We start from the raw sequence: 55327 nt of genomic DNA, 5'->3' as shown, positions 1-55327 counted from the left end.
GGGGTAGTCGGGCGGGAAGTTCAGCTCACCGAGTCCACGCTCGCTGACATCCTTGTCCCACAAGGTGATTGCGGCCGCCACGTCACCGACCTCATCGTCGATCCCGGCCCAGGCGTCGCCGCGGTCGGCGACGAGCTGCGGCACGGTCCGCACCGTGAGCTCCTTCGGGTCGACCGACGCGAGCTCGTCCCAGTTGACCGGCGTCGAGACCGGCGCGCCCGGGAGCGGCCGGGGGGAGTAGGCCGATGCGATGGTGCGGTCGCGGCAGGCCTGGTTGAAGTCGACGAAGATCTTCTCGCCGCGCTCCTCCTTCCACCACGAGGTCGTCACGAGGTCGGGCAGCCGGCGCTCGAGCTCGCGCGCGATGCCGATGACGCCGTGACGCACGTCGAGGAACTCGTGGGTCGGCGCGACCCGCGCGTAGACGTGCACGCCGCGGTTGCCGGACGTCTTGGCCCACGCCGTGAGGCCGATCTCGGCCATGACCTCGCGCAGCGCCAGGGCGGCCTCGACCGCGTCCTTGAAGCCCCGGCCCGGTTGCGGGTCGAGGTCGATGCGCAGCTCGTCCGGCTTGTCGACGTCGGCCGTGCGGACCGGCCACGGGTGGAAGGTGATGGTGTTCATCTGCGCCGCCCAGACGGCATCGGCGATCTCGTCGATGACGAGCTGCGGGTGCTTGCGGCCCGACGGATAGGTGCACATGACCGTGCGCGTCCCCTCGGGCACGCCCTTGGGCGGGTTCTTGGAGAAGAACTCCTCGCCCTCGATGCCCTCCGGGAAGCGCTGCAGGGTCACCGGTCGGTCGCCGAGCGCGCGCAGCAGCGGGTCGGCGACGGCGACGAGGTAGTGCGCCATGTCGAGCTTCGTCACCGGCTGGCCGTCCGCCATCCCGACTGCCGGCCACAGCACCCGGTCGGGGCTCGAGACGCGCACCTCCCGCACCCCGGACGGACCTGGCGCTTCGACGACAGCGGGCTTGGCGCTCACCCGGCGATCGTAGCGATGCGGTGCGACGTCGGGGCCGGGCCGCGCTGTGCATTGGGTCAGGGGGTGACTCAGCCCGGCGTTGAGGACGCGGGCCGCGGCCTGAGTCACGTGGCGACCCAACGCACAGCGTCCGGCGGCCGGCAGCCCCGAAACGTCCGAACGGCGGCCGGGCGCGACGCGATCGTCTCCGTCCTCGACCACGTGGCCATCCCCACCGCGTGGGAGGTCACGGCCCCGGCCCGTCGTGTGGAGATGACGCAGTCCGGACGTCACCTGTCCGACCACGACGCGTACGTCGTGGACGTCGAGCCGGGCGCCTGATCCGAGGCGCTGCACGCCATCCGCGCCGAGCGGGTACGTCTTCGCCATGACCCAGGCGCCCACGCTCCACAACCTCGGCGGCGAACGCTTCGTGCTGCTGACGACCTACCGCCGCACCGGCGAGCCGGTCCCGACGCCCGTGTGGGTGCTCCCCGACGCCGGCGCCGCGATCGTCAGCACCCCCGAGGGGGCCGGCAAGCTCAAGCGCCTGCGCAACGACCCGCGCGTCACGATCCAGCCGTGCGACCGCCGCGGCAACGTCGAGCCCGACGCCCCCCTCGTCGACGGACGAGCCGAGATCATCCGCGACTCGGCCGCCTCCGAGGCCGTCAACCGCCGGCTCGCCCGCAAGTACGGCGTCGAGTTCCGCATCTTCATGGCCATCGAGTGGGTCGCGCGCCGCGGCAACAGCAACCGCGTCGTCGTGCGGATCACCCCCACCGACTGAGAACGGCTGAGACCGGCCGGCTGTCAGCTGCGCGCCACGAGGCTGACGACGTTAGCGAGCGCGATGAGCACCGCCGCCACGAACGGCACGCGCCCGCGCGCCACGACGGCGACGACCGCGAGGGCGGCGCACGCGACGAGCAGTGCCAGCCCGGTGGCGTCCAGGCCGGGGCCGAATGCCGCCACGACCGACCCCGCTAGAAGCACCGCGGGTGCCAGCCACCGCACGACCCGCTCGCCGAGGCGGTGCGGCAGGCCGCGCACCCCCGTGGCCTCGTCGTCGGCGAGGTCCGGCAGGGCGTTGAGCAGGTGGGCGCCGACGCCGAGCAGGCCGCCCGTGACGAGCACCCACGCGGGCGGCCAGACGGGGGAGGGGAGGGCGAGCGTGACGACGGCCGGCAGCGCGGCGAACGCGACGGCATACGGCAGCGGGGAGAGCGCGGTGCGCTTGAACCAGAGGTTGTAGGCCCAGCCGGACGCGACTCCGAGGAGCAGGTGGACAAGGCCCGAGGCCCAGCCGCACGCGAGCGACAGCACGACGCAGGCGACGAGGGCAGCGCCGCAGGCGGCCCGGACGACCGTCTCCGTCACGTCCCCGGCGGCGAGGGGCTTGTCGGTGCGCCCGACGGCGCGGTCGCGGCGCGCGTCGATGAGGTCGTTCGACCACCCGATCGAGAGCTGGCCGGTGAGGACGGCCGTGGTCACGAGGAGACCGCGCGTCAGGGTGTGCCCGGCCGACCAGGCGAGCAGGGCGGTGAGCACGGTGACGGCCAGGGTCGGGCCGGGGTGGCAGGCGAGCACCAGTGCACGCACCGTCCGCCCGACCCGCTGAACCTCCGCCACGGGCCGAGCCTAGGCGCCCCGAAGGGACCGTCCCGGGGACGAGCGTGTCCAGTGTCAGGCCCCACCGGCGCCCGCGGCGCCTACGCTGGCCCGGTGAGCCACCTTGCGGCCGTCCGCGGCGTCCTGCCTGACCACAGCTACGCGCAGGCCGACGTCACGGCCGCCTTCGCCGACGTGCTCGGCTCGACCGGGTCCGACCGCGCACTGCTCGAGCGGTTCCACGCCAACGCGGGAGTGAGCCAGCGACACCTCGCGCTGCCCCTCGAGCGCTACTGGCAGCTCGCGGACTTCGGGGCAGCCAACGACGAGTTCATCCGCGTCGGGACCGAGCTCGGCTCGCACGCCGTCACCAAGGCGCTCGCGGCATCCGGTCTCACTCCGCGGGACGTCGATCTCATCATGTCGACGACGATCACCGGGCTGGCCGTCCCGTCTATCGAGGCCCGGGTCGCCGCCGAGATCGGCCTGCGCGACGACGTGAAGCGCGTCCCGCTCGTCGGACTCGGCTGCGTCGCCGGCGCTGCAGGGGTCGCCCGCGTCCACGACTACCTCCTCGGCCACCCCGACGACATCGCTGTGCTCCTCTCGGTCGAGCTGTGCAGCCTCACCGTGCAGCGCGACGACCGGTCGACCGCGAACCTCGTCGCCAGCGGCCTGTTCGGGGACGGCGCGGCCGCGGTCGTCATGGTCGGGGCCCACCGCGCCGCGGCCCTCGCCCCCGCCCAGCCGCGCGTCGTCGCCACCCGCAGCCGGCTCTACCCTGGCACCGAGCGCGCCATGGGCTGGGACGTCGGAGCCACCGGGCTGCGCATCGTCCTCGGCGCCGAGGTGCCCGACCTCGTCCGCGAGAACGTCCGCGACGACGTCGACCGCTTCCTCGCCGGCCAGGGCCTGACCCGCGCCGACATCGGCTGGTGGGTCGCCCACCCGGGCGGTCCCAAGGTCCTCGAGGCGATGGAGGAGGCGCTCGAGGTCGACCGGGAGGCCCTCGGCGTCACGTGGCGCTCGCTCGACCGCATCGGCAACCTCAGCTCCGCCTCCGTGCTCCACGTGCTCGCCGACACCCTCGCCGACCACACACCGGAGCCCGGCTCGTGGGGTGTCCTCATGGCGATGGGCCCCGGCTTCTGCCTCGAGCTCGTCCTGCTCCGCGCGGCCGACTGAGGCGCCGATGACCTCCCAGTGGCTCTTCACCGGCCTCGTCGTGCTCGTCGGCCTCGAACGCGTCGCCGAGCTCGTCGTGTCGAAACGCCATGCGGCGTGGGCGTTCTCGCGCGGTGGTGTGGAGCGCGGCCAGTCGCACTACCCCTTCATGGTGGGGCTTCACACCGGCCTGCTCGTCGGCGCCGTCGCAGAGGTCTGGGTGGCCGACCGTCCCTTCGTCCCGGTCCTCGGCTGGGTCATGCTCGCCCTCGTCGTCGCCAGCCAGGCCCTGCGCTGGTGGTGCATCACGACCCTCGGCAACCAGTGGAACACCCGCGTCATCGTCGTGCCGGGGCTCTCGCTCGTGCGACGCGGCCCCTATCGCCTCATCCCGCACCCGAACTACGTCGCGGTCGTCGTCGAGGGCTTCGCCCTGCCGCTCGTGCACACGGCCTGGCTCACAGCGCTCGTCTTCACGGTCGCCAACGCGGCACTGCTCACCGTACGCATCCGGGTCGAGAATGCCGCCCTGCGCGAGATCGCCTCTCCCGTAGGCGCTTCCGACGGGGCCGTCGCATGAGTGCCGACGTCATCATCATCGGTGGGGGCCCCGTCGGGCTCGCCGCGGCGTTGTACGCCGCGCGCTCGGGTCTCGCTCCCGTCGTCCTCGAGCCTCGGGCCGGCACGATCGACAAGGCGTGCGGTGAAGGCCTCATGCCCGGGGGCCTTCTCGCCCTCGGCGCGCTCGGGGTCGACCCGCAGGGCCACGACCTGCGCGGCATCCGCTACGTCGCCCGGGGCCGCGTCGTCGAAGCCGACTTCAGGGCAGGCCCGGGTCGCGGCGTGCGACGCACCACCCTCCACGACGCCCTGCGCGAGGCCGTTGCCGCGGCGGGCATCGAGATGCTCCCGTTCAGCGCGATCGAGGTGACGCAGGACGACGCCGCCGTGACGGTGCGCACCGCCCACTCGGGCACCGCCGGGCCGGTGTTGACCGCTCCGTGGGTCATCGCGGCCGACGGGCTGCACTCTCCGACGCGCCGCTCCCTCGGACTCGACCGCGACCACGGCGCCGTCGGCCGAATGGCCGGCATGCGCCCACTGCGCCGCTACGGGCTGCGCCAGCACTACGGCATACGCCCGTGGGGAGACCACGTCGAGGTGCACTGGGGCACGCACGGCGAGGCCTACGTCACGCCGGTCTCCGACGACCTCGTCGGGGTGGCCGTCCTCAGCAAGCAGCGGAACCCTTTGTCCGACAGCCTCGCCGAGTTCCCACACCTGCGCGAGCGACTCGACGGAGCGCCCGTCGTCACGTCGGTGCGCGGCGCCGGACCGCTGCGTCAGCGCACGACGCGCCGGGTCGCGGGACGCGTCCTGCTTGCGGGTGACGCGAGCGGCTACGTCGACGCCCTGACCGGGGAAGGCATCTCGCTCGGCCTTGCTCACGCGCGGGCGGCGGTGGCAGCCTTCGTCGCCGGCGACCCTCAGTCCTACGAGCGGTCCTGGCGCCTGGCCAGCCGGCGCTACTCCCTGCTGACCCACACCCTCGTCCAGGTGACCCGACCGACCTGGACCCGGCGGCTGCTCGTGCCTGCCGCCGCGACGCTGCCCCCGGTCTTCCACGGGGCGGTCAACGAGCTCGCGAGGCCGGGGAGTTGACCGGGATGCAGCCGACCCGCACGGTCGACCCGACCGACCCCTCGGAGGAGCTCGTCGTCCTCGTGTCCCCGGACGGCCGGGCCATCGGCACGGCGCCGAAGGCGACGGTCCACCACGCCGACACCCCGCTCCACCTTGCGTTCTCCGTCTACCTGTTCGACGACGCCGGCTCGCTCCTCGTGACCCAGCGCGCCCTCGGCAAGGCCACGTTCCCGGGGGTCTGGACCAACTCCGCGTGCGGCCACCCGGCGCCGGGGGAGCCCGTCGAGGATGCCGTACGCCGTCGCGCCCGTGACGAGCTCGGCCTCGAGCTGCATGGCCTGCGGCTCGTGCTGCCGCGCTTCTCCTACCGCGCCGAGATGGACGGCGTCGTCGAGTTGGAGCTGTGCCCCGTCCTCGTCGGGCGGGTGGCCGGTGTGGCACCCCGGGTCGATCCGGACCCGAGCGAGGTCGAGGGCGCCGCATGGCTGCCGTGGGACGAGTTGGCCCCGGACGTGCTGGCCGGGACCCGGGTGGTCTCGACGTGGTGTCGCGAGCAGGTGACGGAGCTGGCCGCCCTCGGCCCCGACCCGGCCGCCTGGCCGACCGCCGACTCCGCCGACCTCCCACCCGCCATGACCTCCCACTCGAGTGGGAGTGGAGTCAGCTGACGAGGACTTGGTCGGCGAGGGCCTCGAGCGCGGCGGTCTCGCACCCGGCGGCAAGGGCCTCCTGTGTGGCCTGCCGAGCGGCGACGAGCGCGTCCGGCTTGAGCGCCGCGATCACCGCGCCGACCGCCCGGGCCTCGATGCACTCGTCGTGCAGGCGCATCTGGTCGAGGTTGCACGTGCTCGGGTGGGTGCCGAGGTGGGCCTCGCAGGCGGAGTCGAGGTCGCGCTCGAGGTCCCACAGCGCGACGAGGTCCTCGGTCTCGGGATAGTGCTCGAGACCACCGCGGGCGACCTCGAGGGCGTTGCGGTCATGGACCCCCGCGACCGCGCACGCCAGGCGTGCGACACGGAAGGCGAAGCGTCGGGCCTCCCCGCGTTCGGCGCCCGCGATGCGCGCGGCGATGCCGGGAACCAGCCCCTCGACCGGGTGCAGCTTCACGGGTACTCCTCGACGGTCCGGGGCGGAGCTGCAGGAGCAGCCCACCGGGCCATACCCGCTCGGGCGCCGGCCCACCCGTATTGTCCCAGAAGGAAGGCGTCGGCGTGGTCGCTTCTGCCACGAACCGACGCAAACGCCCTCAGGTGTGGGCGACCGTCACGGTGCGCACGCCCCGCAGGTGCAGGTCGGTCCGGTGCAGGAGACTCAGGGGGCCGTCACCCAGCAGGGTCGTGAGCGTGAGGCGGTCCTCGGCGTCCAGGCGGTCGGCGAGACCGTGCGAGAGCCGGTCGAACCAGCCGCGCGCGTACGGTCCGGCGAGCGGGTGCTCCGGTGACGACTCGTCGATGACGAGGTCGTGCTGCCCGGTCACCGTCCATCCGGCGTCGCCGAGGATCGAGGCCCACGGCGCCCCCAGGGTCGGCACGGCCTCGGCGTGCACCACGGAGAGCGCGTCGAGCGCCCGCGTCTCGAAGCCGGGACGACCGACACCCAGGTCATCCGGCAGGAAGCGCAGCGGCTCGTCGAACTCGGCCACCGCGACGAGCCCTCCGGTCCGGGTCACCCGGCGGAGCTCGGACAGCGAGCGAGTGGGATCGGCCAGGTGGTGCAGCGACATCGAGGCCCACGTGAGGTCGACGGGGCCGAGGTCGGGCCACCCGGCGTCGAGGTCGACCACCAGGGTGCGGACCCGGTCGCCGGTCCCGGCGGCCTCCGCCTTGGCGTGGATGCGGGCCAGCGACAGCTCGGAGACGTCGACGGCGACGACCTCGGCGTCCGGCAGCCGACGCGCCAGGCCCAGGGCACCGGTGCCGGTGCCGGCCCCGAGGTCGACGACGCGGGCAGGCGAGCGCTCCCCGCGCGCGGCCCGCTCCGACAGGGCCGCCGTGGCGAGGTCGAGGGCGGAGTCCCAGTAGCCGTGGAGCACCTGGGCGTCGAGGTCGAGTAGGTCGGCACCGTCGGACTCGAGCTCGGCGGAGTCGTGGTCGTGGGTGTGACCGACACCCTCGTGGAGGTCGGATGCGTCGTGGTGGTGGGAGTGCGGCATACGTGACACGGTAGGAGATCCTTGCGCCGACACCATACGATCTTGCCAATGACGCAAGAACTCGATCTCGACGCCGTCATCCGCGCCCGCGTCCGTGGCCTGCGGATCGCCCGCGGCTGGTCCCTCGACACCCTGGCCGGACGATGCGGTCTCAGCCCCTCGACCCTGAGCCGGATCGAGACGGGGCACCGGCGGATCGCGATCGACCAGCTGGCCCCCATCGCCCGGGCCCTCGGCACGACCATCGACCAGCTCGTCGAGCTCGCGGGCGACGACGACGTCGTCATCCACCCGCGGCGGGACACCGCCCACGGCCGCACCACGTGGCTGCTCACCCGTGACGACGAGCCGCACGGCCTCGTCGTCGCGAAGATGCGGATCACGGCTCGCCGTCCCACTGCCCCGCTCGGCGTGCACCCGGGCCACGAGTGGTTCACCGTGCTGTCAGGGACCGCCCGGCTCCACCTCGGCGACCGCACGGTCCTCGTCGAGGAGGGCCAGTCGGCGCAGTTCTCGACGATGGTCCCGCACGCGATCACCGCTCCGGAGGGCCCGGTCGAGGTCATCGTCGTGCTGGACCGCGACGGTCGGCGGGCCCACCTCGACGCGGCGCCGGCCGACGCCGGCGCCGGCGCCGGCGTCGACACCGACGCCTAGGCTCACTCGGCCTGCAGTGCCCGCACCTCGACGGGCGCGCCGCAGGCCGCCGAGCCCTCCCGGGCCAGCGACAGCGCAGCGTCGAGGTCGGCGGCCTCGACGATCCAGAAGCCCCCGAGCCACTCGCGGGCCTCGTTTTGAACGGCCCGTCGGTGACCGACCCGGCGCCGGCCGACGCGTCGACGACCTTGGCCTGGGTCACGTCGGTCAGGCCCGCGGCGTGCACCCACGCCCCGTCCTGCTGGAGCTTGCGGTTGAAGGCGTCGACGGAGGCGTACATGCGCTGGATCTCGTCATCGGACGGCATGGCGTCGCCGACGGTGTGGTGGACGGAGAGGAAGTACTGGGTCATCTCGGTGCTCCTGGTCGATGGTCGGCTGTGCTGCGGTCGGGTGCCGGTGTGGCTCCCGTTCACCCGCACGTCGAACGGCCCGATGCCGTCTCGACACCGTTCGACGAGGGAGATCCAGGCCGGGGGAGCGCTCAGCCGACGGGCAGGCGCTCGCGGAGGAACTCGGTCGTCGTCGCCCATGCGAGGGCCGAGGACGCCGGGTCGTGCCATGGCATGTCGTCGTTGTCGAACGCGTGGTCGGCGCCGGCATAGGTCTCGAAGACGGTGCCCGGCTGCTCGGTCACGCTCGCCTCGATGCGGCGCACCGTCTCGGTGTCGATGAACGAGTCGGCGAGGCCGAAGTGGTGCAGGCTCGGCGCGGTCACCGTCATGAGGTCGTGCAGGCCCGGGAGGGCCGAACCGTAGTAGCTGACGAGCGCGTCGATCGGCGCCGAGCCGTCGGACTCGAGGTGGGCGGCGACGTTGAAGCCGAGCCCGCCGCCGAAGCAGAAGCCGACCGCACCGACACCGGCGGTGACCTCGTCGCGGTCGCGGAGCCACTCGACGGTCGCGGCGGCGTCCGTCACGGCGGCCTGCCAGTCGAGGCGCTGCACGAGGCCCATGCCCTGCTGGAGGGCGTCCTCGCCCTCGACGGCCGAGGTGACGCCGAGCCGCCAGAAGATCTCGGGCGCGACGACGACGTAGCCCTGCTCGGCGAGCTGGGCGGCGCGGCGCCGGATGTAGTCGCTGACACCGAAGATCTCCTGCAGCACGACGATCCCCGGGCCATGTCCGGCTGGGGGGAGCCAGAGGTGCGCGGGCATCTCGCCGGTATCGGTCGGAATGGTCACGGCATCGTCCATGCGGCCCAGTATGTACGTCGGCCGGCACGACTCAACGAAGCGCGCGGAGCTGCTCCAGTCTGGCCTCGTACACGTGCACCCGCTTGGTGAGCGTGTCGAGCTCGTGCTGATGCTGGCGCAGTACCGCGACGAGGCCCAGGACGACGACGACCAGCCCCGCCCCTGCGCCCCAGAGGGTGAGGAACCCGGTGGCGCCGGTGCCGGTGCCGGTGCCGTGCCCGGTGGCGAGCATGCCGATCATCGCTCCGAGGAGCAGCGCGGCGAGCGTGCCCAGGCCGGCCAGGCGGCGCGAGGCGGTGCGGTCAGACGCCGCGAGGGCGTCGCGCGCCACCGCGAGCTCCTCCCGCGCGACCGCGCGGTCGAGGAACGTCGCGGCGGGGAAGCGGTGGACCTGGCGACCCTCACCGAGACCGAAGCGACGCCGGTGGTCGGTGGGCGCGTCGACGAGAGGGGACAGGTGGGCGGGGCCGGGGAACGGCATCGCGGGCAGGGCGGTCATGGTGGTGCCTCCGGGGTTCGGGGTGATGTGGGTGAAGGCGCCCGGGCCACGGGCGGATGGGCGGGTTCGGGATGGGGCGAGACCGGACGAGGTACCGGCGAGGTGCCCACTCGAACGACTGCTTGCCTCGAGTGGGCACCTCGCGTCGGTCGGTCGTCCTCAGTCGTCCGAGCCGGCGTGCAGCCGGGCGCCGAGGGCGTAGGCGGCGACGACGAGGGCCGACGCGGCCAGGACGATGTCCTTGAGGACGTACTGGCCCATCAGCGTCGGGCCGTGCGGGAAGAGCTCGGCCGTGAAGAGCGCGAGCGGCGACATGATCCCGATGAGGGCTCCGCCGAGGACGACGATGCCGACGCGCAGGAACTTGCCGGTGACGAGCGTCAGGCCGATGACCGTCTCGGTGACGGCGGTGAGCAGCACCGCGGTGTGGCCCGAGACGAGGCCGAGGGTCAGACGGTCGATCGTCGCCGAGGCGATGGCCTCGGCCGGGCTGAGGCCCGGGACGAACTTGATGACGCCGAAGCCGAGGAAGACCAGCCCGAGGCTGATCCGCAGGGCCTGGAGGCTGTAGGCCACGAGGAACGCCTGGAGGCGGTCGACGGCCGAGACGGCCACACCCGTGACGGTCCCCCGGAGGGAGCCGAGGCGGGTGGACGGGATGGATCGGTGGGGCCCGGACTCGCCGGGCCGGTCGAGGACGTACTGCGACATGGTGGTTGCTCCTTGAAGTCGAAACTGTCGAGACCTCAGATGGAGCAGGGCCGCCGGAAGATACGCCGCGCCGCCGGGTTGAGTCGATCTACCTAGACCAAACAGGACCCGACGCGGGCAAATCGGACCCGATCGTCGATGACATCAATTCGATTGACATGGAAGCGGATTCCCGACCACCTGTACTTTTCTCCACCCCCGGAGGGTCACGAACGTCATGGTCCCGGGCCCCTGACGACCCCTACCGTGGTCGCGTGACCACGATCCGCAGCCGCGTCGAGCGGCGCCTCGCCCCTCGCCACACGGCATACGTCGTGCTCGGCGGTGTCGTCGGTGCCCTGGCGGCGCCGGTCATGTGGACGCTCGCGAGCCTCGCGACGGGACTGCTCGTCGTCGTCGTCGGGGTCGCGTTCGTCGGGCTGCTGCTCCTGGCGTCGGAGGGTCTGAGCCGCTGGCACCGGGCCCGCGCCGCCGCGCTCCTCGGCGTCGTCGTCGACGCGCCAGCGAGCGGGGCCGAGCCGGGCTGGCGCGGCTGGCTGGCCCGGTTGGGCCGGGCGACGACCTGGCGACAGCTGGCCTACCACGCGTTCGTGGGACCCACCCTGCTCGCGGCCTCTGCCGGGCTCGTGGCGTTCTGCTGGGGCGGTGGCCTCGTGCTCGTGACCTCCCCGCTGTGGTCGCGGATCAGCCCCGAGGTGGTCGCGCTGCCCGGCGGCCTCCTCCAGGGTGTCGGCCGCATCTGGGTGTCGACCGCCGTCGGCCTCGGCCTCCTCGCCATCGCCCCACGAGCCGCTCGCTGGCTCTCCGCGCTCGACATCGCGATCCTGCGGCCGATGCTCGGCCAGACCCGGGGCGAGCAGCTGTCGCCGCGGGTGACCGCCCTCGAGCAGACGCGCGCCGGGGTCATCGACGCCGCCGACGCCGAACGTCGCCGCATCGAGCGCGACCTCCACGACGGAGCCCAGCAGCGCCTCACCTCCCTCGCGCTCAACCTCGGCATGGCTCGCTCCGCGCTGGCCCCTGACGCGCCGCCCGCGACGCGACGGGCCATCGAGGAGGCGCACGACGAGGCCAAGCAGGCGCTCGCCGAGCTGCGCGGCTTCGTCCGCGGCCTGCACCCGGCAGTCCTCGACGAGCGGGGGCTCGACGCAGCGCTCTCGGGGATCGTGGCCCGCTCGCCGGTGCCGACGAGCCTGCACGTCCTCCTCGCCCAGCGTCCCCCGCGGACCCTCGAGGCCGTCGCCTACTTCGTCGTGTCGGAGGCCCTGACCAACGTCGCCAGGCACTCGGGAGCCACGAGGGCCGCGGTCCGGGTCACCTCGGACGCACACCGTCTCGTCGTCGAGGTCAGCGACGACGGCCGGGGTGGTGCCACGACCGGCGCCGGATCCGGACTCACCGGACTGACCAACCGGGTGGCGTCCGTCGACGGCACCCTCACCGTGACCAGCCCGGTCGGCGGTCCCACCGTGCTCAGGGCGGAGATGCCGTGCGTGTCGTGATCGCCGAGGACTCGATCCTCCTGCGGGACGGGCTGATCCGCCTGCTCGCAGCCAACGGCATCGAGGTCGTCGAGGCCGTCGGCGACGCCGAGGCCGCGCTCGTCGCCGTCGAGCGGCACCAGCCCGACCTCGCCCTGCTCGACGTGCGGATGCCGCCGAGCCACACCGACGAAGGGCTGCGCGCCGCGCTCGTCATCCGCGCCCAGTGGCCCGACGTGGCCCTGCTCATCCTCAGCCAGTACGTCGAGGAGCGGTATGCCGCCGACCTCCTCGCCAGCACCACCTCGGCCGTCGGCTACCTCCTCAAGGACCGCGTCGCCGACGTCGACGAGTTCGTCGACTCACTGCGCCGGGTCGCCGACGGTGGCACCGCGCTCGACCCCGAGGTCGTGGCGCAGCTGCTGCTCCGCCGCGACAAGAGCCCGCTCCAGCGCCTCACCGACCGTGAGCGCGAGACGCTCTCGCTCATGGCCGAGGGCCGCTCCAACACCGGCATCGCCCGGGCCCTGCACGTCAGCGAGAGCGCGATCGCCAAGCACGTCAACGCCATCTTCACCAAGCTCGACATGCCGACGACGGCCGGTGACCATCGCCGCGTCCTGGCCGTTCTCCAGTACCTCTCGGAATAGGGGACCCACCCATGTCCATGCACGACCCCACTCCCACCTCCGTCCCCGACGACCGCGTCCACGGTGACGCGGTGCCCGGCGCCGAGCCCTACGGCGACTCCTGGCTGCGGCCCACCCTGACGACCGAGCCGGTCGAGGGGACGACCCCCGGGGCGCGCGGTGCGGGCGAGCACCCGACCACGCCTGCCCCGTCGGCACGCGCGGGGTGGCTGGTCGCCGGGCTCGGCGCGACGCTCGTGCTGGCGAGCGTCGCGGGCGTCACGACATGGGGCGCGGCCACCGGCGGGCTCTGGCGCAGCGCCGACGAGCAGCAGACCTACCACCAGGACGTGAGCGAGCTGACCTTCGCGGGCGGGTCGAGCGACGTCGAGGTCCGCGGTGGCGCCCCGTCGGGGACCGTCCACGTCGAGCGCCACCTCAGCTGGGGGCCCGGCGCGTCTCAGCCGGCGCCGAAGGAGACGTGGGCCGGTGGCAACCTGACCATCGACGCCGGGTGCGACGGCGCGTTCCTGTCGTCGTGCTCGATCGACTACGTCGTCACCGTCCCCGACGCGACGACCGTGACGGTGCGCAACGGCTCCGGCGACATCAGCGTGAGCGGGGCACTCGGTGGCGTCAGCCTCGACGCCGGCTCGGGTGACGTCGAGGGCTCGGACCTCGCGGCCTCGACGCTCACGGCCAAGACCGGCAGCGGCGACATCGACCTCGCGCTCGCGACGGCGGCCTCGCCCGTGTCGATCAGCGCGGGCTCTGGGGACGTCGCGGTGCGCCTGCCGCAGCACACCGTCTATGCCGTGAACACCGAGACGGGGTCCGGTGACACAGAGGTCAGCGTCCCGACCAACCCGGACAGCACGTCCACCCTGCGGATCCGGACCGGCTCTGGCGACATCGCCGTCGACTACCGCTGACCGGCCCGCAGCCCCGCACCCCGGCACACGATGAAGCCGTATGCCGCCGAGGGGGTTCGGCGGCATACGGCCCTGGGAGGTGCCGGCTCAGGTGGGGTTGCCGGCTGGGGTGTCCTCGTCGAAGGCGGCGTGCTTGTCGTCGGGCACGCCAGAGGCGGTGGGGGTGGGAGGAGCCGCCTTGTCGTGGTGCTCGACGAGCTTGTCGATGCCCTTGTCGACCGAGGCACGGACCTTGGTCACGGTGTCGGCGTGCTTGCCGCTGGTCCTCTCGTCGATCTTGGCCTCGGCCTTGTCGAGGGCCCCGTCGACCTTGCCACGGTTCTCGTGGGCGTAGCCGGCGGCGACCGACATCACGGCCTTGGCCATCTCGACGACTGCGTCGCCGAAGTCCTTGGCCTTCTCCTGCAGGTGGACCTCGTCCGCCTTGTTCTTCAGCTGCTCACCGAATGACACGGTGTCTCCTCGTCTCGCACTGGCCGACCCACGTCGGCTCACTGCATCCACACTCATACCCGACGGTGGTCCGCCGCAACCGGGGTCGACCCCGAGATCGACCCCGATCGACCCTGATTGCCCGGGCCGTGGGCGGCATGTCCGACATGTCCCGGGACGTGCCGTCGCCACTGTCTCGTCGGTCACGTCGGCGCTTCTGTGACCGGGGGAACTGCGCTCCCGGCACGCCGGGCGGAGACTTGAGGAGCAGGCGGACTGCCTGCCCCACAACTGAACTGGAGTGATCACCATGAAGCGACTCGACGGACGCGTGGCACTGGTGACGGGCGCGGCGAGCGGCATCGGCAAGGCCACGGCGCGGCGTCTCGCCGACGAGGGCGCAGCGGTCCTGCTGACCGACGTCAACGAGGCCCTCGGGGCCACGACGACCGACGAGATCCGGTCCTCGGGAGGCACGGTCGACTTCTTCCGGCACGACGTCACGAGCGAGGCCGACTGGGAGGCCGCCGTCGCCAAGGCGGTCGAGGAGTTCGGCGCGCTCGACGTGCTCGTCAACAACGCCGGCATGGGCGACCTGCTGCCCATCGAGGACACGAGCCTCGCCGACTGGGAGCGCACCATCGCCATCGACCAGACCGGCGTCTTCCTCGGCATGAAGACGGCGGCCGACCAGCTCAAGGCCTCGGGCCACGGCGCGGTCGTCAACATCAGCTCGATCTTCGGCACGAGCGGCGGCTTCGGCACCTCGCCCGCCTACCACGCGGCGAAGGGCGCGGTGCGGACGCTGACGAAGAACGTCGCGCTGCACTGGGCGACCGAGGGCGTGCGGGTCAACTCGATCCACCCGGGCTTCGTCGACACCCCGATCCTCGACGGCGCGCGGGGGACCCCCTTCGAGCAGGCCATGATCGACCTGACCCCGATGGGTCGCCTCGGGCAGCCCGACGAGATCGCGGCCGGCGTCGCCTACCTCGTGAGCGACGACGCGGCGTTCGTCACCGGCCTCGAGCTCTACATCGACGGCGGCTACATGGCCCGCTGACCGATGGCCCGCTAGCGTCCGCGGGCGCTCGACCAGGCCCAGTCGAGCGCCGTCCGGTGCCGGGCCCACGACGGGTCGCCCACCGACGGCGCCTGGGGGTCACCGTCGACGGCGGCGCCGTCCGGCGCGCCGTCGCCCGCCCGCGTCGTCGCGAGCGACCGGGACACCGCGTCGGAGACCCCGAGCCGTCCCCCCGGGGGCTCGCCGAGCACGTCGGCCGCGTCACGCTCGGCGACCATGTCGTGCCCGAGGCTCGGGATGAGCGACTCCACGGTGCCGCTCGGGACGTCGACGAGGGCGCCCGCCACGCGGGCGACCGCCTCGACGGGCGCGAGCCATACGGGGACCTGCACGCGCAGCAGGCAGGCGCGGGCGGCATACGTCCGGAGGAGGGAGACGTAACTGAGGCGGTCGGGGCCGACGACGTCGAGGTGTCCCGTCACGTCGGGCCGCTCGACCGCCTCGGCGAGGAACCACACCGCGTCCGCGACGGCGACCGGCTGGATGACCGAGCTACCCATCCACGCCGGCACCGTCTGCACGACCCCGAGCCGGGTGGACATCTGGCGCATCACCTCGAAGCTCGTCGAGCCGGCCCCGACGACCATCGACGCGCGCAGCGTCAGCACCGGGCAGTCCGCCGTCGCGAGGATCTCCTCCACCTCGAGCCGCGACAGCAGGTGGTCCGAGAGCTCGTCGGCGGGCAGGTCGGGCACGATCCCCGAGAAGTAGACGAGGCGGCCCGCGCCCACGACGCCCGTGGCATACGCGACGTTGTCGGCGGCCTGCCGGTCGCGCTGCATGAAGTCGTCGGAGTCGAGACCGTGCACGAGGTAGCAGATCGCGTCGACGCCCTCGAGGGCCTCGACGACGCGGTCCTCGTCGTGGACGTCGACGCGCCGCCACGCGACGTCAGCCGACCACGGGTACGCCGTCGCCGGGCTCCGGTGGTGGGTCGCCACGACGTCGTGGCCGCGACGGAGCAGCTCGGGCACGAGGCGTGAGCCGACGTAGCCGCTCGCGCCGACGACGGCGACCCTCATCGGCGCTTGCGCTCGCGCCGGTCGCGCCGGAGGGAGCCGAAGAGGTCGGTGGCCGAGCGGACGAGGTCGAGCGAGCTATCGTCGTCGGCCTCGGCCTCGGCGTCCGGGACGGGGCCGGACACGGACATGCACGTGAGGAACCGCTCGATGAGGGGGTCGGACGCGCGCTGGACGAGGCCGGTGCCGAAGTCCATCGGGAAGCCGAGGAAGACGAGGTCGGTCACGAGGTGCGCCCGGGTGCGGTCGCCGTCCCGGTCGTCGTCGCCGTCCGCGTCGACGGGGTGCAGCGTGAGCGTGATGTCGATGGTCGCCCTGCCGAGACCGTGCCGCTCCTGGCCCGAGGCCGTCAGGCGCGCGCGACCGGCGTCCTCGTCGCGCTCGACCATCGAGCCGGTGCCGTCGAAGTACATCGACAGCGGCCCGAGCTTGGCCTTGATCTCACCGACGAAGTCGTCGCCGTCGACCTCGGTGACCTTCGCGCCCGGGAAGCACCGGCCGATCCGGCGCAGGTCCATGAAGTGCGCCCAGACCACGTCGCGCGGTGCGTCGAGCTCCTGCTCGTGCCCGAGTCTCATCGCGTGTCCTCCCGTCGGCCGCGCCGCCCGGTGGGTGGCCGGCGGCGCTTCGTCCACCGTGGCATACCCGTACGGCCCGCGGCAGAGGCGGCCCGGTCCAGGGCGTGGGCCGGTGGCCCCTCAGTCGCCGGCGCCGGAGGGCAGCAGCTCCCAGTAGAGGCCGTCGCCCCAGCCGCCGTCGGTGACCCGGTCCACGGCGTGCTCCCGACCGAACTCCACGAAGCCGACCGACCGGAGCACGGCGTTGCTCGCCGCGTTGTCGGCCGCCGTCTCGGCGACGAGGCGGCGCAGGCCGAGACCGCCCTCGCTCGTCGGGGCCAGGGCGTGGGCGACGGCGAGCCGGGCGGCCTCCTTGGCGGCGCCGCGACCGCGGGCGCTGGGGAAGAACTGGTAGCCCAGCTCGGCCGTGTCGGTGATGGCCCCGCCGCGGCTGAAGACGGTGACGCCGCCGAGGGCGCGGTCGGTGTCGAGGTCGGCGACGCACCAGTCGATGGCCGTGCCCTCGGACATCCGCTCCTGCCGGGTGAGCAGCCAGGCCGGGAAGGTCTCGCGGCGCAGGACCGACCGGGACGGCATCCAGTGCACGGGGTCGTCGCGCAGCTCGATGGCGTCGACGTCCTCGGGCCGCCAGGGGCGCAGCCGGACCCGGTCGCCCTGGGTCGGCGTCGCGGCGAACCACGGCGTCTGCGCCGTGAGCGGGTCGCCCGGGGTGATGCTGCCGGTCCACGTGTCGAGCGCCTCGGAGCCGCCCTCGGGGTCCGGGTGGCTGGCCGGGATGGTGCCGTGGAAGGTGAAGCCCGCGGCCCACGCGGCTCGTCGCGAGCCCCAGTTGCCGACGACCGCCCGCCAGTGCACGCGACGGACCGGGACGCCCCAGACCGGTGTCGCGAAGGCGTGGTCGACGACGAGCCGGACGGCGCGCGACATCAGGCCCCGGCCACGCGCATCCGGGTGCAGCCCGAAGCCGAGCTCACCGACGGAGGCTGCGGCGCCGGGTCGCAGGTCGATGGTGCCGGCGTAGCGGGCCGCACCCGTCTCGTCGGTCCACTCGATCGCCCACGAGCGCCTGGCGCCGGCCTCGCCCCAGGCGGCGAGGTTGCCCTCGACGAAGGTCACGGCGTCCTCGGCGGAATAGGGCCGGGGCACCGTCGTCCACCGCAGGCTCTCGGGGTCGGTGCTCTGTTCGACGATCGCCTCGGCGTCGTCGACGGAGTGGGCGCGCAGCGTCACGACGCCGTCGGTCAGGGGGTGAACGGCGGGCGGCTGGGAGGCATCGGTCACGGCGTCAGCCTGCCAGCCGGCATACGGCCCCGTCACGACGATTCCGGGTGCCGGCGCGGTAGCGCAGACCTCCAGGGACGTGCCCGGGAACGAGAGAGGACCGGGAGCCGGCGTGCCGGCTCCCGGTCCAAAGGCCCGCTTCCCCTCCACAGGCTGCGTACCGGCCTCTACCGTACCCAATGGGTCGTCCGGACGAACACGCGTTGCGGGCCGCCCTGGACGACGCAACTCGGGGGAGGATGCGTGGGGAGCCGACCGGCTCCCGACGCGAGGAAGGGTTGCCGTGGTGACAGGGGTCGAGGGGGGCGCGCCATGCCCGGCGCTCTCGGAGCGACGACAGGCCGGTGGTGGGGCGGAAGTCTCCCCCTGGCCTCGACTCCCGCCCCGGCCCACCGGTGCCAGTCGTCACGATACGAAGGTCGTGGGCCGTGACGCGTCCCTGTTGCGCACGCGGGCGCCGCGCGCAACAGGGCTTCACGCCGGGGTGTCCTCGTGTTGAACGAGCAGGTGCAGTGGGTGCTGCGCAACGCCCGCCTCCAGGCCACCGACCCCGCCCTGCGCAGCGCGGCGGCGTTCGCCCACGGCGCGGGGCGGGCCGAGCCGGTGCACCGGTCCCAGGTCGGCCGCTGGGAGAACGGCCGCGTCGAGCTGACGCGGTCGCTCGTGCGCCGCTACGAGACCGTGCTCGACCTGCCCGACGGCCAGCTGCTCGCCGCCGTCGACCTCTTCTCGCGCTCCCACCAGCCCGTGCGCCCGGCCGCCACGCTCCCACCGCCGACCCCGCCCGACGTCGACGGCACCCTCGACCTGCTCGAGCGGGCGCTCGCCGACGAACGGATGAGCGGGCTCGACTGGGACCGGCTCTCCGACCACCTCGGCCGGATGCCCCACGCCATGGTGCGAGCCGGCGACTGGGAGGGACTGATCCGCCGGCTCCTCCAGGAGGTCAGCCTCGGGCTGGACCTCGACTACGTGCAGCGTGCCGAGGCCATGGCCCGCCTGGCCGGGCACCCCCGCAGCGCCGGCGTCGTCGCCGCGCTGGCCGCCGAGGTGGTGGGCCGGCCCGACGCGCAGTTCTACGTCGACACCCTGGGCCTGCTGCGCTTCATGGAGGCCCCGCGCGGCTTCTCCGTCCTCATCGGACAGCTGCGCGAGCCGACCAACGCCAGCTCGCTGCGGGCCTGCCTCAGCGTGCTGACGACGCTCGTGCGCGGCACCGGCCTCGACCCCGAGGCGCGTCTCGACGCCGTCCGGCTCGCGGTCCAGCACCTGCGCGACCCCTCGCACCCCTACCTCGTGCACCGCGGCGCCGCCAACCTCGTGCGCACGCTGGGGCCCGAGGGCCACCGCGTCGCGACGGGTCTCACGGCCGAGGACCGTCGGGCCGCGGCCTCGATCGTCCGCAACGGCCGGGCGATCACAACGCAGGCGATCCGCGAGGCCCACCTGCGGATCCGGGGCGAGCTCGAGGCGGCCGACGGGCACGCGGCCGCCCACGAGCCGATCCTCGGCGAGCTGCTGCAGACGGCGCTCGGCGAGACCAACGAGGAGGACCGGGCCTACGCGCTCGGCATCCTCATGCTCTCGCCGCAGAGCCGGATCATCGGCCGGGTCCACGCCGCGGCCTTCGCCGACGCCCTCGCGCGGCACGACCACGTCGCCGCGCACGAGAGCCTCACCGTGCTGACGTGGATGGGCCAGGCCGAGGACCTCGACCTCTTCGAGCGGGTCGCGCTGTCGCCCGCCTCGGCACCCGACGTCGCCAAGGAGGCCGGCTACGTCGTGGGCAACACGCTGGAGCCGGCCGGCCGGCGGCGGGAGGAGCGCGAGGAGGCCGTCGCCCGGCGGATCGCCGGGCTGGTCGCGACCGGCGGCGGCGAGCCCGACGCCCAGCTGCTCCGTGGCCTTGTCTACGCCCTCGGCATGCGAGGCCGCTACGACCTCGTGGCCGCCCTCGTCGACGCCCTGCCCGTGTCGGGGCGTGACCCGCTCGCGATGGCCGAGCAGGCCCGCGCCACGCTCGGCTGGTGGCTCGACGTGCCCGAGCACCTGCGGCCGGAGCGGTGACGGGGCGGGGTCGATAGGTTGGGGGCGTGCAGACGGACGAGGTGCTGACCCTCCTGAAGGGCGTGGCCGACGAGGTCATCAACCCGCGGTTCCGGGCGCTGGCGGCCGGCGAGATCCACGAGAAGCGTCCCGGCGACCTCGTGACCGACGCCGACCGCGAGGCCGAGGTGCTCATCACCGCCGCCCTGGTCGCCGCCTACCCCGACGCCGTCGTGCTCGGCGAGGAGACCTTCGCCGGAGACCCGGCGCTCATGCAGCGGTATGCCGCCGCGGACCACGCGTTCACGGTCGACCCCGTCGACGGCACGAAGAACTTCGTCCACGGCTCCAAGGACCACGCCGTCATGGTCGCCGAGACCGTGGCCGGGGAGGCCGTGCGGGCGTGGATCTGGCAGCCACAGCACGAGGTCGGCTTCGTCGCCGAGCGCGGAGCAGGAACCTGGCGCCACGACGCCGACGGGTCGCGTCGCCTCACGATCCCCGACCCACCCGCCGCGGGCCTCCGGGGCCGCACGTCACGCCGGAAGTGGATCGGCCAGGCGCTCCACGGCCTCGAGCCGATGACGCTGACGTGGGTCTCGTGCGGCATCGACTACCCCAAGCTCGTCGAGGGCGAGGCCGACTACATCCTCTACGCGTCCGCCGCTCCGTGGGACCACGTGCCCGGCTCGCTCCTGCTCGCCGAGGCCGGTGGTCTGCTCGGCACGACCGAGGGCGTCGTCTACTCACCCCGCGACACCGCGCCCCCGGGGCTCGTCGCCGCCGGCAGCCCCACGGCATACGACCACGTATGCCGTGCGCTCGCCTCGAGCGCCCACCTGCCCTGACCCGCCGCTGACGTGGCACGCCCGCGGCTCCGGTACCGGCTCACCGGCCAGTCACTCCTCGGAGGCCGCCGCCGACGCCTTCTTCGAGCCTGCCGCGCGGGCGGGCGCGGTCTTGGCGGCCTTCCGCGCGTCGCGAGCGGCCTTCTTCGCCGTGGCCGACGCCTTCGTCGTCTTCCTCGCGGCGACGTAGCGCTCGGGGTCCTTGTCCTTCGGGGTGATCCCCTCGGCCCAGCGCACCGCCTCGTAGCGCAGGAACTGCACGGCGATCTCGTGGCGCAGCTCGAGGCTCGCGCGCTGCCGGAAGTCGGCGAGGTCCTGGCGCTCCTCCTCGCCCATGTGGTCGCTGTTGTGGACGTTGGCGTCGACGACCGCCGTCCACCACGCGTCGGAGCCGGTGCGGCAGCGCCCCACCTTGCGCACCGACTTGCGGATGTCGTTGTGGTCCTTGACGGCGTCCTCGACCTCCTCGTCGACGGACTCGGCGTCGGCGCCGCCCGTGCCGATGCGCAGCAGCTCCGGGTAGAAGTAGAGCTCCTCGGCCTCGGCGTGCGTCTCGAGGAGGATCTCGAGCCGCTTCCAGACCGCGGCCAGGCCCTCGTGGTCGTCGCGCGGCCACTCCTCGAGCACGGCGAACATCCGTCGCTGCTCGTCGTGCTGGCGGAGGATGACGTCGGTGATGTCCACGGGAGGGCCTCTCTGTCGTCCGGCGGGTTCCGGATCCACTGTGCCGCATCCATACCCGTTGGACGTCGCGGGCTTGGCCGTTTCGCGTATCACCGGCCCCGGCTGGTGCCACCGTTGGTCGGGAGAGTTCACCGACGCGCTTCAGCGACGCAGGATGGGTGGTGGGTCCGCATGACGAGCAACGACCTGGTCGTGGTGCTTCCGGGGATCACCGGCAGCACGCTCGGGGTCCGGGGTGACGACGGCTCGCCGGCGAGCGAGAACCTCATCTGGGCCCCCAGCGCGGGCGCGGTGTGGAAGCTGCTGACGGGTAGCCAGTCCATCCTCAAGAAGGTGCTGCCCGAGGGGATCGGCGACGACCACCCGGGTGACGGCGTCGAGCCGGTGGCCCTCATGCCGGACGTCCACGTCCTGCCGGGCATCTGGACGCCGATCCGCGGCTACGACGTGCTCGTCAGCGCCCTCGAGAAGCAGGGCTACCAGCGGGGCACCGGCGGCAAGCCGGCCACGCTCATCACGTACGCCTACGACTGGCGCCTCTCGAACCGCTACAACGGCGCTCGTCTCAAGACCGTCGTCGAGCCCGCCCTCGAGCAGCTGCGGGCGCAGGGTGGCGCGTATGCCGACGCGAAGGTCGTCTTCGTCTGCCACTCCATGGGTGGGCTCGTCGCCCGCTGGTACATCGAGAAGTGTGGCGGGGCCGAGGTGACCCGCAAGCTCATCACCCTCGGCACCCCGTGGCGGGGTGCCACCGACGCGCTCACGCAGCTCGTCAACGGCGTCAAGAAGGGCATCGGCCCGCTGTCGATCGACCTCACGGACTTCTCGCGCAGCATGCCCTCGCTCTTCCAGCTGCTGCCCGAGTTCGCGTGCATCAGCAACGCCGGCGGCTACGCGAAGACGACCGAGGTGTCGGTGCCCAACGTCAGCACGGCGATGGTGGCCGACGCGATGGCCTTCCACACCGACCTCCAGGCCGCCGAGGCAACCCGCCCGGAGAGCCACACGTCGGCCCACATGATCGTCGGCATCCGACAGCCGACGGCGACCACGGTCCAGCTCTCGGGCGGCACGGCCACGGCCTACCAGGACTTCGGCACCGACAACGACTTCGGCGACGGCACGGTGCCGCTGACCGGGGCGGTGGGTCTCGGCGAGGCGCTCGACACCAACCTGGCCGTGCGTGTGCCCGACCAGCACACCAACCTCCAGTGCAACCAGCTCGTCCTCGACCAGGTTCAGGAGATCCTCAGCGCCAAGCCCGTCCGGAGGCGGGAGATCACCGACACGAACGTGCGCGCCGTCGTGCCCGACCTCGTCACGGCCGGACAGCCGCTCAAGGTGGCCTTCGACCTCGAGTCGGACGACCTCGGCGCCGACCCGCCGCACAAGGCCGTGACGGTGACGGTCAGCAGCGAGAAGGGCAAAGTGCTCGCCACGGCCGAGCCGGCGCTGCGCAAGGGCCACGGCGTCGCGACCTTCGACGACCTGCCGGCCGGCACGCACACCGTCACGGTCACCGGCTCGGGACCCACGTCGACGGTGCGCCCGGTCACGTCGACGACGCTCGTCTGGCCGAAGCCGACGCGCTGAGGAACGCGCCTGGTCGTCCGCGTGATCCTGCACCTGATCGCGCCACAGCTGCGCCCCAGCGACACGTCCTGCGCGACCTCGCGCGCGACCTGGTGTCCGCGACTGGTGGTTGAGTGAGGGCATGACCTCAGAGAGCAGTGCATCGACGATCGGCTGGGACTGCGTCGCGCTCGACTGCGCCGACCCAGCCGGTGTCGCGCAGTTCTACGCCGACCTGCTCGGCGGCCGCGGCGAGGCCGACCCGGACGGCGACTGGTTCAACGTGCTGTGGGACGGCCCGCGCATCGCGACCCAGCTCGCTCCCGACCACGAGTCGCCCGACTGGCCGCGAGGCCAGCAGCAGGCCCACCTCGACTTCGTCGTCGTCGACATCGCTGCCGCCCACGAGCGGGTGCTCGCCCTCGGCGGCACGGCGCTCGACCCCGTCGAGCCGCCACGGCCGGAACCCGAGCGCGGGTTCCGCGTGTACGCCGACCCGGCCGGCCACCCGTTCTGCCTGTGCCGCCCGACCGAGGACGCCTGGGGCTGAGCCTCGGCGGCCTCCGACCGTCAGCCGAAGTCGAGTCCGTCGAGGGACGTCGAGGGCTTCTGGTCGGGCAGCCGCAGCATGCGGAACGAGTTGGCGAGTCCCAGCAGGCCGGCCAGGAGCGGGACCAGCAGGGCGATCTGGAGAGAGCGGTTCCGGGCCTCGTCGTTGATGGCCAGCACCTCGGCCTCCACCTCGGCCGGCTGGCCGGAGATCTGCTGCTCGAGCTGGCTGTTGCTCATGATCTCGGCGTCGTGCTCGAGGGCCTGGGCGATCTGCTGCTGCTGCGCGGCGGGGATGACGGGACTGCTCTCGGACAGCTGGGTGAAGCTGAGCGACAGCGCGGCGAGCATGAGGCCGCCCGCCATGGCGAGACCGAAGGAGAGGCCGAAGGACCCGGCGGCCGAGTTGACTCCGGCGGCCTCGCTGACCCGCTCCTCCTCGACCGGTGCGAGGGTGTAGTTGTTCAGCTGCGACACCAACAGGCCGAGGCCGCACCCGGTGATCGCGAGCGGGACCACGAACCACCACCCGCTGTCGGCGCGTGGGACGAACGGGATGATGATCGCGACACCGAGGCTGCTCAGGACGAAGCCGACGCGGATGATCGCGGCAGGTCGCCGGTCACCGGCCTTCCTGCCGGCCACGAGGGCCGCCCCGAACATCGTCAGCGACAGGGGGGCGAGCGACAGGCCGGACTGGAGGGCGTTGTACTCGAGGGTCATCTGGAAGTAGAGCGGGAGGGCGATCATCGCGCCGCCCAGGGTGACCTGCTGCAACAGCTGTCCCGAGACACCGGCCGTGAAGTTCGGATGACGGAACAGGTCCGGGTCGAGCAGGGTCACGGCCCCGGCGCGCTTGCGCCGGATGAGCCACCGGGCCAGCAGCACGAGAGCCACGGCCCCGACGGCCATGAGGAGGCCGACGAACTCACCGCCCTCCTGCCAGACGAGGATCCCCAGCACCACGCCTCCCATGCCGAAGACGGACAGGACCGCGCCGACCACGTCGACCTTGCGTGAACCGGTGTATGCGACATCGCGGACCAGCCGGATCTGGCTCAGGACGACGACGATGATGACGACCTCCAGCGCGAACCCGACCCGCCACGACAGGTAGGTGGTGACGAAGCCGCCGAGCAGTGGACCGATCGCGGCGGCGATGGCGGCCGAGGCGCCGACGAGGGCGTAGGCCTGCTTCTGCGCGGTGCCGACGAAGTTGCCGTGGATCAGAGACTGCATGGCCGGCAGGAGCAACGATGCGCCGAGCCCGCCGATGATCGCCCAGAAGATGATGATCGCCGTGAGGCTCTGGGCGAGCGTCATCGCGAGCGCCCCGATGGCATACGCGAGCAGACCCAGGACATAGGCCCGCTTGCGCCCGATCAGGTCGCCGACCTTGCTGTTGATGAGGATGAACGCGGCCGAGACGAGCGCCTCGAGCGCGATGGCGGACTGCACCCCGCTGGCCGTCGTGTCGAGGTCGACGATGACCGCGGAGATCGACACGTTCATCAACGACGTGTCGACCACGAGGACGAACATCGCCGCGGCCAGCAGCAGCATCAGGCGGCGACTCCCCGAGGCGTCGGGATCCGATCCTGGGGCGGGACTCTGCGTCATGTCTCCCTCTCGGTCACCGAATGGTCCGGAGTCTATCGAGGTCGACCGGACGCGTTGGTCAATCGAGGACGATGCCGAAGTGGTCGGCGAGGGCGGCCCGCACGGCGTCCTCGTCGGTGAGCCGGGTCTCCTCGCGGCGGCCGTGGGTGGTCGTGATGAGCCGGTCGCCGCTCAGGGTGACCCGTCCCGTCGGGGTGAGCACCGACGCGAGCCGGGACCGGGTGAAGTGGCTCTCGGCCGAGGTCTGCTGCCACTCGTTGCGCGCGGCGAAGTCGCTCAGCGGGTGGGGTGTCGTCGTGAAGACGAAGCCGTCGCGCCAGTCCTCGCCGTCACGGCGCTCGCGGGAGACCCACGTGCCGTCGCGCCGCACGAGCCCGACGAGGTGCCCGCGCTCGCGGCGTTCGACGCCGTCGCGCAGCGGCAGCGGCTCGACGAACCCGTCACCGAAGCCGACGTCGGCGAGCACGGGCTCCTCGAGCCGCCCACCCGCGACCACGAGCGCCAGGTGGTCGAAGTCGTCGGTGAGCCCGCCGGCAGCGGTGGCCACGCGCGCGGAGACGAGGTCGACGGCATACCCGAGGCTGCGCAGCAGCAGGGCGAAGAGGCCGTTGAGCTCGTAGCAGTAGCCGCCGCGTCGGGCGTCCACGACCTTGGCCAGCAGGGCCGCCCGGTCGAGGCGGATCGGCCGGCCGAGCGAGATGTCGAGGCTCTCGAACGGCACGGTCAGCAGGTGCGCCCGGTGCAGCGACGCGAGGGCGCCCAGGGTCGGGGACTCGGGGGCGGTGGCGCCGATCCGCGCGAGGTAGGCGGCCGCCTCCGTCGTGGTCAGCGCGTCGGCCGTGGTCGGTGGGGTCACCCGGTCATCCTGCGACCTCCAGCCTGCTTGAGGTCAAGGGGTCGGGAGCGGCAGGGTCACCCCGACCATCGTCACGCCGCGCCCGTCCCACTCGTATGCCGTCCGCTCGAGCAGGTGCCCGGCCGCGGTCCGCAGGGCGGCCGGGTCGACCGTCGGCGCGTCGAGGGGGCCGCGCTCGAGCACCTGGGTGCCGTCGTCGTAGCGGACGAGCACCTCGAGCCGGCGGGGGAGGCGGGGTGGCCCGTCGAGCGCGATCACGCGCGAGACGGCACGGTCGATGCAGCCGTCGAGCACGGCGACGACCTTCGACCGGGTCCGGGTCGCGGGCAGCGACCGGCTCGCGCTCACCGAACGGCGCGGTCCCGGAAGGCGGATCGTCGCGTCATCGGTGCCGCTCGCGATGGAGACGAGGCGGCGGGCCATGGCCGTGGTGACGAGGCGCTTGAGGTCGTCCTCGTCGAGGCCGTGGAGGTCGGCGACGACGAACAGCCCTGCGGCGTGAAGCTTTTCGTAGGTCGTCGGCCCGACACCCCAGAGCTCGTCGAGGCGCAGGCGAGGTCGCACGCGTGCCTCGAGCTCGGCGTCGACGACGACGAGGCCGTCGGGCTTGGCGCGCCGGCTGGCGAGCTTGGCCATCAGCTTGGTGCGCCCGACCCCGACCGAGACCGGGATCCCGACCTCGGCTCTGGCGGCGGCGCGGAGGGCGGCGGCCATCCCGCGCGGGTCGCCCCGGTCGCGACCCGTCACGTCGAGGAAGGCCTCCTCGACCGAGCCCGGCTCGACGAGGGGCGTGAAGCGGCGGAACACCTCGAAGAGCCGTGCGGATGCCTCCTCGTAGGCCTCCGAGCGGTAGCCGGTCACGAGCACCTGGGGCCAGCGCCGCTGGACCTGGCGCAACGGCATACCTGCGTGGATGCCGAGCGCGCGGGCCTCGTAGGACGGGCACGCGACGACCTCGTGGGCCACGACCATCGGCCGGCCGCGCAGCGCGGGGTTATCGCGCTGCTCGACCGAGGCGAAGAACGCGTCTGCATCGGCGTGCAGGATCACCACGGGCACAGTCTCCGCCCGACTACCGACAGAACGCAGGGTGAAGTGCGTGATGGTCCGGCATCCGGTGTGGTGATCACCCCACCGGATGCAGTTTCATCCGCAGGTTCATGAACGGGGCTCAGTAGCCGGCGTGGTCGAGGGCCTCGGTCGTCAGCTGGCGGCCGAGCTCGATCATCTCGGCAGCCCGGTGGAAGTCCAGGGTCTTCACGGCGTTCGAGGGCACGGTGACGAGCACGTCGGGAGGGTTGCTCGCCATCCGGTAGCGCGAGATAAGGGCGCTCATCGTCTCGAACGACATGTTGAGCAGGTCGACGAGCCCGACGTCGGCGGCGCGCACGACGAGCGCCTCGGTCGGGGTCGGGGGCAGGTCGGCGATCGCCTCGGGCGGGATCGTCTGGTGGTGGTCGAGGTCGCGGCCGTGCCCGCCGAGGCGGCTCGTGATGGCTCGGATGCGCTCGGACTCGAGCACGTCGGTCGCGCTGCGCCGCAGGCGGGTCGTCCACTCCTCGCGCGGGACGGCCTCCGACGACTCCTTGACCGGCGTCGTCGGGCCGCCGGCGGCCCGCATCCCCGACAGCGATACCGCGATCGTCACGTCCGCGTTGGCCGCCGCGGTCGGCTCGATGGGGATCGGGTTGATGAGGCCGCCGTCGACGAGCACCCGTCCGTTGATGACCGCCGGCGTGATGACGCCCGGGATCGCGATCGAGGCCCGGATCGCGTGCACGACGGGTCCGCGCTGGAACCACACCTCCCGGCGTGCGTTGATGTCGGTCGCGACCGCCGTGTAGGGGATCGGCAGGCTTTCGATCGTCGCGCCGTCGAGGATCTCGCCGACCTTCGCGATGATCCGCTCCGCGCGGATCGCGCCGCCGGGCGAGGTGATGCTGAGGTCGAGCAGGCGCCACACCTCGCGCTGGGTCAGGCTCCGCGCCCACTCGGTGTAGGCGTCGAGCTTGCCTGCCGCCGCGACGCCGCCGACGAGCGCACCCATCGACGAGCCCGCGATCGACACAACCTCGAAGCCGCGCTCGGCGAGCACCTCGAGCGCCCCGATGTGGGCGTAGCCGCGCGCCCCGCCCGACCCGAGCACGACCGCCGCACGCATCCCCTCAGCCACGCTCCGACGATAGCCCGCCCCCCGGAGGGGTCGCTCGCCGGTCACGAGGTCAGGTCACGAGTTCAGGCCAGGAGGTCAGGACGTCAGGAACCAGATCTCCATCGCGTCCAGCCGCGCCCGGTCGGCGACCATCTCGATGCCGGTGACGATGTCGCGGTCGTCGTCGACGGTGAAGCGGAACGCGACCATGGCCTCGCCCCGCAGCGTCCAGACCGCACCGATGCCGCCGTCGAAGGCCGCGAGCCGCGCCGACCTGGCGCCGCCGTTGAACCGCTGGGCCACGGCCTCGGGCCCGCGCAGCACCTCGGGCGAGCCCATCGCGACAGCGGCCTCGTCGGAGGTCAGCACGACGTCCGGGTCGAGCATCTCGAGCAACGCCGTGAAGTCGCCGCCCCGGGCCGCGGTGAGGAAGGCCGTGACGACCTCGCGCTGCCGGGTGCGGGCGGGCGCGGCCGCGTCGGCGTCGGCGTCGCGCACCCGGCGGCGGGCCCGGCTCGCGAGCTGGCGGGTGGCGGCGGGGGAGCGGTCGAGGATGTCGGCGATCTGCTCGAACGGCATCCCGAAGAGGTCGTGGAGCACGAAGGCGAGCCGCTCGGCGGGGGCGAGGGTGTCGAGCACGACGAGCAGGGCCAGACCGATGCTGTCGGCGAGCTCGACCTCGCTGGCCGGGTCGGGGGCCGGTCGGGTCGGCTGGGTCGGGGCGGTGCGCACGGCCCCACCCGCGACGAGCTCGGCGAGCCCCGCGTCCCAGCTGTCCTCGCGCCGGGAGCTGCGCGAGCGCAGCATGTCGAGGCTGATCCGCCCGACGACGGTCGTCAGCCAGCCGGCGAGGTTGGTGACCTCGGTCGTGTCGCTCCGGCTGAGCCGCAGCCACGCCTCCTGCACGGCGTCGTCGGCGTCCGCCGCCGAGCCCAGCACTCGGTAGGCGACCGCACGCAGCCGCGGCCGCTGCTGCTCGAAGTCGCGGGCGAGCCACTGCTCGCGGGTGTCGTCGTCCATGGTCGTCACATCCTCCACTCGGGATCCGTCATAGCACTGACGAGCCCAAACCACCCGATGTGACACCAACGGCTCGGCACCCCACCACCAGTAGCACGCGACCACCCAGGAGACCACGATGTCCGCTGTGAACACTCTCATCTACCCCGTCGCCGACCTCGCCGCCGCGAAGCAGGTCTTCACGACGCTGCTCGGCACCGAGCCGCACACCGACGAGTCCTACTACGTCGGCTACAACGTCGACGGCCAGGAGATCGCCCTCGACCCGAGCGGCCACCGCAAGGGCCTCACAGGGGCGACGCCCTACTGGTCGGTCGACGACCTCGAGGCGACGGTCGCGGCGCTCACCGAGGCCGGGGCGACGGTCAGCCAGCGACCGACGGCCGTCGGTGGCGGACGCACCGTGGCCGTGCTCGCCGACGCCGACGGCAACATGATCGGCGTGATGCAGGGATGACGGCCCCCGACGACGTATGCCGTCCGCCCGCCGAGGTGCCCGCGTCGCCTCCTCCGCCACGCCCCACCGCAGCGCGGGTCCGCGACACGAGGGACCTGCTGGGCCGCGAGATCGACTGCTGGGTCGCCACGACCGACCCGGCGACGGGCGCACCGCACCTGGTCCCGCTGTCGTTCGACTGGGACGGGAGCACGCTGCTGCTCGCGACGGGCGAACGCAGCGTCGCGGGAAGGGGTCTCGCCTCCGGCGCGGGGGTGCGGATCGGGCTCGGCGGGACACGCGACGTCGTCATGGTCGACGGGTCGGTCGGGGTGGTCCCGACGGCCGACCTCGACCCGGCCGAGGCCGACCGTTTCGCCCAGCGGACGGGTTTCGACCCCCGGGAGACCTCCGGTTCCTACCTCTTCTTCCGGGTCGTCCCGAGCCGCATCCAGGCCTGGCGCGAGGAGAACGAGCTGCGTGGTCGCGACGTGATGCGCGACGGCCGATGGCTCGGATCGACCGACTGAGCCATCACGCCGGATCCGACTGTGCCGCAGTCGATCCCATGCCAACCGCAGGCTGACTGAGCTGCTGCTCCCGAGGCGCGTGACGGCATACGCACGCGGTGCCGGCGACGGCCGCACGACGAGGGGCCGGGAGGGGTGTCACCGACGCCCACCCGGCCCTCCGCGCTGCCCGGAGCCTTAGTCGGGTCTTGCGCCCTCGCTGTGACCTGTGCAGTATGGGAGAGCAGATGTAAGCGCTTACAGAGCCGGGGAGACCCGGTCAGGGGCCTGGTCGCGACACATCACTCAACGACGAGACGCGAGAGGTGGGACCCATGGCGACAGCACGCGAGCACGGCCCGGACACCCCCTCGGTGGGGGCCACGATCTACTCCGTCGCCGAGCGCGCCGGCGTCTCGATCGCCACCGTCTCCCGCGTCCTCCAGGGCGCCGGCACCGTGTCGTCGACGACGACGCAGAAGGTCCTCGACGCCGTCGAGCAGCTCAACTACGTGCCGCTCGGGGCCGCTCGCAGCCTCGCCGTTCGGCACCACGAGGCGTACGGGCTCGTGCTGCCCGAGCTGACCGGCCCGTACTACTCAGAGCTGCTCATGGGCTTCGAGTCGCGGGCGGCAGAGCTGGGCCAGAGCGTCACCCTGATGCTCACCGACGGCAAGGCCGACCTCGCCCGTGCCGTGCGCCAGCTCGCCACCCGCGTCGACGCCATCGCGGTGCTCGGCTCGGCCGCGATGCCGCCCGCCGTCGCCCGCGCCCTGCACGGCCAGAAGCCCGTCGTCATCATCGCCGGTGCGCCCCAGGAGGGCATCGAGAGCGTGGGCGCCGAGAACGCCCACAGCGCCGAGCAGCTCACCGAGCACGTGCTCACCCACGGGCGCACCCGCCTCGTCTTCGTCGGTGACCCCGAGGGTGCACCCGACATCTACGAGCGCCACGCCGGTTTCGTCGCCGCCCACCGGGCGCGGGGCGCCGAGCCCGCTGCTCCGGTCCGCGTGCCGTTCCGTGAAGGGGAGGGCGAGGCCGTCGCGGAGCGCATCCTCTCCGGCGAGATCGAGGCCGACGCGCTCGTCTGCGCCAACGACGAGCTCGCGCTGGGCATCATGAGCCGCCTGCAGGACGCCGGCCGAGACGTCCCGGGCGACGTCGCCGTCGTCGGCTGGGACGACGTGATGGCGTCAAGGTACGTCCGGCCGGGTATGACCACCGTGAGTCAGCCAGTCAGGGAACTCGGGGTCCTGGCGGCAGACCGTCTTCACCATCGGGTCCAAGGGGGTGAGCCCCACGCCGAGCGGCAGGTGCTCGCGACCCGGGTGATCATCCGCGGCTCGTGCGGCTGCGCGAGGCCGCGAGACACCCATCCCGGACGGAGCGGCGTCACGGATGACGAGCAGCCGTGACGGCAGTGCTTCACCACAGCAAACGAAACCCCCAACGTCTCGAACGAGACCCGAGAAAGCGAGAGACCGATGAGACGCACCACTGTCATCTCCGTCGCGTGCATGACCGCCGCGGCCCTCACCGTGACCGCGTGTGGTCGCGGTGCCGAGGACGGCGGCTCCGCCGCCGGTCAGACGGGCGCCGCAGTCAGCACCGGCAAGGCCACCGGCACGATCACCGTCTGGGCGATGGGCGCCGAGGGCGACAACCTGTCCAAGCTGACGAAGGACTTCGAGGCCGCCAACCCCGGGGTGAGCGTCAAAGTGACGTCCATCCCGTGGGCCGCGGCGCACGACAAGTTCACGACCGCGATCACGGCGGGCAAGACGCCCGACGTGGCGATGGTCGGCACCACGTGGATGGGTGAGTTCGCCGGGAGTGACGCCATCGACCCGACGCCTGCCCAGATCGACAAGTCCGCCTTCTTCGAAGGTGCGCAGAAGACGACCGAGGTGAACGGCACGTCCTACGGCATCCCGTGGTACGTCGAGACCCGTGTCGTCTTCTACCGCACCGACCTCGCGAAGAAGGCCGGCTACGACACCGTGCCGACCGATGCGGCCGGACTGAAGGACATGGCCAAGGCCATGCAGACCAAGGCCGGCGCCAAGTGGGGCATCGGCCTCCAGGCGGGCGGCGACGGCTCGTGGCAGACCTTGATGCCCTTCGCCTGGAGCGAGGGCGCTGACCTCACCAAGGACGGCGGCAAGAAGTACAACTTCGACAGCCCGGAGGTGCTCAAGGCGACCCAGTACTACCAGTCGTACTTCACCGACGGCATCTCGAACAAGAGCGCCCCGGCGACGCCGACGACCGAGCCCGACTTCGTCAACGGCACGGTCCCGATGTTCATCTCCGGCCCGTGGATGATGTCCGCGGTCGAGAAGGTGGGCGGTGCCGGCTTCAAGGACAAGTACAACGTCGCGCCGATCCCGGCCGGTTCGGCCGGCTCGTCGTCCTTCGTCGGCGGCTCGAACTTCGTCGTCTTCAAGAACACGCAGAACCGCGACACCGCGTGGAAGTTCGTCCAGTGGCTCGCCGAGCCCAAGGTCCAGTCGAAGTGGTACACGATCTCGACCGACCTGCCGTCGGTCAAGAGCGCGTGGCAGGACCCCGCGCTCGCCTCGGACAAGAAGCTCGCCGTCTTCGGAAAGCAGCTCGAGACGGCCAAGGCGCCGCCGTCCTTCCCGACGTGGGAGCAGGCGGTCAAGGGACTCGACACGGAGCTGGAGAAGATCACCAAGACGGGCGAGGACCCGGCCACGGGTCTCAAGACGGCCCAGCAGCAGGCCGACTCCATCGGCACGGGCATGTGATCGCATGACTGCCCAGACCGGCACGACCGGGTCCCCCACAGGACCTGTGACGCCACTTCCGGTCACCGCTCCGGGACGGCCCGACCACGGGTCGTCCCGGGGGGCGGGCGACGGAGGCTCCCCCGGACGGGTCGGGTCCGGCCGCCGGCGGGAGGGGCGGGCCGCCTGGATCCTCGCGATCCCCTTCTGCCTGCTCTTCCTCGCCTTCACGGCGTGGCCGGTGGTCCAGTCGCTCTTCATGAGCTTCACCGACACCAAGGCGAAGGACCTGCGACACCCCTTCAGCGTCAACATCGTCGGCTTCGACAACTTCACCAAGGCGCTGTCGGACCCGATCTTCCGCAAGGCTGCCGCCAACACCGCCTACTTCGTCCTCGTCGGGGTGCCGCTGACTCTCCTCCTCGCGCTCGCCGCGGCAGTCGCGCTCGACAAGGGCATCACGCGGTTCCGCGCGGTCTTCCGCCTCGGCTTCTACATGCCGGTCATCACCTCGATCGTCGCGGTGGCGGTCGTCTGGCGCTTCCTGCTGCAGGATCCGGGTGGCCTGATCAACACCGTGCTCGGGTGGTTCGGCATCACGGGGCCCAACTGGCTCGGTGACCCGAACTGGTCGATGCCGGCCCTCATCATGATGGCCGCGTGGCGCAACTTCGGCACGGGGATGATCATCTTCCTCGCGGGCCTGCAGGCCGTGCCCGCCGAGCTGCACGAGGCGGCCGCCATCGACGGCGCCGGCGCGGTGAAGCGGTTCCGCCACGTCACCCTGCCCCTGCTGCGACCCACCCTGCTCTTCGTCATGGTCACGACGTCCATCGGCTACCTCCAGGTCTTCGAGGAGCCGTTCGTCATGACCCAGGGCGGGCCGCTCAACAGCACGATCACGGTGACGTACAACACCTACCAGCAGTTCGGCTTCGGCAACTACGGCCTCGCGTCCGCGATGAGCTACCTCATCTTCGTCGTCATCGCGATCGTCACGGCGCTGCAGTTCCGGCTGCTGCGAGAGAGGAGCTGACCATGTCCGTCGACACCGCACCCCGTCAGCCCGCGGCCGCGCCCCAGCAGGAGTCCGGCACGCCGCGCTCCGGCATGGTCGGGACCAGCCGCAGCGGGCACTGGTGGCTCTACGTCATCCTCGTCATCGCGCTCGCCGCCGTCGTCGCGCCCTTCGTGTGGATGGTGCTCGGCAGCTTCAAGGGCGAAGGAGAGCTGCGGCAGATCCCGCCGACGTGGTGGCCCCAGGACGCCTCGCTCGACAACTACACCCAGCTGTTCAGCAAGCTCAACTTCGGCCAGTACTTCACGAACTCGACGGTCGTCGCCGTCGTCGTGACGGCGGGCAATCTCGTCTTCTGCTCGATGCTCGGGTATGCCCTCGCGATGCTCGACTTCAAGGGCAAGCGGGTCATCTTCGTCGCCGTCATGACGACGCTCATGATCCCGGGCGTCGTGACGTTCGTGCCGCTCTTCGTCCTCGTCGCGAACGCCGGCCTCGTCGACACGATCCCGGGTCTCTTCCTGCCGTGGCTCGTCAGCCCGTTCGGCGTGTTCCTCATGCGCCAGTTCATTCTCGGGCTCCCGAGGGACCTGCTCGACGCGGGACGCGTCGACGGCGCCGGCGAGCTGCGGATCTTCTGGCGGATCATCCTGCCCCTCTGCGGTCCCGCCCTCGCGACGCTCGGCATCCTCACCTTCCTCGGCAGCTGGAACAACTTCCTGTGGCCACTGGTCGTGGCGCAGTCCGAGGACAAGTACACCCTCCCGGTGGCCCTGGCGCTCTACTCCACCGGCCAGAACAGCACGAACTACGGCCTGCTCCTCGCCGGGGCGACCGTCGTCATCATCCCGGTCCTCGTCGTCTTCCTCATCTTCCAGAAGCGCTTCATCGAGGGCATCGCCACCACCGGCCTCAAGTAATCGGAAACGGAGTACAGCCCATGGCAGACCTGACCGACCGCACCCCGAAGACCCTGCACACCCCGAGCCGACGCGCCCTGCTCGTCGGAGGCGCGGCCTCCGTCGCCGCCTTCGCGCTCGCGCCCTCGGCGTCAGCCTCGACCACCTCCGCCCGTCAGGCGCCCGCGTTCCTCCGGACGGCCCCGAATGCGGTCCGCTCCATGGAGAGCGCGACGGTGCGCACGTGGGCGGCCGACACGTGGCGCAGCCTCGTCGCGATGACGAACCCACAGACCGGCCTTCCGGCGGACAACATCCCCGAGTCGCTCGCGCCCGGAGACCGTTCCGGCTACACGTCACCCACCAACATCGGCGGCTACCTCTGGTCGACGATTGCGGCGCGAGAGCTCGGCATCATCGGCCGCGGTGAGGCCACGGCGCGGCTCATCCGCACCCTGAAGACGCTCTACCGCATGGAGCACCATGTCCCCAGCGGCATGTACTACAACTGGTACGACGAGGAGACCGGCAAGGCCCTGACATCCTGGCCGGGTTCGGGTGACAAGGTCTACGCGTTCGCCTCGAGCGTCGACAACGGCTGGCTCGGGGCGGCGCTGCTCGTCGTCGCCAACTCCGACCGCGCCGCCGGCCCGTGGGCGAGGCGGATCTTCGACCGGATGCGCTGGAAGGCGTTCTACAACGACAACAGCGACCCTGCCCACCAGGTCCGCGCGGGTGGTCTGGTCCACGGCGGCTTCTACCCCTACGAGGACGGTCGGCCCGGAGGGACCTACCTGGGCACCCACATAGGCGGCGAACCGGTCTGGCTGACGACGCACCACTACGACACCACGGTGTCGGAGACGCGCATCACGACCTACCTCGGCATCATCACCGGCCAGATCAACCCGACCGCGTACTACGCAACCTGGCGCACCTTCCCGGACACCTGCGACTGGTCGTGGCAGGAGATGAGGCCGGTGGGTGTGACTCGCAGGTACTACGGCCTCGACGTCTACGAGGGTGCGTACACCTACCGTGGCCTGCACATCGTGCCCGGCTGGGGCGGATCGATGTTCGAGGAGCTGATGCCCGACGTCTTCGTCGACGAGGCCACGTGGGCCCCCAGCTCGTGGGGTCGCAACCACCCGCTGCACGTCCGCGCGCAGCGTGAGCACGGACTCGTCGACGCGGACTACGGCTACTGGGGCTTCAGCCCGTCGAGCAACCCCGCCGGTGGCTACCGTGAGTACGGCGTCGACCCGCTCGGGCTCGGCCCGGGCAACGAGCCCGGCAACGGCGCCAACGGGTACTTCTCCGACCAGGAGATGACGAACTACGACGTCGGCTTCGACGGCTGTCGTGCTGCCACGAACCCGACTCCGACGTACGGCGACGGTGTCGTCACGCCGCACGCGTCGTTCCTGGCGATGATGCACGAGCCCGACCAGGCGTTCACGAACCTCGCGAACATCCAGGCCGACTTCGACGCGTACGACCGAGGTGGGTTCTTCGACGCCGTCGCGGTCCGGTCCGGCATGGTCGCCCGGCGCTACCTCTCGCTCGACCAGGCCATGGTCATGGGCGCGATCGGCAACGTGCTCGGCAACGACGTCATCCGTCGCGGCTTCAGCACCCCGGCCGTGGAGCGCGCGCTCAAGCCCGTCATCGGCATCGAGGAGTTCGGCGCCAGCCCGATCGCCTGACCCGCTCCAGAACGTCCCTCATCGACGAAAGGTCCGACCCGTGCGCCCCCAGCTTCGCACCACCGAGGACGGCGTCGCCTACCGCGACCTCAACGGCAACGGCCGGATGGACCCCTACGAGGACCCACGGCTGGCCGTCGAGGTGCGGGTCGAGGACCTCCTCGTGCGCCTGTCCCTCCAGGAGAAGGTCGGCCTGATGTTCCAGACCGTCATCGAGGCAGGCGCGGACGGCACGGTGCTCGAGCACCCGGGCACCATCAGCAAGTCCCCGACGAGCACCGTCGTGCTCGACAAGCACCTCACCCACTTCAACGTTCACGCCCTCGACGACCCGCGCACGGCGGCCCGGTGGAGCAACGCCCTGCAGGCGCTCGCCGAGCGCACGCCGCACGGCATACCCGTGACGGTGTCGACCGACCCGCGGCACGCGTTCATCGAGAACGTCGGGGTCTCCTTCTCGGCCGGCGCGTTCTCGCAGTGGCCCGAGCCGCTCGGGCTCGCGGCGCTGCGCGACGCGGACGCGGTGCGACGCTTCGCCGACATCGCGCGGCAGGAGTACGCCGCGGTCGGCATCCGGGCCGCGCTGCACCCGACGCTCGACCTCGCGACCGAGCCGCGCTGGGCACGCCAGGCCGGCACGTTCGGCCAGGACCCCGACCTCGTGACGGAGCTCGGAGTCGCGTATCTCCAAGGCTTCCAAAGAGATTCGCTCGGTCCGGGCAGCGTGGCGTGCACGAGCAAGCACTTCCCCGGGGGCGGCCCGCAGAAGGACGGCGAGGACGCGCACTTCCCCTACGGGCGCGAGCAGGTCTACCCCGGTGGGCGTTTCGCCGACCACCTCAAGCCGTTCCCGCCGATCATCGAGGCCGGGACCGCGGGGATCATGCCCTACTACGGGATGCCGGTCGACCTCGTCGTCGACGGCGTGGAGATCGAGCAGATCGGCTTCGGCTACAACAAGCAGGTCGTCACCGGCCTGCTCCGCGAGAAGCTCGGCTACGACGGCGTCGTCGTCACCGACTGGGAGCTCGTCAACGACAACCACGTGGGCGACCAGGTGCTCCCCGCCCGCGCATGGGGTGTCGAGCACCTCGACCCGCACGGCCGCATGCAGGTGATCCTCGAGGCCGGCGCCGACCAGTTCGGTGGCGAGGAGTGCGTCGACATCCTCCTCGACCTCGTCGCCCAGGGCCGGGTCACCGAGGCGCGCGTCGACGAGTCGGCGCGCCGCATCCTCGCGGTGAAGTTCCGGCTCGGGCTGTTCGAGAACCCCTACGTCGACGAGGACGCGGCCGCCGCAACCGTGGGCCGGGGCGACTTCCGCGAGGAGGGGTATGCCGCCCAGGCCCGTTCGGTGACCGTGCTGCACAACGAGGGTGGGCGGCTCCCGCTCGAGCAGGGCCTGCGCATCTACGCCGAGCGGCTCTCACCCGAGGCGGTCGCGCGGCACGGCAAGCTCGTCGAGCGGCTCGAGGACGCCGACGTCGCCGTCGTGCGCCTCACCGCGCCCTTCGACCCGCGGGCCGACCTCTTCCTCGAGTCGTGGTTCCACCAGGGCTCGCTCGACTTCCCGCCGGGCCTCGTGGCCCGGCTCGAGCGCATCGCCGCGGTGTGCCCGCTCGTCATAGACGTCGTGCTCGACCGGCCCGCCGTGCTCACCCCGCTGCTGCGCTTCGCCTCGGCCGTCGTCGGCAGCTACGGCTCGTCCGACGACGCCCTGCTCGACGCGATCACCGGGACCATCGCGCCCGCCGGTCGCCTGCCGTTCGACCTGCCCCGGTCGATGGACCAGGTGCGGGCGCACGGCGAGGACGTGCCCGGCTACGACGACCCGCTCTTCCCGGTCGGCCACGGCCTCACGATCTGAGCGTCAGCCGGTGTAGCCCTCGACGGTGCGCTCGGACCGGACCTCGGCGCCGTCGGGGTCCTGGCCGAACTCGCGTCGGGCGCGACGTTGGCGCAGCAGGTCCCAGCACTGGTCGAGCTCGACCTCGACGGTGCGCAGCCGGGCGTGCTCCTCGTCGACGGTGATCTCACCGGCCTGGAGTGCGGAGCGGAGCCGGTGCTCCTCGTCGATGAGCGAGCCGATGCGGTCCTGGATCGAGGGGTCGTCAGCCATGACGCCACGATCGCACGCCGCTCGGCGCGCCGTCGAGGGCTAGCATGTGGACAGTGACCACATTCGCACTCGTCCCCGGCGCCGGCGGCGCCGCCTGGTACTGGCACCGGGTCGTGCCGCTCATCGAGGAGGCGGGCCACGAGGCCGTCGCCGTCGAGCTGCCGGCCGACGACCCGGATGCCGGGCTGCCGGAGTACGCCGACCTCGTCACCTCCGCGGTCGAGGGCCGCGACGACGTCGTGGTCGTCGGCCAGTCGATGGGCGGCTTCACCGTGCCGATGGTCGCGGTGCGGCGGCCGGTCGCGGGACTCGTCCTGCTCAACGCCATGCTCCCGCTGCCGGGCGAGACGGCCGGTGCGTGGTGGGACGCCGTGGGGTCGGAGGGCGCCCGGGTGGCGGCGGCCCGGGCCGGCGGCTACCCCGAGGAGTTCGACCTCGACACGTACTTCCTCCACGACGTCGACCCGGCCGTCGCCGAGAGCGGCGAGGAGCACCAGCGACCCGAGGTCGACCGCGCCTTCGAGACGCCGTGCGACATCGTGACGTGGCCCGACGTGCCGACGCGGGTCGTCGCCGGCGCCGGCGACCGCTTCTTCCCGGTCGGCCTGCAGCGCCGGGTCGCCCGCGAGCGGCTCGGCCTCGACGTCGACACGGTCCCCGGTGGGCACCTCGCCGCGCTCTCGCACCCCGCCGAGCTCACGGCCTACCTTCTGGCGGGACGCTGACGACCGGGCGTGCGAGGCTGGCCCGTGTGATCGACGACTTCGCCAAGGCCTACCTCCACGACAACCTCCGGTGGGGCCGGGCGTCCCTGCTCGCCAAGCTCGACGGGGTGTCGGAGTACGACGCGCGACGACCCCTCACGACGACGGGCACCAACCTGCTCGGCCTCGTCAAGCACTCACCCTGTCCGAGGCCCGCTACCTCGGCGGCATCATGAGCCGGCCCTTCCCCGAGCCGCTGCCCCAGTTCGACGACCCGGGCTTCGTGAGCCGCGACCACCTGTGGGTGAGGGCGGACGAGTCGCGGGCCGACGTCGTCGAGCGCTACCGCCGCGCCTGCACCCACGCCGACGCGACGATCGAGGCGCTGCCGGTCGACGCCCCCGGCCATGTCCCGTGGTGGCCGCGGCCGGACGTCATGCTCTTCAACCTCATGGTCCACGTCCTCACCGAGACCAACCGTCACGTCGGCCATGCCGACATCCTGCGCGAACAGGTCGACGGCGTCGTCGGTGACGACCTCGTGTCGACGAGCGACGACGCGGCCGACTGGGCTGCTCACCGGGAGAAGGTCGAGCAGGCAGCGCGCGCAGCGGGATCCGGCACCTGACCTTGCGCAGACCTTGCGGGTTGTCTGCTCCTTGACACGGCAGCCCTTGCAGGCGTCACCGGCGGGTCGGGACGCCTAGCGTCGTCTCGCGAGCCTCGAGCGTCCACGCCACCTCGACCTCCTCGGCGTCACCGCGCTCGCCGTCGATGCGGCGTGACAGCAGCTCGAGGGCGGCGCGGGCCAGACCCGTGAGGTCGGGAGAGATCGTCGTGATCGTGGGGTTGGAGTAGCGGGTCTCGGCGATGTCGTCGAAGCCGACGATGGCCATCTCGTCCGGCACCGACACGCCGGCCTCGACGCAGGCGCGCAGCGCGCCGATGGCCATGAGGTCGTTGAAGCAGAAGACGGCGTCCGGAGGCTCGGGCAGCTCGAGCAGCCGCTGCATCGCGGCGTGCCCGTCGGCGCGCTCGAAGTGGGGCACGCCGATGACGAGGTCGGGGTCGTACGCCAGGCCGGCGGCCTTGAGCGCCTGGCGGTAGCCACGCAGCCGCGCGGACGCCGTGCCCTTCATCGTCTCGCGTCCGACGGCGGCGATACGTCGACGTCCTTGCGCCACAAGGTGATCCGTTGCCGCTCGGGCTGCGGCGACGGAGTCGACGGCGATGTGGTCGAAGCCCGAAGGGACGGGTCGCTCACCGAGCAGCACCATCGGCAGGCTGTCGGCGCGCCGGCTGATCTCGTCGGGGGAGAGGGCGAGCGGCGAGAAGATGACGCCGTCGATGACGTGCGAGCGCATGCCCTCGAGGACGACGCGCTCGGCGTCGGCGTCGCCGCCGGTGACATCGAGCAGGACGATGAAGCCGAGGGCGGCCGCCTCCTCGGTGATGCGGGCCGCGAGCTCGGCGAAGTAGGGCGAGTCCATCGCCGGTACCGCGAGGGCCAGGAAGCCCGCGCGACCGTGCTTGAGGCTGCGCGCCGACAGGTTGGGCCGGTAGTGCAGCTCGGCCATCGCGGCCTCGACGCGCTCGCGCGTGCTGGCCTTCACGTGTGGGTGGTGGTTGAGGACGTTGGAGGCGGTCTTGACCGACACTCCTGCACGTTCCGCAACGTCTCGCAGCCGCGCCGCCAACCGTGTCTCCGTCCTGCGTGCCCCCGTGCAAGCCCCGTCGAGGAACAGGCTAGCGCCCGGCGCGGCTCGCCGTGATGACCTCGGACAACCTCTGGACACTTTTCGGTAACCGTTGTAATTTTCAGCACACACGCTATTGGGTAACCGTTGTAGGACGCGGTGCGACCCGACGCCGACGGTCAAGGAGGACCGCATGGGACGAGCGATGGTGCGGCTGGACCCCGCCTTCACGGTGGGGCCCGTGCGACCGAGGACCTTCGGGTCCTTCGTCGAGCACATGGGCCGGTGCGTCTACACGGGCATCTACGAGCCGGACCACCCCGACGCCGACGAGCTGGGCTTCCGCAGCGACGTCGCGCGGCTCGTCCGGGAGCTCGGGGTCACCGTCGTGCGCTACCCCGGGGGCAACTTCGTCTCCAACTACCGCTGGGAGGACGGCGTCGGACCCAAGGCCGAGCGGCCCACGCAGCTCGACCTCGCCTGGCGCTCCGTCGAGACCAACCAGGTCGGCACCGACGACTTCGTCGACTGGGCCCGCGGCGTCGGCGTCGAGCCGATGATGGCGGTCAACCTCGGCACGCGGGGCGTGCAGGAGGCCATCGACCTGCTCCTCTACTGCAACGCCGAGGCCGGCACGTCGTGGCCCGACCGGCGGGTCAAGAACGGACACACCGAGCCGCACGACATCCGGGTCTGGTGCCTCGGCAACGAGATGGACGGCCCGTGGCAGATGGGCCACAAGACCGCCGAGGAGTACGCGCGTGTCGCCGAGGAGGCGGCGCGGGCCATGCGTCGGGTCGACCCGGGCCTCGAGCTCGTGGCCTGCGGCTCGTCCAACCGCGGCATGCCGACCTTCGGAACCTGGGAACGCGTGGTCCTCGAGCGGTGCTTCGACCTCGTCGACCACATCTCCGCCCACGCCTACTACGAGCCCGTCGACGGCGACGTCGACTCCTTCCTCGCGAGTGGCGAGGACATGCACCGCTTCATCGAGTCCGTCGTCGCCACAGCCGACCACGTGGCCGCGGTCAAGGGCTCCGACAAGCGGATCATGGTCTCCTTCGACGAGTGGAACGTGTGGTTCCAGAAGCGCTTCCACGGTGAGAGCTCCCTCGAGATCCGCGAGGCCCCGGAGCTGATCGAGGACGTCTACGACGTCACCGACGCCGTCGTCGTCGGCAGCCTGCTGATCACGCTGCTCCAGCACACCGACCGCGTCTCGATGGCCTGCCAGGCGCAGCTCGTCAACGTCATCGCCCCCATCGCCACCCGTCCCGGCGGGGGTACGTGGAAGCAGACGATCTTCCACCCCTTCGCCCTCACCGCGAGGCATGCCCGTGGCACCGTGCTGCGCCCGGCCGTCTCCTGCGACTCGATGGAGACCCAGGCCTTCGGGCCCGTCGACCAGCTCGTCGTCACCGCTACCCACGACCCCGACACCGGAGACCTCGCCGTGTTCGTGGTCAACCGCAGCCGTACCGAGACGGCCGAGCTGACGCTCGACGTCGCGGCCGCCGTGGGGGGGCACCCCACGGCATACGCACTCGTCGAGCACCTCCAGGTGCACGACGACGACACCTCGGCCACGAACACCGAGGAGCACCCCGACCGGGTGACCCCGCGCCCGGGGGACGCGGCGGTCGACGGCACCGATGGCACCACCCTCACGGCAACCCTGCCGCCCACCTCCTGGCACTGCATCCGCCTCACCGAAGGGACCGTTCAATGACGAACACCACACCCCGCCCCCAGTCACCTCTCACCCCGCTGTCCCGGCGCACGATCCTCTCGGGAGCGCTCGGCATCGCCGGCGTCGCGGGCCTCGCCGCATGCGGCTCCGGATCCAGCGGCGTCCCCGGTCAGGCCCCGGCCGTGTCGGGCGGCGGTGGCGCCACCGGATACTCCGGTCCCAAGGTCGCCCTCGCCTTCTGGAACGGTTTCACAGGAGGCGACGGGCCCTACATGAAGCGCCTCGTGGACCAGTTCAACGCCGAGCACCAGAACATCGCCGTCAGCATGAACACGATGCAGTGGGCCGACTACTACGCCAAGCTGCCCGCCGCGGTTGCGGCCGGCAAGGGGCCCGAGATCGCCATCATGCACGTCGACTCCGTCGCGACCAACGCCGCCCGCAGGGTCGTCCAGCCACTGGACGACGTCGCCGCCGCTCTCAAGCTCAGCGAGAGCGACTTCGCACCGGTTCCGTGGAAGGCGGGCATCTACAACGGAAAGCGCTACTCCATCCCGCTCGACGTGCACCCACTGGGCTTCTTCTACAACAAGAGCGTCATGGAGCAGGGCGGGCTGGACCCGGAGAAGCCCCCGATGACGAACGACGAGTACATGGCGGCTCTCGAGACCATGAAAGGCAAGGGAATCCAGGGTCACTGGGCCAGCCCGTTCCCGTTCACGGGTGGTCTCTCGATCCAGGCGCTCATCTACCAGTTCGGTGGCTCGCTCTTCTCGGAGGACGGCAAGCAGGTCCTCTGGGCGGAGGACCCCGGCGTCAAGGGACTGACCTGGTTCCAGGACCTCGTGACGAAGGGCTACTCGCCGGGCAAGATCGCCCAGGACGCCGACCTCATCGCGCTGGAGAATGCCAAGACGGCTTTCAACTGGAATGGCATCTGGACCATCAACACCCTCAAGGAGAAGTCGGGCCTGGAGTGGGGTGTGGCCCCGTTGCCCAACATCGGCGGCACCAAGGCGGCGTGGGCCGGTTCACACCAGTTCGTGCTGCCGACGATGCGCACGCCCGACCAGAACAAGCAGGACGCGGCCCGCGTCTTCCTCAACTGGATCAGCACGAAGAGCCTCGAGTGGGCGAAGGGCGGTCAGGTGCCGGCTCGCAACTCCGTGCGCGAGTCCGCGGAGTTCGAGGCCCTCAAGGAACAGGCGATCCTGGCCAGCCAGATCGACGACCTGCACTTCCTGCCGGCGGTTGCCGGTATCGGAGATGCCATGCCGGAGTTCGACAAGGCGGTCAACGCGGCGGTCCTCGGTGGACAGGACCCGGCAAAGGTCCTCTCCGACGCTGCTGCCCGCGCGACGAAGATCCTCGAGGCCAACGCGAAGAAGTACGGCGGCTGACCATGGCTGTGACGACACAGCCCACCGGATTCTCCTCGGGAGCGGAGGCCGCGCCGGGCGGGCGCCGCTCCCGAGGAGCCCCAGCAGGGATCCACGGGTCGCCGTGGACCCCATATCTCTTCCTCGCGCCCTTCCTCCTGCTGTTCCTCACGTTCGTGGTGCTTCCGGGAATTCTCGGGATCTGGATCTCCCTGCACGACTGGGACTTCCTCCTGCCGAACAAGCCCTTCATCGGGACCCAGAACTACGCGGACCTCCTGGACAGCGAATCCCCACAGTTCGAGCCGTTCTGGAGCGGCATGAAGGCCACGGGCCTCTTCGTGCTCATCAGCGTCCCGTTCCTCGTCGTCCTGCCGCTGCTCCTCGCGATCCTGCTCAACCGAAGGTTCCCCGGCCGCACCTTCTTCCGCGCGCTCTACTTCGCACCCTTCGTCCTGGGCGTCGCAGTGGTCGGCCTCATGTGGCGCTACCTGCTCGACCCGTCGTTCGGCATGGTCAACGGTGTGCTGGGCGCGCTCGGCCTGCCCGATGACACCCCCTGGACGACCGCGCAGCCGTGGGCATGGATCTCACTCGCGGGCGTGACGGTCTGGTGGACCATGGGCTTCAACGCCGTCATCTACCTGGCCGGACTCGCCGACATCCCCGCCGAGCACTACGAGGCCGCGGACATCGACGGTGCCTCTGCCTGGCAGAAGCTGCGCTTCATCACGATCCCGGGTCTCCGACCGGTCCTCGTCTTCATCGTCGTCACCACGATCCTGGCCAGCGCCAACATGTTCGGCCAGAGCTACCTCATCACCAAGGGCGGTCCGGGCGACTCGACGCGAACGGCGATCATGGAGATCACCGACCTCGGCCTCTCGCAGTACCGGATGGGTCAGGCATCGGCCATGAGCTACGTGCTTGCGGTCTTCCTCGCCCTCATCTCGCTCGTCAACTTCTGGGCGCTCAGGGAGAAGAAGTCATGAGGCGTCGCAACGGACCCCTCTTCTGGCTGGGCATGGGCGCGTTGAGCCTGATCTTCGTCGGCCCGCTCCTGCTCATCTTCCTGACGTCCTTCAAGTCGCAGAGCGAGGCCCGCACCGTCCCGCCGACGTACCTGCCCCAGGAGCCGACTCTCCGGGCCTACGACGTCCTGTTCTTCCAGGACGCCGCAAGCCCGGTGCTGCGCTGGTTCGCCAACTCCATGGCGGCGGCCACGATGCACGCCCTGCTCGTCCTGTTCGTCTGCTCCCTCGCCGGCTATGCCTTGGCGCGCATGGAGTTCCGCTTCAAGAACGCCATCTTCAGTGCCATCATCCTCACCCTGTTCGTGCCGGGCTTCATCTTCCTCATGCCCAACTTCCTGCTGCTCGACAAGCTCGGCTGGCTCGACCAGATCTGGGCGCTCGTCGTGCCCGGGGCGGCAGGCGCTTTCGGAGTCTTCTTCATGCGGCAGTTCTTCCTCGGTCTGCCGAAGGAGCTCGAGGAGAGCGCCCGCCTCGACGGCGCCGGAGCCTTCCGCACCTGGTGGTCCATCGTCCTCCCGAATGCACGGCCGGCACTCGTCACGCTGGGCGTGCTCAGCTTCCTCGCCAACTGGAACGACTTCATCTGGCCGATCTACGTGCTCTTCTCCCCGGAGCGGCTGACGCTGCCCGCCGGCCTCAGCCGGCTCCAGGGCGCCTACACGATCGACTACCCCGTGGTCATGGCCGGCGCCATGCTCGCCGCGATCCCCGTCCTCGCGCTCTACGTCTTCGTGCAGCGCTACGTCATCGAGGGCGTCGCCAACAGCGGCGTCAAGGGCTGAGGAGTCCGTATGCGTCCCCTGACCTCCCTGAGCGCCCGTGCCTTCCGGCGCGGAACCGCCTGTCTCGCAGCATTCGTCACGGTCGTCGGTATGAGCGCCGCGGCACCGGCATCAGCGGGTCGTATGCCGTCCGCGGCCCTCCCGACGGCATACGACAACGCCGTGTCGGACTCCTTCTCGGACACGTTCGCCGACCCGTCCGTGATCCGCGGCCGCGACGGCTGGTGGTACGCCTACGCCACGTCCGACCCGCTGCGCTCAGGTGACGCCCCCGGCGCGATACACATGGCGCGCACCCGTGACTGGTCGAGCTGGGAGTACCTCGGCACCGTCTTCGACGCGGGCAACCGACCGTCGTGGGCGACCCCGACCTCGGGCCTGTGGGCCCCCGACATCCGTTTCGTGGCAGGGCGGTACGTCCTCTACTTCACCGTCACCGACACGACGCTCCACCCCGGCGACGACTCGGCCATCGGCGCCGCGACGGCGCCCACGCCGTCGGGCCCCTGGACTCCCGCCCCCGCGCCGGCCATCCCACCACGGCCGGCGTCGGGTGGCGGGTTCCTCTGGACCTTCGACCCGGCGGGGTTCACCGACACCGACGGGCAGCGCTACGTCTACTTCGGCAGCTACTTCGGCGGCATGTGGGCGACGCGCATGTCGGCGGACGGCCTGACGCCGGTCGGCGCGGCCACGCAGGTGGCGATCGACAACCGCTACGAGGGCTCCTACGTGGTGCGCCACGGCGACTTCTACTACCTCATGGGCTCGGCGGCGAACTGCTGTGCCGGCCCGACCACGGGCTACTCCGTCTTCGCCGGCCGCGCGCGCTCGCCCCTCGGGCCGTTCCTCGACGCCGAGGGCACGCCGCTGCTCACCTCGCGCGTCGGTGGCACGACCGTGCTGACGCAGAACGGCAACCGCTTCGTCGGCGCCGGCCACCATGCCGTCGTCACCGACGCGCAGGGGCGCGACTTCATCGCCTACCACGCCATCGACCGGACGAACCCGTGGCTCACGACGCCCTTCGGGATCAACCGCCGGCCCATGCTCCTCGACGTTCTCGACTGGGTCGACGGCTGGCCGCGCACCCGCGCAGGGGCCGGTCCGTCGGACACGCCCCAGCCGGCGCCGTCCTTGGAATCGGGGCTCGGCATCACACCGACCGATCCGTTGGCGAGCGGCTTCACGGGCCTGGCCGCGGGACCGGCGGATCCCGTCACCGGCAACACGGCTCTCGTCCACGGCACCGCCTCGACGGCGGCGTTCGCCCCCGCCGGGCCGCTCCACGTGCGTCTCGACCACCAGGGCACCGAGCCGCTCCGTGTTCTGCTCGGGCGCGACCCTGCCGTCAAGATCACCCTGGACCCCAAGGGTCGCCGGCTCACCGCCCAGGTCGAGCGCGACGGCACCGTGCGCTCGTCGACGACGGCGTTGCCCCCGATCCCGACCGGGGCGTGGCGCACGCTGACCGTCGAGGCGACGGCAGACGGGCTCACCGCCGAGGTGACCGAGAGCGACCTCGCCGACGTCGTGGCCCGGGTGAAGGTGTCCGGCGACGCCAGGCCCGCTGCCGCCCCGGTACGCCTGAGCAGCAGCAACGCGGTCGTCGACAACGTCGTCGTCAACCCGGCAGCCGCGGATGCAGCCGCCCTCGCGCCAGTGCCGGTGGCCGGGGCGCTCCTGTCGTCCGAGGAGTTCGACGAGCCGGACCTACCCGGCTTCACGTGGGTGCGGCGCAACTCGGCCGTGACCGTGTCGGGCGGCAGCCTGCGCTGGCCGGTCGAGGGCGCCGACCTCGTCGGTGGTGGCAACACCGCGGGCGTGCTGCTCCACGACGTCCCGGGCGACGGCGACTGGATCGCCGAGGCCAGGACGACGCTAGACCTCGGCACCGACTCGGTGCGCAACTACCAGCAGGTCGGGCTCGTCGCCTACGCGAACGACGACGACTTCGCCCGCCTGTCCAACGTCGCGATCTGGAACACCCGCCAGACCGAGTTCGGCCGCGAGACCGCGGCCGACCCCGACGCACCGGACGGCCCGACGAGCTACGGCGGCGCCATCATCGGCACGTCGGCGCCGACCCTCTGGCTGCGGCTCGCCCACCACCGGAACGCTGCCGGCGAACACCTCTACCGGGCGGGCACGAGCCGTGACGGCGTGCACTGGACGTGGGGCGCGACGTGGACCTTCCGCGCCGACACCCACCCGCGCATCGGGCTCGTCGCCCACGGCGGTGCGTCCCCGACCGTCACCGCCGAGGTCGACCACCTGCGGTTCTACGCGTCGAGCTGGCCCGCCGACCCGGGCGCCGGATGAGCGCTGCCACCCGGGGCGCCTTCGTCCTCGTCGCGGTCGCCGCGACCGTCCTCACCGGCGCCTGCCAGGCGCTCGACCCCGCCACCAGCCCGACAGGAGACCGCGTGACCACCCCCGCGACGCAGGCAGCACCACCCACCGCGACGAACCCGGTCTGGCGGAGCAACTTCCCCGACCCGCAGATCCTCCCGGCCGGCGACGGCTGGGTCGCGATCGCGACCAACGGCAACGGCATGAACGTCCAGACGCTGACGAGTGACGACCTCGCCACGTGGACGCAGGGGAGCGACGCGCTTCCGCGCGTCGCCTCGTGGAGCACGCCGGGCAAGGTGTGGGCGCCCGAGGCGCACCGCTTCGGCGACCGGTGGGTCATGTACTACACGACGATGGCGCCCGACCCGACGATCCAGTGCATCGGTCTGGCCGTTGCCGACGACCCCAGGGGACCCTTCACCGACACGAGCAGCCAGCCGCTCGTCTGCGAGCACGACCAGGGCGGCTCCATCGACGCGTCACCGTTCGTGGCGTCCGACGGCACGGCATACCTCTTCTGGAAGAACGACGGCAACGCCGTCGGGGTCGACACGTGGATCTCCGTGCAGCGCCTCTCGTCGGACGGTCGGCGACTCGAGGGTGAGCCGAAACGCCTGATCCGACAGGACCTTCCGTGGGAGGGGCAGCTTGTCGAGGCACCCTTCGTCTGGGAGCGCGACGGCGTCTACCACCTCTTCTACTCCGCCAACGACTACGGCAGCGACCGGTATGCCGTCGGGCACGCCATCGCGACGTCGCCGACCGGTCCGTTCACCAAGGATCCCGAGCCGGTGCTGACGAGCACCGACCTCGCGGCCGGGCCGGGTCACTGCGCGCTGTTCGAGGCCGGCGGCCGGGTGCTCATGGTCTACCACGCGTGGGCACCCGACTCGATCGGCTCGGAGGTGCCCGGCCGCACGATGTGGCTGAGCGAGGTCACCTTCGACGGCGCGAAGGTCTCGGTCACCCCACCGCGGACGCAGCTGCCCGACGGGCTCTGAGATGGCCGTGTATCAACCCCACCCACGTCGTCTCTGAGTGTCATGGGGAACGGTGCGGGGCAGGGGGGCTGCCCCGCACCACACCCCGAATCGCTTGGGCGGCTGGCCCGTTGAGGTACGTTAACCGCCATCAGGGCCCGGGATCGCAGACCTGATCAGTCGCGAGCCGGGCCCTCTGGCGTGTCCCCGGACGGCGAGGTCGCCGCCCCACTCGGTCTCAGGTGCGGGCTGCGGCGAGCACCCGCCCAGTGCCGGTGCGCACCTCGAGAGCCTGGATCTCGTTGGGCCGCAGGGCCGTCGCTCCGGTGACGCGGGAGTAGCCGGTGGTCGTCGCGCGCCAGGAGGCCGCGGTCGTCGCCTTGCCGCTCCGGTCGATGACCCAGAGCGCGAGCTCGCCGTCGGTCGGCATGTCCTCGCAGTCGATGTCGAGCTGCGTGCCCCAGCCTCGCGTCACGAGGGCGATGTCGATCCGGACCTGGCTGCCGGCGACGGCAGCGGCGGCGACGTGCGTCGTCGGCAGCGTCGGCGTGGCGGGTGTCAGCAGCAGCGGACCGAGCCACGCGCCGCCGGCGAAGATGAGGACCGCGGCCGCGGCCGTGACGACCGAGAGCCACGTGCGCCGCCGGCGTCGGCGGCGGCCGACCTCGGCGAGCAGGCTGGTGACGCGCTCGTCGTCGTGGTCGGTCAGGAGCGGGGCGGGCACCGCGACCGGGGCCTCGCTGAGGTGGGGACCGCCCTCGGGACCGGCGAGGTCGAGCAGGCGGGGGAGCCCGGACACCTGGCCCATGTCGGTCTGGCACTGCCGGCACGAGCGCAGGTGCTCGCTGAAGGCGCGGTGGTCGTCATCGGACAGGCCACCGAGCACGTACGCCCCGAGCAGCGCGTGCAGGTCGTCCGGTCCGGTGGTCATCTCGTCACTCCCATCTCGTCGAGGATGTCGCGCAGGTTGCGCACGGCGTAGTAGGCGCGGGACTTCACGGTGCCCTCGGGCACCCCGACCCGCACGGAGGTCTCGGCGACGGTCAGGCGTTCGTAGTAGAGGTAGCGCACGATCTCGCGGTGGTTGGACTGGAGGCGGCCGAGGGCTTCCTCGACGAGCACCTGGTCGAGGGCGCGGTCGAGCGCGGAGTCCGTCTCGGCGACGTCGACGAGCTGCGCCTGCTGGGGTCGGCGTCCGGCGGCGCGGTGCTGGTCGACGATGAGGTGGCGGGCGGTCGTGATGAGGTAGGCGCGCAGGTTGTCGGCCTCGGGGGCCTGCTTCCAGACCCGCAGGATGACCTCCTGGACGATGTCCTCGACGCGGTTGGCGTCGCTCGTCGCGCGCCACACAACGCGTCGCAGCATCGGCCCGTGCTCGCGGTAGATCTCAGCGACCGCCTCGTCGTCGAGCGGCATGCCGCAGCCACCTCCTCACTGGTGCTCCCGGTTGCAGAGACGCCTCCGCGCCCCGTCCGGTTCATCAGTCCGACCCCTGAACCGTCTCACGTCCGTATGCCGTCCGGCCCGGTCCCGGCCTAGCGTGGGGCCATGTGCCCCGTCGACCTGCCGAACCCGGCCCAGCACCCCGTGACCGGCGGTCTCTTCCTGTCTCCGGTGCCCGCCGGTTCGGGCTGGCCGGGTGACCCGGCGACGGCCGAGACGCCTGTGGCGACCACCGCGGCGCAGGTGCGCCGGCTCGCGAAGGGGGCGGACGGCATACGCGAGCTCGATGGCCGGATCAGCGTGTGCCGCGCGTGCCCGCGGCTCGTCGCGTGGCGCGAGTCGGTGGCGACCCACGGGCGCCGGGCCTCGTTCGCCGACCAGCCGTACTGGGGCAGGCCGGGGCCGTCGTTCGGCGACCCCGAGGCGGAGGTGCTCGTCGTCGGACTCGCCCCGGCGGCCAACGGCACCAACCGGACCGGCCGGATGTTCACCGGTGACCGCTCCGGCGACTGGTTGTATGCCGCCCTCCACCGGGGTGGGTACGCGAGCCAGCCCACGTCGGTCGCCTCGGGCGACGGGCTGGTGCTGACCGGACTGCGGATCGTCGCCGCCGTCCGGTGCGCCCCGCCGGCCAACAAGCCGACGACCGAGGAGAAGGCGGCGTGCGCGCCGTGGCTCGACCGGGACCTCGAGCTCTCCGAGCCGCGACTGCGATCGATGCTCGCGCTCGGGGCGATCGCCTGGGACGCGGCCCTCGGGGCGGCCCGCCGCCGAGGCTGGGACGTGCCGAGGCCCAAGCCGAGGTTCGGCCACGGCGCCGAGGCCGTGCTGACCACCGAGACGGGACGGCAGGTGCGGCTCGTCGGCAGCTACCACGTGAGCCAGCAGAACACGTTCACCGGCAAGCTCACCGAGGCCATGCTCGACGAGGTCATCGTGCGCCTCTGAGCGCGACCGCGCTCACTGGGGGACGACCGGGCCGCACGGCATACGATCGCGGGATGATGCCCTGGCTCGTCGTCGCGCTCGCCCTGGCGCTGGTCGGGCTGCTCCTCCGGCGCGCGGCCCTCGTCGTGCGGCGTCGAGGAGCCGGCCACGTGATGGCGCCGTTCGAGGAGATCTGGCGCCCGACCGCGCTCGAACCACACGCCGAGGTGCGCCAGCAGTCGCAGCGGCGCGCGCCCGCCCCGTCGCCCGACGACGCGTGACGCCCACCCCTCTGGCGGTCAGGCCACGCAGAACTCGTTGCCCTCGGGGTCGAGCATGACGACGTGCCCGAGGGCGCCGTCGTCGCTCTCCTCGCGGACGACGGTCGCGCCGAGGTCGACGAGCTGGGGCACCCTGGCGCGGATGAGCCGTTCGCGCTCGACGAGGTCCCACGGGCCCTCGCCCGCGACGCGGATGTCGATGTGGAGGCGGTTCTTGGCCGACTTCGGCTCGGGCACCCGGAGCCAGCCGATCGCGGGGCCCCTGCCGTTCGGGTCGATGATCGAGGCGCCGTCGGGGTCGTCGTAGCCGGGCTCGGCGACGTAGCCGAGGGCCGCCGCCCAGAAGGCTGCGAGCCGGTGCGGGAGGGTGGCGTCGCAGCCGAGGGTCCAGTGAGTGGCCATGACGACACCGTAGGAGCCGATCCGGACGTTCGGCGTCCTCGACGCGGGCCCGGCTCTGGCCGTGCTGAGTAGGGGCGCCGATGCGGGCCCGGCGGACGTGGGCGATGGTGGAGGCGTGGAGCCACGCAGCGTTCGCCCGTACATCGTCGCCCTCGGCCTGCTCTGGATCGTCCCGGCCGTCCTCGTGCTCGTGCTGCACCTGACGCTCCCGGACTACAACGCCTCGGGGCAGTGCACCGGTCTCGGCTTCGGCTGCACCCCGACCCCTGCGGACACGGTGCTGTTCCTCGGCTACCTGGCCGCGCTGCCGCTCTTCCTCCTCGGCATGGTGGCCTGCCTCGTCATCGCCGTCGTGCGCGCGCGCCGCGACCGGCGCGATTCCGGCCGCGACGAGGTCGAGACGACGGGCAGCCGCGACGCCGGCGACCCCGAGCGCTGACTCCGCCGGTGCCCCGGCGTCAGAGGCCGGCGAACGGCAGCAAGGGGTCGAACCCCAGGACGGCGAGCATGCCGGTCGTGGCCACGACCCCGGTGACCAGGGCGATCGGGAGAGCGGCCAGCACCGGCGGCCACGCTGCCGCTCGGGTCCGCATGGTCAGTCTCGACAGTCCCAGCGCGCCGAAGACGTTGGTGCCGATGCCGACCGCCAGCGCCAGCTCGTAGCGGCCGATGTCCGGGTCGTCGACCGAGCCCAGATCGAGCACGTAGGCGAAGCCGTAGGTCAGGGAGTGCATGACCAGCAGCACGAACGCCAGGCCGGCCAGAAACGCCGTCGTCAGGGCGCCGATGGCAAGTGACCACCACGGCAGGCTGAGTCCCCAGCGACTCTCGACCGGCTCTGCCCCGCCCATGCGTGTCATCCTCGCGACTCCTGGCCGTGCACCGCGTCTGTATGCGTACTCGACCTGGACTGTCAGGCGCGGTCAGAGGGGACGTGCGTAGCCGAGGAGCTCTGGGCAGGGCGCGAACGAGCTCCTGCTGCGCTCTCCGGTCGGCTCCCATCCGTGCTTCTCGTAGAAGCGGCGGCCGCGACCGTTGCCCGTGAAGACGCGGAGCCGGGCACGCCGGATGCCGCGGTCGCGCAGGTGGTCGAGGACGTCGTCGTGCGCGAGCGTCGCCAGCCCGCTGCCCCAGTGGTCGACGGCGATGCCGAAGTGCAGGAACTCGTCGCCACGAGTTGCCGCGAAACCAGCGACAGCCCCCTCGGAGAGGACGACGAAGCAGTCGGTCCCGGGAAGGTCGATCTCGCGGAGCCACCGTTCGGCGATGGCCTCGCGCGGGAACGGGTGCTGGTCCTGAGGGAAGACGTCGGCCAGCCCGAGGACCGCCCCCGGTCACGCGGGCAGTATGACCCAGGTGCGCGCCGCGGCGTGACGAGCCAGCATGGCATCGAGCAGGGCGATGGGTGATGATCGTGCTGACTCGCTGACCCGCCGACGTGTCAGCCTCATCGAACGACAGGGAAGTTGAGGTTCACATGTCCGACCTCTCAGCCGCGCCACGTCTCGGCGGCCTGCGGAGCTTCTTCGACCGAGGCGGCTTCTGGCGGCTCGTGCCGCTCGTCGTCGTCTACCTCGCCATCTACCTCGGTGCGGGCCTGCTCGCGACGACGGTCTTCGCCCGACAAGGTGAGGAGGAGCTGCTGACGACCGTCGGCAGCGTCTTCGTCGACGTCACCTTCGCGCTCATCGTCGGCGCGGTCGTCCTCGGTGTCTTCCTGTGGGCGATGGGCTGGACCCGCGAGGTCTTCGGCCCGCAGCCCATCGGCGGGTCGCGGTGGATGTGGATCGGCCCGACCCTCGTCACGATCCCGATCGTGCTGCGTATCATCGGCCCGGACTACGGGAAGTACAGCCTCGCCGTCATCGTGCTCACGATCGTGACGGGGCTGCTCGTCGGCCTCGTCGAGGAAGTCCTGACCCGCGGCATCGCGGTCAAGATGCTGCGCGACGCCGGACACTCGGAGCGCGTCGTGGCGCTCGTCTCCTCGCTGGTCTTCGCGGCGCTCCACTCGGTCAACCTGCTGAGCGGTCAAGCGGTCACGACCGTGGGGGTCACGATGGCCTACACCTTCGGGTTCGGTGTCTGCATGTACCTCACGATGCGCGTCACGCGATCGATCATCCCCGCGATCGTGCTCCACGGGCTGACCGACCCGTTCGTCCTGCTGTCAACGGGTGGCATCGACGAGGTGGGCTCGAACGGGACCCAGAACGCCCTGCTGACCGTCGCGGGCTCGTTCAGCTTCATCATCATCGTCGCGGGACTGGTCATGGTGTGGTTCGTCCGGGGGCGCGTCGCCCAAGGCACGGACGGGACCGTCCACGACCCGGTGGGCGCCACGAAGGGCTGAGGTCCACGCGGGCTGCCCGCGCCGTGTCTCACGGTCGCGGCGGATCCGCTCCCGGTGTGGTGCCCCGCCGTGGGGTGAGGTCGACGAGGTGCAGGTGCAGCGGTCCGCCCGAGGGGGCGGGGTAGCGCCGCCCCAGTCTGGCTGGTGGTCTGTGTCGGTCTGGCTGTTTCTGGTCGGCGCGGGGGTCTGGGTCGGGGGCCAGGGTGAGGTGTGGTGGGTGCGGGGTTGGCGGCCGATGGGGTGGGCCGATGACCAGGCCTGTGTCGGTCGTGAAGGTGAGCCCGTCGGGGTGGGTGGGGTCGCCGGTGAGGGTGAACTCGCCGCGGTGGTGTCCGTCGTGGTGGAACGGGCAGAGGCCGAGGAGGTTGGTGGTGTCGGTGGGTCCGCCGTCGCGCCAGTGCTGGAGGTGGTGGATCTCGAGGTTTCGGGTGCTCCCGCAGCCGGGGAACCGGCAGCCCCGGTCGCGGTCGAGGACCAGGATG

61 protein-coding genes (1 of these 61 cut by a window edge) are annotated in these 55327 nt (G+C 71.9%); 35 read left to right on the top strand and 26 right to left on the bottom strand.

Features of this window, described 5'->3' with window-relative positions:
• A protein-coding gene (locus ASG96_RS22785; RefSeq protein ID WP_082591864.1) for an ATP-dependent DNA ligase crosses the window boundary here: on the bottom strand, positions 1-987 show its 5' portion. The gene continues 1206 nt to the left of window position 1, outside the view; only the first 987 of its 2193 coding nucleotides appear in the window; its start codon is at positions 985-987; its stop codon lies off the left edge, out of view.
• A gap of 367 nt (positions 988-1354) precedes the next feature.
• Between ASG96_RS22785 and ASG96_RS18010 the strand changes: the two genes are divergently transcribed.
• Positions 1355-1756: a PPOX class F420-dependent oxidoreductase gene (locus tag ASG96_RS18010; protein ID WP_056750785.1), complete on the top strand. Its 402-nt coding sequence runs from the start codon at positions 1355-1357 to the stop codon at positions 1754-1756.
• A 23-nt stretch (positions 1757-1779) separates the two neighbouring features.
• Here the strand turns inward: ASG96_RS18010 and ASG96_RS18005 are convergent, their stop codons facing one another.
• The gene (locus tag ASG96_RS18005) at positions 1780-2598 is read right to left on the bottom strand and encodes a UbiA family prenyltransferase (protein WP_082588419.1); all 819 of its coding nucleotides are present in this window, start codon (positions 2596-2598) and stop codon (positions 1780-1782) included.
• Positions 2599-2691: 93 nt separating this feature from the next.
• Here ASG96_RS18005 and ASG96_RS18000 point away from each other — a divergent pair, with 93 nt between their 5' ends.
• Genes ASG96_RS18000 through idi form a run of 4 tightly spaced genes read left to right on the top strand, consistent with a single transcriptional unit; the run spans position 2692 to position 6053 of the window.
• A complete protein-coding gene (locus tag ASG96_RS18000) occupies positions 2692-3762 on the top strand; it encodes a type III polyketide synthase (protein WP_056754214.1) in 1071 nt (356 codons plus the stop codon).
• Positions 3763-3769: 7 nt separating this feature from the next.
• Positions 3770-4321 carry an isoprenylcysteine carboxyl methyltransferase family protein gene (locus ASG96_RS17995; RefSeq protein ID WP_057588803.1) on the top strand — a complete coding sequence of 184 codons (552 nt, stop codon included), beginning with the start codon at positions 3770-3772 and terminating at the stop codon, positions 4319-4321.
• Complete coding sequence (locus ASG96_RS17990; RefSeq protein WP_057588802.1) at positions 4318-5403, top strand: NAD(P)/FAD-dependent oxidoreductase; 1086 nt, start codon at positions 4318-4320, stop codon at positions 5401-5403. Before ASG96_RS17995 ends, ASG96_RS17990 begins: the two co-directional genes overlap by 4 nt.
• A gap of 5 nt (positions 5404-5408) precedes the next feature.
• Positions 5409-6053 (top strand): isopentenyl-diphosphate Delta-isomerase, encoded by a 645-nt coding sequence (gene idi / locus ASG96_RS17985; RefSeq protein ID WP_056750798.1) that lies wholly within the window; start codon positions 5409-5411, stop codon positions 6051-6053.
• On the opposite strand, the gene ASG96_RS17980 is transcribed toward idi, so the two are convergent.
• Entirely contained in the window at positions 6046-6492 is a 447-nt protein-coding gene (locus ASG96_RS17980; RefSeq protein ID WP_056750801.1) for a hypothetical protein, read from the bottom strand. The two genes, idi and ASG96_RS17980, sit on opposite strands and share 8 nt — an antisense overlap.
• A gap of 139 nt (positions 6493-6631) precedes the next feature.
• Positions 6632-7537, bottom strand: a complete 906-nt coding sequence (locus tag ASG96_RS17975) for a class I SAM-dependent methyltransferase (protein ID WP_056750805.1) — start codon at positions 7535-7537, stop codon at positions 6632-6634.
• Between the two features lie 48 nt (positions 7538-7585).
• On the opposite strand from ASG96_RS17975, the gene ASG96_RS17970 reads away from it, so the two are divergent.
• Positions 7586-8194: a helix-turn-helix domain-containing protein gene (locus ASG96_RS17970; RefSeq protein WP_056750808.1), complete on the top strand. Its 609-nt coding sequence runs from the start codon at positions 7586-7588 to the stop codon at positions 8192-8194.
• A 2-nt stretch (positions 8195-8196) separates the two neighbouring features.
• On the opposite strand, the gene ASG96_RS17965 is transcribed toward ASG96_RS17970, so the two are convergent.
• From ASG96_RS17965 to ASG96_RS17950, 4 genes are all read right to left on the bottom strand, one after another.
• Positions 8197-8424, bottom strand: coding sequence for a YciI family protein (locus ASG96_RS17965; RefSeq protein WP_235509216.1), 228 nt, complete (start codon positions 8422-8424; stop codon positions 8197-8199).
• Between the two features lie 253 nt (positions 8425-8677).
• Positions 8678-9388: a dienelactone hydrolase family protein gene (locus tag ASG96_RS17960; protein ID WP_056750813.1), complete on the bottom strand. Its 711-nt coding sequence runs from the start codon at positions 9386-9388 to the stop codon at positions 8678-8680.
• Positions 9389-9419: 31 nt separating this feature from the next.
• Positions 9420-9887: a hypothetical protein gene (locus ASG96_RS17955; protein WP_056750815.1), complete on the bottom strand. Its 468-nt coding sequence runs from the start codon at positions 9885-9887 to the stop codon at positions 9420-9422.
• A 159-nt stretch (positions 9888-10046) separates the two neighbouring features.
• The gene (locus ASG96_RS17950; RefSeq protein ID WP_056750818.1) at positions 10047-10598 is read right to left on the bottom strand and encodes a DoxX family membrane protein; all 552 of its coding nucleotides are present in this window, start codon (positions 10596-10598) and stop codon (positions 10047-10049) included.
• Positions 10599-10852: 254 nt separating this feature from the next.
• On the opposite strand from ASG96_RS17950, the gene ASG96_RS17945 reads away from it, so the two are divergent.
• From ASG96_RS17945 to ASG96_RS17935, 3 genes are read left to right on the top strand one after another with little or no spacing between them, the layout of a single operon-like run.
• Positions 10853-12100 carry a sensor domain-containing protein gene (locus ASG96_RS17945; protein WP_056750821.1) on the top strand — a complete coding sequence of 416 codons (1248 nt, stop codon included), beginning with the start codon at positions 10853-10855 and terminating at the stop codon, positions 12098-12100.
• Positions 12088-12729: a response regulator transcription factor gene (locus tag ASG96_RS17940; RefSeq protein ID WP_056750824.1), complete on the top strand. Its 642-nt coding sequence runs from the start codon at positions 12088-12090 to the stop codon at positions 12727-12729. Before ASG96_RS17945 ends, ASG96_RS17940 begins: the two co-directional genes overlap by 13 nt.
• 11 nt (positions 12730-12740) lie before the next feature.
• Positions 12741-13640: a DUF4097 family beta strand repeat-containing protein gene (locus ASG96_RS17935; protein WP_057588801.1), complete on the top strand. Its 900-nt coding sequence runs from the start codon at positions 12741-12743 to the stop codon at positions 13638-13640.
• Between the two features lie 87 nt (positions 13641-13727).
• Here the strand turns inward: ASG96_RS17935 and ASG96_RS17930 are convergent, their stop codons facing one another.
• Positions 13728-14093 (bottom strand): antitoxin, encoded by a 366-nt coding sequence (locus ASG96_RS17930; RefSeq protein ID WP_057588800.1) that lies wholly within the window; start codon positions 14091-14093, stop codon positions 13728-13730.
• A gap of 289 nt (positions 14094-14382) precedes the next feature.
• On the opposite strand from ASG96_RS17930, the gene ASG96_RS17925 reads away from it, so the two are divergent.
• Positions 14383-15135 (top strand): SDR family NAD(P)-dependent oxidoreductase, encoded by a 753-nt coding sequence (locus ASG96_RS17925; protein ID WP_057588866.1) that lies wholly within the window; start codon positions 14383-14385, stop codon positions 15133-15135.
• A gap of 11 nt (positions 15136-15146) precedes the next feature.
• Here the strand turns inward: ASG96_RS17925 and ASG96_RS17920 are convergent, their stop codons facing one another.
• From ASG96_RS17920 to ASG96_RS17910, 3 genes are all read right to left on the bottom strand, one after another.
• Positions 15147-16178, bottom strand: a complete 1032-nt coding sequence (locus ASG96_RS17920) for an NAD-dependent epimerase/dehydratase family protein (protein ID WP_057588799.1) — start codon at positions 16176-16178, stop codon at positions 15147-15149.
• On the bottom strand, positions 16175-16753 hold the full coding sequence (locus ASG96_RS17915) for an SRPBCC domain-containing protein (protein WP_057588798.1): 579 nt from the start codon (positions 16751-16753) through the stop codon (positions 16175-16177). The genes ASG96_RS17920 and ASG96_RS17915 overlap by 4 nt, the downstream gene beginning before the upstream one ends.
• A gap of 120 nt (positions 16754-16873) precedes the next feature.
• Positions 16874-18034, bottom strand: a complete 1161-nt coding sequence (locus ASG96_RS17910; RefSeq protein WP_057588865.1) for a GNAT family N-acetyltransferase — start codon at positions 18032-18034, stop codon at positions 16874-16876.
• 492 nt (positions 18035-18526) lie between these two features.
• Here ASG96_RS17910 and ASG96_RS17905 point away from each other — a divergent pair, with 492 nt between their 5' ends.
• Together ASG96_RS17905 and ASG96_RS17900 are read left to right on the top strand one after the other, a co-directional pair.
• On the top strand, positions 18527-20101 hold the full coding sequence (locus ASG96_RS17905) for a helix-turn-helix transcriptional regulator (RefSeq protein WP_157610984.1): 1575 nt from the start codon (positions 18527-18529) through the stop codon (positions 20099-20101).
• A 26-nt stretch (positions 20102-20127) separates the two neighbouring features.
• Positions 20128-20928: an inositol monophosphatase family protein gene (locus ASG96_RS17900; RefSeq protein WP_057588796.1), complete on the top strand. Its 801-nt coding sequence runs from the start codon at positions 20128-20130 to the stop codon at positions 20926-20928.
• A gap of 51 nt (positions 20929-20979) precedes the next feature.
• Here the strand turns inward: ASG96_RS17900 and ASG96_RS17895 are convergent, their stop codons facing one another.
• Positions 20980-21612: a hemerythrin domain-containing protein gene (locus ASG96_RS17895; protein ID WP_057588795.1), complete on the bottom strand. Its 633-nt coding sequence runs from the start codon at positions 21610-21612 to the stop codon at positions 20980-20982.
• Between the two features lie 171 nt (positions 21613-21783).
• On the opposite strand from ASG96_RS17895, the gene ASG96_RS17890 reads away from it, so the two are divergent.
• Together ASG96_RS17890 and ASG96_RS17885 are read left to right on the top strand one after the other, a co-directional pair.
• Entirely contained in the window at positions 21784-23205 is a 1422-nt protein-coding gene (locus ASG96_RS17890) for a triacylglycerol lipase (protein WP_056750848.1), read from the top strand.
• A 121-nt stretch (positions 23206-23326) separates the two neighbouring features.
• A complete protein-coding gene (locus ASG96_RS17885; protein WP_057588794.1) occupies positions 23327-23734 on the top strand; it encodes a VOC family protein in 408 nt (135 codons plus the stop codon).
• 20 nt (positions 23735-23754) lie between these two features.
• Here ASG96_RS17885 and ASG96_RS17880 read toward each other — a convergent pair whose 3' ends face one another.
• The 5 genes from ASG96_RS17880 to ASG96_RS17860 all read right to left on the bottom strand — a co-directional run bounded on the left by ASG96_RS17880 (position 23755) and on the right by ASG96_RS17860 (position 29381).
• On the bottom strand, positions 23755-25353 hold the full coding sequence (locus tag ASG96_RS17880; RefSeq protein WP_056750855.1) for an MFS transporter: 1599 nt from the start codon (positions 25351-25353) through the stop codon (positions 23755-23757).
• Between the two features lie 58 nt (positions 25354-25411).
• Positions 25412-26209: an arylamine N-acetyltransferase gene (locus ASG96_RS17875; RefSeq protein WP_200962714.1), complete on the bottom strand. Its 798-nt coding sequence runs from the start codon at positions 26207-26209 to the stop codon at positions 25412-25414.
• 33 nt (positions 26210-26242) lie between these two features.
• Positions 26243-27262, bottom strand: coding sequence for a DNA polymerase IV (locus ASG96_RS17870; protein ID WP_057588793.1), 1020 nt, complete (start codon positions 27260-27262; stop codon positions 26243-26245).
• A 118-nt stretch (positions 27263-27380) separates the two neighbouring features.
• Positions 27381-28382, bottom strand: coding sequence for a patatin-like phospholipase family protein (locus ASG96_RS17865; protein WP_235506347.1), 1002 nt, complete (start codon positions 28380-28382; stop codon positions 27381-27383).
• 75 nt (positions 28383-28457) lie between these two features.
• A complete protein-coding gene (locus ASG96_RS17860) occupies positions 28458-29381 on the bottom strand; it encodes a sigma-70 family RNA polymerase sigma factor (RefSeq protein WP_057588863.1) in 924 nt (307 codons plus the stop codon).
• 118 nt (positions 29382-29499) lie between these two features.
• Here ASG96_RS17860 and ASG96_RS17855 point away from each other — a divergent pair, with 118 nt between their 5' ends.
• The 8 genes from ASG96_RS17855 (at position 29500) to ASG96_RS17820 (ending at position 38566) form a co-directional block, all read left to right on the top strand.
• Complete coding sequence (locus tag ASG96_RS17855) at positions 29500-29838, top strand: VOC family protein (protein ID WP_056750863.1); 339 nt, start codon at positions 29500-29502, stop codon at positions 29836-29838.
• Positions 29835-30347, top strand: coding sequence for a hypothetical protein (locus ASG96_RS17850; RefSeq protein ID WP_056750866.1), 513 nt, complete (start codon positions 29835-29837; stop codon positions 30345-30347). Before ASG96_RS17855 ends, ASG96_RS17850 begins: the two co-directional genes overlap by 4 nt.
• 314 nt (positions 30348-30661) lie before the next feature.
• Positions 30662-31741 carry a LacI family DNA-binding transcriptional regulator gene (locus tag ASG96_RS17845; protein WP_057588792.1) on the top strand — a complete coding sequence of 360 codons (1080 nt, stop codon included), beginning with the start codon at positions 30662-30664 and terminating at the stop codon, positions 31739-31741.
• A gap of 69 nt (positions 31742-31810) precedes the next feature.
• Positions 31811-33097: a sugar ABC transporter substrate-binding protein gene (locus ASG96_RS17840; protein WP_056750871.1), complete on the top strand. Its 1287-nt coding sequence runs from the start codon at positions 31811-31813 to the stop codon at positions 33095-33097.
• A 4-nt stretch (positions 33098-33101) separates the two neighbouring features.
• Complete coding sequence (locus ASG96_RS17835) at positions 33102-34112, top strand: carbohydrate ABC transporter permease (RefSeq protein ID WP_082591863.1); 1011 nt, start codon at positions 33102-33104, stop codon at positions 34110-34112.
• A 2-nt stretch (positions 34113-34114) separates the two neighbouring features.
• Positions 34115-35014, top strand: a complete 900-nt coding sequence (locus ASG96_RS17830; protein WP_082588423.1) for a carbohydrate ABC transporter permease — start codon at positions 34115-34117, stop codon at positions 35012-35014.
• Positions 35015-35034: 20 nt separating this feature from the next.
• Positions 35035-36699, top strand: coding sequence for a glucoamylase family protein (locus ASG96_RS17825; protein WP_057588791.1), 1665 nt, complete (start codon positions 35035-35037; stop codon positions 36697-36699).
• A 40-nt stretch (positions 36700-36739) separates the two neighbouring features.
• The gene (locus tag ASG96_RS17820; RefSeq protein ID WP_057588790.1) at positions 36740-38566 is read left to right on the top strand and encodes a glycoside hydrolase family 3 protein; all 1827 of its coding nucleotides are present in this window, start codon (positions 36740-36742) and stop codon (positions 38564-38566) included.
• A 3-nt stretch (positions 38567-38569) separates the two neighbouring features.
• On the opposite strand, the gene ASG96_RS17815 is transcribed toward ASG96_RS17820, so the two are convergent.
• On the bottom strand, positions 38570-38818 hold the full coding sequence (locus ASG96_RS17815) for a DUF2630 family protein (RefSeq protein WP_056750883.1): 249 nt from the start codon (positions 38816-38818) through the stop codon (positions 38570-38572).
• A 53-nt stretch (positions 38819-38871) separates the two neighbouring features.
• Between ASG96_RS17815 and ASG96_RS17810 the strand changes: the two genes are divergently transcribed.
• Genes ASG96_RS17810 through ASG96_RS17805 form a run of 3 tightly spaced genes read left to right on the top strand, consistent with a single transcriptional unit; the run spans position 38872 to position 40150 of the window.
• Positions 38872-39543, top strand: a complete 672-nt coding sequence (locus ASG96_RS17810) for an alpha/beta fold hydrolase (protein WP_057588789.1) — start codon at positions 38872-38874, stop codon at positions 39541-39543.
• Between the two features lie 26 nt (positions 39544-39569).
• The gene (locus ASG96_RS24490; RefSeq protein WP_255359601.1) at positions 39570-39758 is read left to right on the top strand and encodes a DUF664 domain-containing protein; all 189 of its coding nucleotides are present in this window, start codon (positions 39570-39572) and stop codon (positions 39756-39758) included.
• Complete coding sequence (locus tag ASG96_RS17805) at positions 39755-40150, top strand: DUF664 domain-containing protein (RefSeq protein WP_255359600.1); 396 nt, start codon at positions 39755-39757, stop codon at positions 40148-40150. The genes ASG96_RS24490 and ASG96_RS17805 overlap by 4 nt, the downstream gene beginning before the upstream one ends.
• A gap of 55 nt (positions 40151-40205) precedes the next feature.
• Here ASG96_RS17805 and ASG96_RS17800 read toward each other — a convergent pair whose 3' ends face one another.
• Entirely contained in the window at positions 40206-41219 is a 1014-nt protein-coding gene (locus tag ASG96_RS17800; protein ID WP_056750891.1) for a LacI family DNA-binding transcriptional regulator, read from the bottom strand.
• 193 nt (positions 41220-41412) lie between these two features.
• Here ASG96_RS17800 and ASG96_RS17795 point away from each other — a divergent pair, with 193 nt between their 5' ends.
• The 6 genes from ASG96_RS17795 to ASG96_RS17770 are packed head-to-tail and all read left to right on the top strand — an operon-like array spanning position 41413 to position 49460.
• Complete coding sequence (locus ASG96_RS17795; protein ID WP_057588788.1) at positions 41413-42948, top strand: alpha-N-arabinofuranosidase; 1536 nt, start codon at positions 41413-41415, stop codon at positions 42946-42948.
• A complete protein-coding gene (locus ASG96_RS17790; RefSeq protein ID WP_056750897.1) occupies positions 42945-44309 on the top strand; it encodes an ABC transporter substrate-binding protein in 1365 nt (454 codons plus the stop codon). Before ASG96_RS17795 ends, ASG96_RS17790 begins: the two co-directional genes overlap by 4 nt.
• A gap of 2 nt (positions 44310-44311) precedes the next feature.
• Positions 44312-45280 carry a carbohydrate ABC transporter permease gene (locus tag ASG96_RS17785; protein WP_082588424.1) on the top strand — a complete coding sequence of 323 codons (969 nt, stop codon included), beginning with the start codon at positions 44312-44314 and terminating at the stop codon, positions 45278-45280.
• Entirely contained in the window at positions 45277-46104 is an 828-nt protein-coding gene (locus ASG96_RS17780) for a carbohydrate ABC transporter permease (RefSeq protein ID WP_056750901.1), read from the top strand. Before ASG96_RS17785 ends, ASG96_RS17780 begins: the two co-directional genes overlap by 4 nt.
• 9 nt (positions 46105-46113) lie before the next feature.
• Complete coding sequence (locus tag ASG96_RS17775; protein ID WP_057588787.1) at positions 46114-48426, top strand: family 43 glycosylhydrolase; 2313 nt, start codon at positions 46114-46116, stop codon at positions 48424-48426.
• Positions 48423-49460: a glycoside hydrolase family 43 protein gene (locus tag ASG96_RS17770; protein ID WP_082591862.1), complete on the top strand. Its 1038-nt coding sequence runs from the start codon at positions 48423-48425 to the stop codon at positions 49458-49460. The genes ASG96_RS17775 and ASG96_RS17770 overlap by 4 nt, the downstream gene beginning before the upstream one ends.
• A 217-nt stretch (positions 49461-49677) precedes the next feature.
• Here ASG96_RS17770 and ASG96_RS17765 read toward each other — a convergent pair whose 3' ends face one another.
• Together ASG96_RS17765 and ASG96_RS17760 are read right to left on the bottom strand one after the other, a co-directional pair.
• A complete protein-coding gene (locus ASG96_RS17765; RefSeq protein WP_057588786.1) occupies positions 49678-50370 on the bottom strand; it encodes a zf-HC2 domain-containing protein in 693 nt (230 codons plus the stop codon).
• Entirely contained in the window at positions 50367-50855 is a 489-nt protein-coding gene (locus ASG96_RS17760) for a sigma-70 family RNA polymerase sigma factor (RefSeq protein ID WP_056750911.1), read from the bottom strand. The genes ASG96_RS17765 and ASG96_RS17760 overlap by 4 nt, the downstream gene beginning before the upstream one ends.
• Before the next feature lie 132 nt (positions 50856-50987).
• On the opposite strand from ASG96_RS17760, the gene ASG96_RS17755 reads away from it, so the two are divergent.
• Both ASG96_RS17755 and ASG96_RS17750 read left to right on the top strand, forming a co-directional pair.
• On the top strand, positions 50988-51830 hold the full coding sequence (locus ASG96_RS17755) for a uracil-DNA glycosylase (RefSeq protein WP_057588785.1): 843 nt from the start codon (positions 50988-50990) through the stop codon (positions 51828-51830).
• Positions 51831-51883: 53 nt separating this feature from the next.
• Entirely contained in the window at positions 51884-52090 is a 207-nt protein-coding gene (locus ASG96_RS17750) for a hypothetical protein (protein WP_056750918.1), read from the top strand.
• Positions 52091-52108: 18 nt separating this feature from the next.
• Here the strand turns inward: ASG96_RS17750 and ASG96_RS17745 are convergent, their stop codons facing one another.
• On the bottom strand, positions 52109-52492 hold the full coding sequence (locus tag ASG96_RS17745; RefSeq protein WP_057588784.1) for a VOC family protein: 384 nt from the start codon (positions 52490-52492) through the stop codon (positions 52109-52111).
• 115 nt (positions 52493-52607) lie between these two features.
• Between ASG96_RS17745 and ASG96_RS17740 the strand changes: the two genes are divergently transcribed.
• On the top strand, positions 52608-52931 hold the full coding sequence (locus tag ASG96_RS17740; protein ID WP_057588783.1) for a hypothetical protein: 324 nt from the start codon (positions 52608-52610) through the stop codon (positions 52929-52931).
• Positions 52932-52950: 19 nt separating this feature from the next.
• On the opposite strand, the gene ASG96_RS17735 is transcribed toward ASG96_RS17740, so the two are convergent.
• Together ASG96_RS17735 and ASG96_RS22780 are read right to left on the bottom strand one after the other, a co-directional pair.
• Positions 52951-53343: a hypothetical protein gene (locus tag ASG96_RS17735; RefSeq protein ID WP_056750927.1), complete on the bottom strand. Its 393-nt coding sequence runs from the start codon at positions 53341-53343 to the stop codon at positions 52951-52953.
• 72 nt (positions 53344-53415) lie between these two features.
• The gene (locus ASG96_RS22780; RefSeq protein WP_235509221.1) at positions 53416-53736 is read right to left on the bottom strand and encodes a GNAT family N-acetyltransferase; all 321 of its coding nucleotides are present in this window, start codon (positions 53734-53736) and stop codon (positions 53416-53418) included.
• 233 nt (positions 53737-53969) lie between these two features.
• On the opposite strand from ASG96_RS22780, the gene ASG96_RS17725 reads away from it, so the two are divergent.
• The gene (locus ASG96_RS17725; protein WP_056750930.1) at positions 53970-54845 is read left to right on the top strand and encodes a CPBP family intramembrane glutamic endopeptidase; all 876 of its coding nucleotides are present in this window, start codon (positions 53970-53972) and stop codon (positions 54843-54845) included.
• A gap of 28 nt (positions 54846-54873) precedes the next feature.
• Here the strand turns inward: ASG96_RS17725 and ASG96_RS24315 are convergent.
• Positions 54874-55327 (bottom strand): HNH endonuclease signature motif containing protein (locus ASG96_RS24315; RefSeq protein WP_162262055.1); only part of this gene is annotated, 454 nt, incomplete at its 5' end.

The organism is Terrabacter sp. Soil810 (assembly GCF_001429645.1).
Classification (GTDB): domain Bacteria; phylum Actinomycetota; class Actinomycetes; order Actinomycetales; family Dermatophilaceae; genus Terrabacter.
Note: the sequence above shows the minus strand (reverse complement) of the source record. Positions and strands in the feature narration are given on the sequence as shown.

Coding starts and splice junctions, on each gene's coding strand:
- ASG96_RS18010 (WP_056750785.1), top strand. CDS start 1,355: ATGACCCAGGCGCCCACGCTCCACAACCTCGGCGGCGAACGCTTCGTG.
- ASG96_RS17995 (WP_057588803.1), top strand. CDS start 3,770: ATGACCTCCCAGTGGCTCTTCACCGGCCTCGTCGTGCTCGTCGGCCTC.
- ASG96_RS17990 (WP_057588802.1), top strand. CDS start 4,318: ATGAGTGCCGACGTCATCATCATCGGTGGGGGCCCCGTCGGGCTCGCC.
- idi (WP_056750798.1), top strand. CDS start 5,409: ATGCAGCCGACCCGCACGGTCGACCCGACCGACCCCTCGGAGGAGCTC.
- ASG96_RS17975 (WP_056750805.1), bottom strand. CDS start 7,537: ATGCCGCACTCCCACCACCACGACGCATCCGACCTCCACGAGGGTGTC.
- ASG96_RS17970 (WP_056750808.1), top strand. CDS start 7,586: ATGACGCAAGAACTCGATCTCGACGCCGTCATCCGCGCCCGCGTCCGT.
- ASG96_RS17960 (WP_056750813.1), bottom strand. CDS start 9,388: ATGGACGATGCCGTGACCATTCCGACCGATACCGGCGAGATGCCCGCG.
- ASG96_RS17955 (WP_056750815.1), bottom strand. CDS start 9,887: ATGACCGCCCTGCCCGCGATGCCGTTCCCCGGCCCCGCCCACCTGTCC.
- ASG96_RS17950 (WP_056750818.1), bottom strand. CDS start 10,598: ATGTCGCAGTACGTCCTCGACCGGCCCGGCGAGTCCGGGCCCCACCGA.
- ASG96_RS17935 (WP_057588801.1), top strand. CDS start 12,741: ATGTCCATGCACGACCCCACTCCCACCTCCGTCCCCGACGACCGCGTC.
- ASG96_RS17925 (WP_057588866.1), top strand. CDS start 14,383: ATGAAGCGACTCGACGGACGCGTGGCACTGGTGACGGGCGCGGCGAGC.
- ASG96_RS17920 (WP_057588799.1), bottom strand. CDS start 16,178: ATGAGGGTCGCCGTCGTCGGCGCGAGCGGCTACGTCGGCTCACGCCTC.
- ASG96_RS17915 (WP_057588798.1), bottom strand. CDS start 16,753: ATGAGACTCGGGCACGAGCAGGAGCTCGACGCACCGCGCGACGTGGTC.
- ASG96_RS17890 (WP_056750848.1), top strand. CDS start 21,784: ATGACGAGCAACGACCTGGTCGTGGTGCTTCCGGGGATCACCGGCAGC.
- ASG96_RS17885 (WP_057588794.1), top strand. CDS start 23,327: ATGACCTCAGAGAGCAGTGCATCGACGATCGGCTGGGACTGCGTCGCG.
- ASG96_RS17880 (WP_056750855.1), bottom strand. CDS start 25,353: ATGACGCAGAGTCCCGCCCCAGGATCGGATCCCGACGCCTCGGGGAGT.
- ASG96_RS17860 (WP_057588863.1), bottom strand. CDS start 29,381: ATGGACGACGACACCCGCGAGCAGTGGCTCGCCCGCGACTTCGAGCAG.
- ASG96_RS17855 (WP_056750863.1), top strand. CDS start 29,500: ATGTCCGCTGTGAACACTCTCATCTACCCCGTCGCCGACCTCGCCGCC.
- ASG96_RS17850 (WP_056750866.1), top strand. CDS start 29,835: ATGACGGCCCCCGACGACGTATGCCGTCCGCCCGCCGAGGTGCCCGCG.
- ASG96_RS17845 (WP_057588792.1), top strand. CDS start 30,662: ATGGCGACAGCACGCGAGCACGGCCCGGACACCCCCTCGGTGGGGGCC.
- ASG96_RS17840 (WP_056750871.1), top strand. CDS start 31,811: ATGAGACGCACCACTGTCATCTCCGTCGCGTGCATGACCGCCGCGGCC.
- ASG96_RS17835 (WP_082591863.1), top strand. CDS start 33,102: ATGACTGCCCAGACCGGCACGACCGGGTCCCCCACAGGACCTGTGACG.
- ASG96_RS17830 (WP_082588423.1), top strand. CDS start 34,115: ATGTCCGTCGACACCGCACCCCGTCAGCCCGCGGCCGCGCCCCAGCAG.
- ASG96_RS17825 (WP_057588791.1), top strand. CDS start 35,035: ATGGCAGACCTGACCGACCGCACCCCGAAGACCCTGCACACCCCGAGC.
- ASG96_RS17815 (WP_056750883.1), bottom strand. CDS start 38,818: ATGGCTGACGACCCCTCGATCCAGGACCGCATCGGCTCGCTCATCGAC.
- ASG96_RS17805 (WP_255359600.1), top strand. CDS start 39,755: ATGAGCCGGCCCTTCCCCGAGCCGCTGCCCCAGTTCGACGACCCGGGC.
- ASG96_RS17795 (WP_057588788.1), top strand. CDS start 41,413: ATGGGACGAGCGATGGTGCGGCTGGACCCCGCCTTCACGGTGGGGCCC.
- ASG96_RS17790 (WP_056750897.1), top strand. CDS start 42,945: ATGACGAACACCACACCCCGCCCCCAGTCACCTCTCACCCCGCTGTCC.
- ASG96_RS17785 (WP_082588424.1), top strand. CDS start 44,312: ATGGCTGTGACGACACAGCCCACCGGATTCTCCTCGGGAGCGGAGGCC.
- ASG96_RS17780 (WP_056750901.1), top strand. CDS start 45,277: ATGAGGCGTCGCAACGGACCCCTCTTCTGGCTGGGCATGGGCGCGTTG.
- ASG96_RS17775 (WP_057588787.1), top strand. CDS start 46,114: ATGCGTCCCCTGACCTCCCTGAGCGCCCGTGCCTTCCGGCGCGGAACC.
- ASG96_RS17770 (WP_082591862.1), top strand. CDS start 48,423: ATGAGCGCTGCCACCCGGGGCGCCTTCGTCCTCGTCGCGGTCGCCGCG.
- ASG96_RS17765 (WP_057588786.1), bottom strand. CDS start 50,370: ATGACCACCGGACCGGACGACCTGCACGCGCTGCTCGGGGCGTACGTG.
- ASG96_RS17760 (WP_056750911.1), bottom strand. CDS start 50,855: ATGCCGCTCGACGACGAGGCGGTCGCTGAGATCTACCGCGAGCACGGG.
- ASG96_RS17755 (WP_057588785.1), top strand. CDS start 50,988: ATGTGCCCCGTCGACCTGCCGAACCCGGCCCAGCACCCCGTGACCGGC.
- ASG96_RS17750 (WP_056750918.1), top strand. CDS start 51,884: ATGATGCCCTGGCTCGTCGTCGCGCTCGCCCTGGCGCTGGTCGGGCTG.
- ASG96_RS17745 (WP_057588784.1), bottom strand. CDS start 52,492: ATGGCCACTCACTGGACCCTCGGCTGCGACGCCACCCTCCCGCACCGG.
- ASG96_RS17735 (WP_056750927.1), bottom strand. CDS start 53,343: ATGGGCGGGGCAGAGCCGGTCGAGAGTCGCTGGGGACTCAGCCTGCCG.
- ASG96_RS17725 (WP_056750930.1), top strand. CDS start 53,970: ATGTCCGACCTCTCAGCCGCGCCACGTCTCGGCGGCCTGCGGAGCTTC.